Annotated in this window: 53 protein-coding genes and 4 pseudogenes (2 of these 57 running past the window's edge); 48 read left to right on the plus strand and 9 right to left on the minus strand. The window is 67.5% G+C overall.

The features are described 5' to 3' along the window. The 6 genes and pseudogenes from B1L07_03595 to B1L07_03620 all read left to right on the plus strand — a co-directional run. On the plus strand, positions 1 to 3,723 hold the 3' portion of the coding sequence (locus B1L07_03595; protein AUZ54346.1) for a DNA-directed RNA polymerase subunit beta. 471 nt of this gene lie to the left of the window's left edge; 3,723 of the gene's 4,194 nt are visible here — the last part of the coding sequence; its start codon lies off the left edge, out of view; it ends in the stop codon at positions 3,721 to 3,723. A gap of 90 nt (positions 3,724 to 3,813) precedes the next feature. Next, positions 3,814 to 8,037: a DNA-directed RNA polymerase subunit beta' gene (locus B1L07_03600; protein AUZ54347.1), complete on the plus strand. Its 4,224-nt coding sequence runs from the start codon at positions 3,814 to 3,816 to the stop codon at positions 8,035 to 8,037. A gap of 249 nt (positions 8,038 to 8,286) precedes the next feature. Continuing rightward, positions 8,287 to 8,660: pseudogene (locus tag B1L07_03605) on the plus strand (30S ribosomal protein S12). 12 nt (positions 8,661 to 8,672) lie between these two features. Beyond that, entirely contained in the window at positions 8,673 to 9,140 is a 468-nt protein-coding gene (locus tag B1L07_03610; protein ID AUZ54348.1) for a 30S ribosomal protein S7, read from the plus strand. 139 nt (positions 9,141 to 9,279) lie between these two features. After that, positions 9,280 to 11,408, plus strand: a pseudogene (locus tag B1L07_03615) (translation elongation factor G). Positions 11,409 to 11,462: 54 nt separating this feature from the next. Further along, complete coding sequence (locus tag B1L07_03620) at positions 11,463 to 12,653, plus strand: translation elongation factor Tu (protein AUZ54349.1); 1,191 nt, start codon at positions 11,463 to 11,465, stop codon at positions 12,651 to 12,653. Positions 12,654 to 12,914: 261 nt separating this feature from the next. On the opposite strand, the gene B1L07_03625 is transcribed toward B1L07_03620, so the two are convergent. After that, positions 12,915 to 13,817: a LysR family transcriptional regulator gene (locus B1L07_03625; protein ID AUZ54350.1), complete on the minus strand. Its 903-nt coding sequence runs from the start codon at positions 13,815 to 13,817 to the stop codon at positions 12,915 to 12,917. 75 nt (positions 13,818 to 13,892) lie between these two features. On the opposite strand from B1L07_03625, the gene B1L07_03630 reads away from it, so the two are divergent. From B1L07_03630 to B1L07_03790, 33 genes are all read left to right on the plus strand, one after another. Then, positions 13,893 to 15,056 (plus strand): MFS transporter, encoded by a 1,164-nt coding sequence (locus B1L07_03630; protein AUZ54351.1) that lies wholly within the window; start codon positions 13,893 to 13,895, stop codon positions 15,054 to 15,056. A gap of 57 nt (positions 15,057 to 15,113) precedes the next feature. Continuing rightward, entirely contained in the window at positions 15,114 to 15,917 is an 804-nt protein-coding gene (locus B1L07_03635) for a 2,5-didehydrogluconate reductase B (GenBank protein AUZ54352.1), read from the plus strand. 453 nt (positions 15,918 to 16,370) lie between these two features. After that, positions 16,371 to 19,094, plus strand: a complete 2,724-nt coding sequence (locus tag B1L07_03640; GenBank protein AUZ54353.1) for a peptidase — start codon at positions 16,371 to 16,373, stop codon at positions 19,092 to 19,094. 399 nt (positions 19,095 to 19,493) lie between these two features. Next, positions 19,494 to 19,805: a 30S ribosomal protein S10 gene (locus B1L07_03645; protein ID AUZ54354.1), complete on the plus strand. Its 312-nt coding sequence runs from the start codon at positions 19,494 to 19,496 to the stop codon at positions 19,803 to 19,805. An 11-nt stretch (positions 19,806 to 19,816) separates the two neighbouring features. Continuing rightward, positions 19,817 to 20,467 (plus strand): 50S ribosomal protein L3, encoded by a 651-nt coding sequence (locus B1L07_03650; protein ID AUZ54355.1) that lies wholly within the window; start codon positions 19,817 to 19,819, stop codon positions 20,465 to 20,467. A gap of 12 nt (positions 20,468 to 20,479) precedes the next feature. Beyond that, positions 20,480 to 21,085: a 50S ribosomal protein L4 gene (locus B1L07_03655; protein ID AUZ54356.1), complete on the plus strand. Its 606-nt coding sequence runs from the start codon at positions 20,480 to 20,482 to the stop codon at positions 21,083 to 21,085. Continuing rightward, positions 21,082 to 21,381: a 50S ribosomal protein L23 gene (locus B1L07_03660; GenBank protein AUZ54357.1), complete on the plus strand. Its 300-nt coding sequence runs from the start codon at positions 21,082 to 21,084 to the stop codon at positions 21,379 to 21,381. The genes B1L07_03655 and B1L07_03660 overlap by 4 nt, the downstream gene beginning before the upstream one ends. A 10-nt stretch (positions 21,382 to 21,391) precedes the next feature. Then, complete coding sequence (locus tag B1L07_03665; GenBank protein ID AUZ54358.1) at positions 21,392 to 22,219, plus strand: 50S ribosomal protein L2; 828 nt, start codon at positions 21,392 to 21,394, stop codon at positions 22,217 to 22,219. Between the two features lie 6 nt (positions 22,220 to 22,225). Further along, entirely contained in the window at positions 22,226 to 22,495 is a 270-nt protein-coding gene (locus B1L07_03670; GenBank protein ID AUZ54359.1) for a 30S ribosomal protein S19, read from the plus strand. Between the two features lie 12 nt (positions 22,496 to 22,507). Further along, a complete protein-coding gene (locus B1L07_03675) occupies positions 22,508 to 22,843 on the plus strand; it encodes a 50S ribosomal protein L22 (protein ID AUZ54360.1) in 336 nt (111 codons plus the stop codon). 2 nt (positions 22,844 to 22,845) lie between these two features. After that, a complete protein-coding gene (locus B1L07_03680; GenBank protein ID AUZ54361.1) occupies positions 22,846 to 23,580 on the plus strand; it encodes a 30S ribosomal protein S3 in 735 nt (244 codons plus the stop codon). Positions 23,581 to 23,585: 5 nt separating this feature from the next. Further along, entirely contained in the window at positions 23,586 to 23,999 is a 414-nt protein-coding gene (locus B1L07_03685) for a 50S ribosomal protein L16 (GenBank protein AUZ54362.1), read from the plus strand. Beyond that, on the plus strand, positions 23,999 to 24,184 hold the full coding sequence (locus tag B1L07_03690) for a 50S ribosomal protein L29 (GenBank protein ID AUZ54363.1): 186 nt from the start codon (positions 23,999 to 24,001) through the stop codon (positions 24,182 to 24,184). The genes B1L07_03685 and B1L07_03690 overlap by 1 nt, the downstream gene beginning before the upstream one ends. Before the next feature lie 11 nt (positions 24,185 to 24,195). Next, positions 24,196 to 24,465, plus strand: coding sequence for a 30S ribosomal protein S17 (locus tag B1L07_03695; GenBank protein AUZ54364.1), 270 nt, complete (start codon positions 24,196 to 24,198; stop codon positions 24,463 to 24,465). A 12-nt stretch (positions 24,466 to 24,477) separates the two neighbouring features. Next, the gene (locus B1L07_03700; protein AUZ54365.1) at positions 24,478 to 24,846 is read left to right on the plus strand and encodes a 50S ribosomal protein L14; all 369 of its coding nucleotides are present in this window, start codon (positions 24,478 to 24,480) and stop codon (positions 24,844 to 24,846) included. Positions 24,847 to 24,862: 16 nt separating this feature from the next. Further along, positions 24,863 to 25,180 (plus strand): 50S ribosomal protein L24, encoded by a 318-nt coding sequence (locus tag B1L07_03705; protein ID AUZ54366.1) that lies wholly within the window; start codon positions 24,863 to 24,865, stop codon positions 25,178 to 25,180. A gap of 11 nt (positions 25,181 to 25,191) precedes the next feature. Beyond that, the gene (locus B1L07_03710; protein AUZ54367.1) at positions 25,192 to 25,734 is read left to right on the plus strand and encodes a 50S ribosomal protein L5; all 543 of its coding nucleotides are present in this window, start codon (positions 25,192 to 25,194) and stop codon (positions 25,732 to 25,734) included. Positions 25,735 to 25,752: 18 nt separating this feature from the next. Beyond that, the gene (locus B1L07_03715) at positions 25,753 to 26,058 is read left to right on the plus strand and encodes a 30S ribosomal protein S14 (protein AUZ54368.1); all 306 of its coding nucleotides are present in this window, start codon (positions 25,753 to 25,755) and stop codon (positions 26,056 to 26,058) included. Positions 26,059 to 26,274: 216 nt separating this feature from the next. Beyond that, the gene (locus tag B1L07_03720; protein ID AUZ54369.1) at positions 26,275 to 26,673 is read left to right on the plus strand and encodes a 30S ribosomal protein S8; all 399 of its coding nucleotides are present in this window, start codon (positions 26,275 to 26,277) and stop codon (positions 26,671 to 26,673) included. Positions 26,674 to 26,690: 17 nt separating this feature from the next. Beyond that, on the plus strand, positions 26,691 to 27,218 hold the full coding sequence (locus B1L07_03725) for a 50S ribosomal protein L6 (GenBank protein ID AUZ54370.1): 528 nt from the start codon (positions 26,691 to 26,693) through the stop codon (positions 27,216 to 27,218). Between the two features lie 33 nt (positions 27,219 to 27,251). Next, positions 27,252 to 27,605: a 50S ribosomal protein L18 gene (locus tag B1L07_03730; GenBank protein ID AUZ54371.1), complete on the plus strand. Its 354-nt coding sequence runs from the start codon at positions 27,252 to 27,254 to the stop codon at positions 27,603 to 27,605. Between the two features lie 160 nt (positions 27,606 to 27,765). Next, the gene (locus tag B1L07_03735) at positions 27,766 to 28,308 is read left to right on the plus strand and encodes a 30S ribosomal protein S5 (protein ID AUZ54372.1); all 543 of its coding nucleotides are present in this window, start codon (positions 27,766 to 27,768) and stop codon (positions 28,306 to 28,308) included. Continuing rightward, positions 28,301 to 28,492, plus strand: a complete 192-nt coding sequence (locus B1L07_03740; GenBank protein ID AUZ54373.1) for a 50S ribosomal protein L30 — start codon at positions 28,301 to 28,303, stop codon at positions 28,490 to 28,492. The genes B1L07_03735 and B1L07_03740 overlap by 8 nt, the downstream gene beginning before the upstream one ends. A 6-nt stretch (positions 28,493 to 28,498) precedes the next feature. Beyond that, positions 28,499 to 28,942, plus strand: a complete 444-nt coding sequence (locus B1L07_03745) for a 50S ribosomal protein L15 (GenBank protein ID AUZ54374.1) — start codon at positions 28,499 to 28,501, stop codon at positions 28,940 to 28,942. A gap of 7 nt (positions 28,943 to 28,949) precedes the next feature. Then, on the plus strand, positions 28,950 to 30,305 hold the full coding sequence (locus tag B1L07_03750; GenBank protein AUZ54375.1) for a preprotein translocase subunit SecY: 1,356 nt from the start codon (positions 28,950 to 28,952) through the stop codon (positions 30,303 to 30,305). A 348-nt stretch (positions 30,306 to 30,653) separates the two neighbouring features. After that, entirely contained in the window at positions 30,654 to 31,010 is a 357-nt protein-coding gene (locus B1L07_03755; GenBank protein AUZ54376.1) for a 30S ribosomal protein S13, read from the plus strand. Between the two features lie 12 nt (positions 31,011 to 31,022). Next, positions 31,023 to 31,415, plus strand: a complete 393-nt coding sequence (locus tag B1L07_03760) for a 30S ribosomal protein S11 (protein ID AUZ54377.1) — start codon at positions 31,023 to 31,025, stop codon at positions 31,413 to 31,415. Positions 31,416 to 31,429: 14 nt separating this feature from the next. After that, complete coding sequence (locus tag B1L07_03765) at positions 31,430 to 32,059, plus strand: 30S ribosomal protein S4 (protein AUZ54378.1); 630 nt, start codon at positions 31,430 to 31,432, stop codon at positions 32,057 to 32,059. 55 nt (positions 32,060 to 32,114) lie between these two features. Next, positions 32,115 to 33,113 (plus strand): DNA-directed RNA polymerase subunit alpha, encoded by a 999-nt coding sequence (locus B1L07_03770; GenBank protein AUZ54379.1) that lies wholly within the window; start codon positions 32,115 to 32,117, stop codon positions 33,111 to 33,113. Positions 33,114 to 33,305: 192 nt separating this feature from the next. After that, positions 33,306 to 33,692 carry a 50S ribosomal protein L17 gene (locus B1L07_03775; protein ID AUZ54380.1) on the plus strand — a complete coding sequence of 129 codons (387 nt, stop codon included), beginning with the start codon at positions 33,306 to 33,308 and terminating at the stop codon, positions 33,690 to 33,692. Between the two features lie 264 nt (positions 33,693 to 33,956). Continuing rightward, positions 33,957 to 34,472: a disulfide bond formation protein B gene (locus B1L07_03780; GenBank protein AUZ56442.1), complete on the plus strand. Its 516-nt coding sequence runs from the start codon at positions 33,957 to 33,959 to the stop codon at positions 34,470 to 34,472. Positions 34,473 to 34,522: 50 nt separating this feature from the next. Beyond that, positions 34,523 to 35,908 carry a 3-deoxy-7-phosphoheptulonate synthase gene (locus B1L07_03785; GenBank protein AUZ54381.1) on the plus strand — a complete coding sequence of 462 codons (1,386 nt, stop codon included), beginning with the start codon at positions 34,523 to 34,525 and terminating at the stop codon, positions 35,906 to 35,908. Positions 35,909 to 36,075: 167 nt separating this feature from the next. Further along, the gene (locus tag B1L07_03790) at positions 36,076 to 37,188 is read left to right on the plus strand and encodes a hypothetical protein (protein AUZ54382.1); all 1,113 of its coding nucleotides are present in this window, start codon (positions 36,076 to 36,078) and stop codon (positions 37,186 to 37,188) included. A 24-nt stretch (positions 37,189 to 37,212) separates the two neighbouring features. Here B1L07_03790 and B1L07_03795 read toward each other — a convergent pair whose 3' ends face one another. The 3 genes from B1L07_03795 to B1L07_03805 form a co-directional block, all read right to left on the minus strand. Further along, entirely contained in the window at positions 37,213 to 38,811 is a 1,599-nt protein-coding gene (locus B1L07_03795) for an amidase (GenBank protein AUZ54383.1), read from the minus strand. A gap of 114 nt (positions 38,812 to 38,925) precedes the next feature. Continuing rightward, positions 38,926 to 39,408: a hypothetical protein gene (locus tag B1L07_03800; protein AUZ54384.1), complete on the minus strand. Its 483-nt coding sequence runs from the start codon at positions 39,406 to 39,408 to the stop codon at positions 38,926 to 38,928. 5 nt (positions 39,409 to 39,413) lie between these two features. After that, entirely contained in the window at positions 39,414 to 41,243 is a 1,830-nt protein-coding gene (locus tag B1L07_03805) for a GTP-binding protein TypA (protein ID AUZ54385.1), read from the minus strand. A 208-nt stretch (positions 41,244 to 41,451) separates the two neighbouring features. Between B1L07_03805 and B1L07_03810 the strand changes: the two genes are divergently transcribed. The 6 genes and pseudogenes from B1L07_03810 to B1L07_03835 all read left to right on the plus strand — a co-directional run bounded on the left by B1L07_03810 (position 41,452) and on the right by B1L07_03835 (position 47,584). After that, a complete protein-coding gene (locus tag B1L07_03810; GenBank protein ID AUZ54386.1) occupies positions 41,452 to 41,946 on the plus strand; it encodes a peptidylprolyl isomerase in 495 nt (164 codons plus the stop codon). Between the two features lie 122 nt (positions 41,947 to 42,068). Continuing rightward, a complete protein-coding gene (locus B1L07_03815; GenBank protein AUZ54387.1) occupies positions 42,069 to 43,052 on the plus strand; it encodes a malate dehydrogenase in 984 nt (327 codons plus the stop codon). 128 nt (positions 43,053 to 43,180) lie between these two features. Beyond that, positions 43,181 to 43,795: an RNA pseudouridine synthase gene (locus B1L07_03820; GenBank protein ID AUZ54388.1), complete on the plus strand. Its 615-nt coding sequence runs from the start codon at positions 43,181 to 43,183 to the stop codon at positions 43,793 to 43,795. Positions 43,796 to 43,938: 143 nt separating this feature from the next. Then, positions 43,939 to 45,818: pseudogene (locus tag B1L07_03825) on the plus strand (propionate--CoA ligase). A 122-nt stretch (positions 45,819 to 45,940) separates the two neighbouring features. Then, positions 45,941 to 46,420 (plus strand): hypothetical protein, encoded by a 480-nt coding sequence (locus tag B1L07_03830; protein ID AUZ54389.1) that lies wholly within the window; start codon positions 45,941 to 45,943, stop codon positions 46,418 to 46,420. 102 nt (positions 46,421 to 46,522) lie between these two features. Then, positions 46,523 to 47,584, plus strand: coding sequence for an aminotransferase (locus B1L07_03835; protein AUZ54390.1), 1,062 nt, complete (start codon positions 46,523 to 46,525; stop codon positions 47,582 to 47,584). A 24-nt stretch (positions 47,585 to 47,608) separates the two neighbouring features. Here B1L07_03835 and B1L07_03840 read toward each other — a convergent pair. Together B1L07_03840 and B1L07_03845 are read right to left on the minus strand one after the other, a co-directional pair. Next, a pseudogene (locus tag B1L07_03840) lies at positions 47,609 to 49,104 on the minus strand (two-component sensor histidine kinase). Then, a complete protein-coding gene (locus B1L07_03845) occupies positions 49,101 to 49,817 on the minus strand; it encodes a DNA-binding response regulator (protein AUZ54391.1) in 717 nt (238 codons plus the stop codon). Before B1L07_03845 ends, B1L07_03840 begins: the two are co-directional and overlap by 4 nt. Positions 49,818 to 49,961: 144 nt before the next feature. On the opposite strand from B1L07_03845, the gene B1L07_03850 reads away from it, so the two are divergent. The 3 genes from B1L07_03850 to B1L07_03860 are packed head-to-tail and all read left to right on the plus strand — an operon-like array spanning position 49,962 to position 53,008. Then, complete coding sequence (locus B1L07_03850) at positions 49,962 to 50,465, plus strand: peptide-methionine (R)-S-oxide reductase (protein ID AUZ54392.1); 504 nt, start codon at positions 49,962 to 49,964, stop codon at positions 50,463 to 50,465. A 36-nt stretch (positions 50,466 to 50,501) separates the two neighbouring features. Then, entirely contained in the window at positions 50,502 to 52,250 is a 1,749-nt protein-coding gene (locus B1L07_03855; protein AUZ54393.1) for a cytochrome C biogenesis protein, read from the plus strand. Between the two features lie 17 nt (positions 52,251 to 52,267). Beyond that, the gene (locus B1L07_03860; GenBank protein ID AUZ54394.1) at positions 52,268 to 53,008 is read left to right on the plus strand and encodes a peptide-methionine (S)-S-oxide reductase; all 741 of its coding nucleotides are present in this window, start codon (positions 52,268 to 52,270) and stop codon (positions 53,006 to 53,008) included. Between the two features lie 89 nt (positions 53,009 to 53,097). Here B1L07_03860 and B1L07_03865 read toward each other — a convergent pair whose 3' ends face one another. From B1L07_03865 to B1L07_03875, 3 genes are all read right to left on the minus strand, one after another. Then, a complete protein-coding gene (locus B1L07_03865; protein AUZ54395.1) occupies positions 53,098 to 53,715 on the minus strand; it encodes a glutathione S-transferase in 618 nt (205 codons plus the stop codon). A gap of 82 nt (positions 53,716 to 53,797) precedes the next feature. Beyond that, a complete protein-coding gene (locus B1L07_03870) occupies positions 53,798 to 54,256 on the minus strand; it encodes a cell wall hydrolase (GenBank protein ID AUZ54396.1) in 459 nt (152 codons plus the stop codon). Between the two features lie 588 nt (positions 54,257 to 54,844). Then, positions 54,845 to 56,606 carry the 3' portion of an NADPH-dependent 2,4-dienoyl-CoA reductase gene (locus B1L07_03875; GenBank protein ID AUZ54397.1) on the minus strand. It continues 269 nt past the right edge of the window, so 1,762 of the gene's 2,031 nt are visible here — the last part of the coding sequence; its start codon lies off the right edge, out of view; it ends in the stop codon at positions 54,845 to 54,847.

Below are 56,606 nucleotides of genomic sequence, written 5' to 3' on the forward strand. Positions count from 1 at the left end.
CCGGGCGTGTTCTTCGACCACGACCGCGGCAAGACCCACAGCTCGGGCAAGCTGCTGTACAGCGCCCGCATCATTCCCTACCGCGGTTCCTGGCTGGACTTCGAGTTCGACCCGAAGGACGCGCTGTTCACCCGCATCGACCGCCGCCGCAAGCTGCCGGTGTCGATCCTGCTGCGCGCGCTCGGCTACAACAACGAAGAAATGCTCAACGAGTTCTTCGACATCAACACCTTCCACATCCTGCCGGAAGGCGAGGGTGTGCAGCTGGAGCTGGTGGCCGAGCGCCTGCGCGGCGAGACCCTGGGCTTCGACCTGGCCGATGGCGACAAGGTCATCGTGGAAGCCGGCAAGCGCATCACCGCGCGCCACGTCAAGCAGCTGCAGGCCTCGGGCATCGCCGCGCTGGCCGTGCCGGACGACTACCTGGTCGGCCGCATCCTGTCGCATGACGTGGTCGACGCCAACACCGGCGAACTGCTGGCCCAGGCCAACGACGAGATCACCGAAGAGCAGCTGCAGAACTTCCGCAAGGCCGGCGTCGACGCGGTCGGCACCCTGTGGGTGAACGACCTGGATCGTGGCCCGTACCTGTCCAACACCTTGCGCATCGACCCGACCAAGACCCAGCTCGAGGCCCTGGTCGAGATCTATCGCATGATGCGCCCGGGCGAGCCGCCGACCAAGGACGCCGCGCAGAACCTGTTCCACAACCTGTTCTTCACCTTCGAGCGCTACGACCTGTCCACGGTCGGCCGCATGAAGTTCAACCGCCGCGTCGGCCGCAAGGAAGTCACCGGCGAAGCCGTGCTGTACGACAGCAAGTACTTCGGCGAGCGCAACGACGAAGAGTCCAAGCGCCTGGTTTCCGCGCACGGCGACGGCTCGGACATCCTCGACGTGATCAAGGTCCTGACCGAGATCCGCAACGGCCGTGGCGTGGTGGACGACATCGACCACCTGGGCAACCGCCGCGTGCGTTCGGTCGGCGAAATGGCCGAGAACGTGTTCCGCGTGGGCCTGGTCCGCGTCGAACGCGCGGTCAAGGAGCGCCTGTCGATGGCCGAGTCCGAAGGCCTGACCCCGCAGGAGCTGATCAACGCCAAGCCGGTCGCCGCTGCCATCAAGGAATTCTTCGGTTCCTCGCAGCTGTCGCAGTTCATGGACCAGAACAACCCGCTGTCGGAAGTGACGCACAAGCGCCGCGTCTCGGCACTGGGCCCGGGCGGCCTGACCCGCGAGCGCGCCGGCTTCGAAGTGCGCGACGTGCACCCGACCCACTACGGCCGCGTCTGCACCATCGAAACCCCGGAAGGCCCGAACATCGGCCTGATCAACTCGCTGGCGGTGTTCGCCCGCACCAACCAGTACGGCTTCCTCGAGACGCCGTACCGCAAGGTCGTGGACGGCAAGGTCACCGACGACGTCGAGTACCTGTCGGCGATCGAGGAGAACGAGTACGTCATCGCCCAGGCCAACGCCCTGACCGATGCCAAGAACATGCTCACCGAGCAGTTCGTGCCGTGCCGTTACCAGGGCGAGTCGCTGCTGAAGCCGCCGGCGGAAGTGCACTTCATGGACGTCTCGCCGATGCAGACCGTGTCGGTCGCCGCGGCGCTGGTGCCGTTCCTGGAGCACGATGACGCCAACCGCGCACTGATGGGCGCGAACATGCAGCGCCAGGCTGTTCCGACCCTGCGCGCGCAGAAGCCGCTGGTCGGCACCGGCATCGAGCGCGCCGTGGCGCGTGACTCGGGCGTGACCGTGAATGCCCGTCGCGGTGGCGAGATCGTGCAGATCGACGCCGGCCGCATCGTGGTCAAGGTCAACGAGAACGAGATCACCGACGCCACCGACGCCGGCGTCGACATCTACAACCTGATCAAGTACACCCGCTCGAACCAGAACACCTGTATCAACCAGCGTCCGCTGGTGAAGGTGGGTGACGTCATCGCCCGCGGCGACGTGCTGGCCGACGGTCCGTCGACCGACATCGGCGAACTGGCCCTGGGCCAGAACATGCTGATCGCGTTCATGCCGTGGAACGGCTACAACTTCGAAGACTCCATCCTGCTCTCCGAGCGCGTGGTGGAAGAGGATCGCTACACCACGATCCACATCGAGGAGCTGACCTGCGTCGCGCGCGACACCAAGCTGGGGCCGGAGGAAATCTCGGCCGACATCCCGAACGTCTCCGAGCAGGCGCTGAACCGCCTGGACGAGAGCGGCGTGGTGTACATCGGTGCCGAAGTCCGCGCCGGCGACATCCTGGTGGGCAAGGTCACGCCGAAGGGCGAGAGCCAGCTGACCCCGGAAGAGAAGCTGCTGCGCGCGATCTTCGGCGAGAAGGCGTCCGACGTTAAGGACAGCTCGCTGCGCGTGCCGCCGGGCATGGACGGCACCGTCATCGACGTGCAGGTATTCACCCGCGACGGCATCGAGAAGGACAAGCGCGCGCGCCAGATCGAAGAGAACGAGATCAAGCGCGTCAAGAAGGACTTCGACGACCAGTTCCGCATCCTGGAAGCGGCGATCTACGCGCGCCTGCGTTCGCAGATCGTGGGCAAGGTGGCCAATGGCGGTGCCGGCCTGAAGAAGGGCGACACCATCACCGACGCCTTCCTGGACGGCCTGAAGAAGGCCGACTGGTTCACCCTGCGCATGAAGGACGAGGATGCTTCGGAAGCCATCGAGCGCGCCCAGAAGCAGATCCAGGCGCACGAGAAGGAGTTCGAGCGCCGCTTCGCCGACAAGCGCGGCAAGATCACCCAGGGCGACGATCTGGCCCCGGGCGTGCTGAAGATGGTCAAGGTGTTCCTGGCGGTGAAGCGCCGCATCCAGCCGGGCGACAAGATGGCAGGCCGCCACGGCAACAAGGGTGTGGTCTCCAACGTGGTGCCGGTCGAGGACATGCCGTACATGGCCGACGGTACCTCGGTGGACATCTGCCTGAACCCGCTGGGCGTGCCGTCGCGCATGAACATCGGCCAGATCCTCGAAGTGCACCTGGGCTGGGCCGCCAAGGGCCTGGGCAAGCGCATCCAGAAGATGCTGGAGCAGCAGCGCGCGGTGAGCGAGCTGCGCGAGTTCCTCGGCAAGATCTACAACCACGACAGCAAGCTGTCCGGTGATCGCGTCGACCTGTCCCAGTTCAGCGACGAGGAGCTGGTGGCGCTGGCCAAGAACCTGACCGACGGCGTGCCGATGGCCACCCCGGTGTTCGACGGCGCGCACGAGGACGAGATCCGCGAGATGCTGAACCTGGCATACCCGGATGGCGACAAGGACACCGAGCAGTTGGGCTTCAACGCCAGCAAGACGCAGATGCAGCTGTACGACGGCCGCACCGGCGAGGCGTTCGACCGCAAGACCACCGTCGGCTACATGCACTACCTGAAGCTGAACCACCTGGTCGACGACAAGATGCACGCCCGTTCGACCGGTCCGTACTCGCTCGTCACCCAGCAGCCGCTGGGCGGCAAGGCGCAGTTCGGCGGCCAGCGCTTCGGTGAGATGGAAGTCTGGGCGCTGGAAGCCTACGGCGCGGCCTACACCCTGCAGGAAATGCTGACGGTGAAGTCCGACGACGTGCAGGGCCGCAACCAGATGTACAAGAACATCGTCGACGGCGAGCACGAGATGGTCGCGGGCATGCCGGAGTCCTTCAACGTGCTGGTGAAGGAAATCCGCTCCCTGGCCATCAACATGGAACTGGAAGACAACTGATCGAGCAGGCGCCGCCGCAGTGATGCGGCGGCGCCGCCGGCAGCGCCCTGACAGCCCATCGACACAGCATTCCTCCTTTCGGAGAACACCATGAAAGACCTGCTCAATCTCTTCAACCAGCAGCGCCAGACGCTGGACTTCGACGCGATCAAGATCGGCCTGGCTTCGCCGGACCTGATCCGCTCCTGGTCCTTCGGCGAGGTGAAGAAGCCGGAAACCATCAATTACCGCACCTTCAAGCCGGAACGCGACGGCCTGTTCTGCGCCGCCATCTTCGGCCCGGTGAAGGACTACGAGTGCCTGTGCGGCAAGTACAAGCGCATGAAGCACCGCGGCGTCGTGTGCGAGAAGTGCGGCACCGAAGTGACCCTGGCCAAGGTGCGCCGCGAGCGCATGGGCCACATCGACCTGGCTTCGCCGGTCGCCCACATCTGGTTCCTCAAGTCGCTGCCGTCGCGCATCGGCCTGATGCTGGACATGACCCTGCGCGACATCGAGCGCGTGCTGTACTTCGAAGCGTACGTGGTGACCGAGCCGGGCCTGACCGCCCTGGAGCGCCGCCAGCTGCTGACCGAAGAGCAGTACCTGCAGGCGCGCCAGGAGCACGGTGACGACTTCGACGCCGCCATGGGCGCCGAGGCCGTGTACGAGCTGCTGCGCACCATCGACCTGCAGGCCGAGATGGTGAAGCTGAAGGAGGAGATCGCCTCCACCGGTTCGGAAACCAAGCTCAAGCGCCTGACCAAGCGGATCAAGCTGGTCGAGGCCTTCCTGGAATCGGGCAACCGTCCGGAATGGATGGTCATGACCGTGCTGCCGGTGCTGCCGCCGGACCTGCGCCCGCTGGTGCCGCTGGACGGTGGCCGCTTTGCGACCTCCGACCTGAACGACCTGTACCGCCGCGTCATCAACCGCAACAACCGCCTGCGCCGCCTGCTGGAGCTCAACGCGCCGGACATCATCGTGCGCAACGAAAAGCGCATGCTGCAGGAATCGGTTGACGCGCTGCTGGACAACGGCCGCCGCGGCCGTGCCATCACCGGCACCAACAAGCGCCCGCTCAAGTCGCTGGCCGACATGATCAAGGGCAAGCAGGGTCGCTTCCGCCAGAACCTGCTGGGCAAGCGCGTGGACTACTCCGGCCGTTCGGTGATCACCGTCGGTCCGTACCTGAAGCTGCACCAGTGCGGCCTGCCGAAGAAGATGGCGCTGGAGCTGTTCAAGCCGTTCGTGTTCGCCAAGCTGCAGCGTCGCGGCCTGGCCACCACCATCAAGGCCGCCAAGAAGCTGGTCGAGCGCGAGGAAGGCGAGGTCTGGGACATCCTGGAAGAAGTCATCCGCGAGCATCCGGTGCTGCTGAACCGCGCGCCGACCCTGCACCGCCTCGGCATCCAGGCGTTCGAGCCGCTGCTGATCGAAGGCAAGGCGATCCAGCTGCACCCGCTGGTCTGCACCGCGTTCAACGCCGACTTCGACGGTGACCAGATGGCCGTGCACGTGCCGCTTTCGCTGGAAGCCCAGCTGGAAGCGCGTGCGCTGATGATGTCCACCAACAACATCCTGTCGCCGGCCAACGGCGAGCCGATCATCGTGCCGTCGCAGGACGTGGTGTTGGGTCTGTACTACCTCAGCCGCGCCCTGATCAACAAGAAGGGCGAGGGCATGGTGTTCGCCAACACCAACGAAGTGAAGCGCGCCTACGACAACCGCGTGGTCGAGCTGCACGCCAAGGTCAAGGTGCGCATCACCCAGGTCGAGCGCGACGAACAGGGCAACAAGGTCAGCAGGACCTCGATCCAGGACACGACCGTCGGCCGTGCGCTGCTGAGCGAGATCATGCCCGAGGGCCTGCCGTTCGAGCTGTGCAACACCGAGATGACCAAGAAGAACATCTCGCGCCTGATCAACCAGAGCTACCGTCTGCTCGGCCTGAAGGACACCGTGGTGTTCGCCGACAAGCTGATGTACACCGGCTACGCCTACGCGACCCGCGCCGGCGTGTCGATCGGCATCGACGACATGCTGATCCCGGACGAGAAGAAGGGCATCCTGGGCGAAGCCGAGCAGGAAGTGCTGGAAATCCAGGAGCAGTACCAGTCGGGCCTGGTCACCGCCGGCGAGCGCTACAACAAGGTGGTCGATATCTGGTCGCGTACCAACGAGCGCATTGCCAAGGCGATGATGGAAACCATCGGTACCGAGAAGGTCGAGGACGCCGAGGGCAAGCTGGTCGACCAGAAGTCGATGAACTCGCTGTACATCATGGCCGACTCCGGCGCCCGTGGTAGCCAGGCACAGATCCGCCAGCTGGCCGGCATGCGTGGCCTGATGGCCCGTCCGGATGGCTCGATCATCGAGACGCCCATCAAGGCGAACTTCCGCGAAGGCCTGAACGTGCAGGAGTACTTCAACTCCACCCACGGTGCCCGTAAGGGTCTGGCCGATACCGCGCTGAAGACCGCGAACTCCGGTTACCTGACCCGCCGCCTGGTCGACGTGGCGCAGGACGTGGTGATCACCGAAGTCGACTGCGGCACCGTCGATGGCCTGACCATGACCCCGATCGTGGAAGGCGGCGATGTGGTCGAGCCGCTGAAGGACCGCGTGCTGGGCCGCGTCGTGGCCGAGGACGTGTTCCTGCCGGGCAACGACGAGGATCCGATCGTCACCCGCAACACGCTGCTCGACGAAGCCTGGGTGCAGAAGCTCGAGGACGCCGGCGTGCAGTCGATCAAGGTGCGCTCGACCATCACCTGCGAAAGCTCGTTCGGCGTGTGCTCGCGCTGCTACGGCCGCGACCTGGCCCGTGGCCACCTGGTCAACATCGGCGAAGCGGTCGGCGTCATCGCCGCGCAGTCGATCGGTGAGCCGGGTACCCAGCTGACCATGCGTACGTTCCACATCGGTGGCGCGGCATCGCGTGCGGCGGCGGTGGACAACATCACCGTCAAGACCACCGGTTCGGTGAAGTTCAACAACCTCAAGCACGTCGACCACGCCAACGGTTCGCTGGTGGCGGTGTCGCGTTCGGGCGAAGTGTCGGTGCTCGACGCCCACGGCCGCGAGCGCGAGCGCTACAAGCTGCCGTACGGTGCCACCATCACGGTCAAGGACGGTGCCGAGATCAAGGCCGGCCAGACCGTGGCCAACTGGGATCCGCACAACCACCCGATCGTGTCGGAAGTGGCCGGCTTCATCCGCTTCATCGACTTCATCGACGGCGTCACCGTCATCGAGAAGACCGACGAGCTGACCGGCCTGGCCTCGCGCGAGATCACCGATCCGAAGCGTCGTGGCTCGCAGGCCAAGGATCTGCGTCCGCTGGTGCGCATCGTCGATGCCAAGGGCAACGACCTGACCATCCCGGGCACCGACCTGCCGGCGCAGTACCTGCTGCCGCCGCGCTCGATCGTCAACCTGCAGGACGGCGCCCCTGTGGGCGTGGGCGACGTGGTCGCCAAGATCCCGCAGGAAGCGTCCAAGACCCGCGACATCACTGGTGGTCTGCCGCGCGTGGCCGACCTGTTCGAGGCGCGCAAGCCGAAGGATCCGGCGATCCTGGCCGAGCGTTCGGGCATCATCAGCTTCGGCAAGGACACCAAGGGCAAGCAGCGCCTGATCATCAAGGACACCGATGGTTCCGAGCACGAGGAGCTGATTCCGAAGTACCGCCAGATCATCGTGTTCGAAGGCGAGCACGTCAGCCGCGGTGAAACCATCGTGGACGGCGAGCCGAGCCCGCAGGACATCCTGCGCCTGAAGGGCGTTGAGGAGCTGGCGCGCTACCTGGTCAAGGAAATCCAGGACGTGTACCGCCTGCAGGGCGTGAAGATCAACGACAAGCACATCGAGGTGATCTCGCGCCAGATGCTGCGCAAGGTCGAGATCGTCGACCAGGGCGGCAGCAAGTTCCTCAATGGCGAGCAGGCCGAGCGCCAGCGCGTGATCGAGGAAAATGCCAAGCTGGTGACCCGCAACGAGCTGCCGGCCCGCTTCGAGCCGGTGCTGCTGGGCATCACCAAGGCCTCGCTGGCGACCGAGTCGTTCATCTCGGCGGCGTCGTTCCAGGAGACCACCCGCGTGCTGACCGAGGCGGCCGTGCGCGGCACCGCGGACAACCTGCGCGGCCTGAAGGAAAACGTGATCGTCGGCCGCCTGATTCCGGCGGGTACCGGCCTCGCGTACCACACCAAGCGCCGTCGCGGCGCCTCCGGCCTGACCGAGTCGGAGATCGAGACCCTGGCCGGTACGGCGGTGATCGAGTCGGAGGTTGCACCGGCTGAAGCTGAACAGGCTGCAGGCGGCGAGGAATGAGGTAGGTCCGGCCATTGGCCGGGCGCTTTGAAGAACCGCCGGTCCGCCCGGGCCGGTGGTTCAACCTGAACGGGGTACATGGAGGCCCCCTGTAACGGCCCGGGATCAGGGCTGGCCTGGAAGGGACGCGTTTGACTGCGTTCTGGACGGGTTGCTACAATCGTCTGTCTCGGCAGGCCTGAATTTCGGGCCTGCTTTCCATTTTCCGCATCTGGCCGTTTTTGCGGCCCCAATCAGAAGAACCTACTGATGGCGACGATCAACCAGCTGGTCCGCAAGCCGCGGCAAGCGACCACCTACAAGAGTGCCTCGCCGGCGCTCGACAAGTGCCCGCAGCGCCGTGGCGTCTGCACCCGTGTCTACACCACCACCCGAAGAAGCCGAACTCGGCTCTGCGCAAGGTTGCCAAGGTCCGCCTGACCAACCAGGAAGAGGTCATTTCCTACATCGGTGGTGAAGGCCACAACCTGCAGGAGCACTCCGTGGTCCTGATCCGCGGCGGTCGCGTCAAGGACCTGCCGGGTGTGCGTTACCACACCGTTCGCGGCTCGCTCGACGCCGCCGGCGTCGCCAAGCGTCGCCAGGCCCGTTCCAAGTACGGCGCCAAGCGTCCGAAGGCCTAAGGAGAGAGCACTATGTCGCGTAAGGGTAATACTCCGCAGCGTTCCGTCCTGCCCGATCCGAAGCACGGAAGCGAAACCATCGCCCGCTTCATCAACATGGTCATGCAGAGCGGCAAGAAGTCGGTCGCCGAGAAGATCGTGTACGGCGCCATGGACGTGATCGGCGAAAAGAATCCGAATGCCATCGAGCTGGTGCAGAAGGCGCTGGACAACGTGGCCCCGGCCGTCGAAGTGAAGTCCCGCCGTGTCGGCGGCGCCACCTACCAGGTGCCGGTCGAAGTGCGCGCCTCGCGCAAGATGGCGCTGGCCATGCGCTGGCTGATCGAGTCGGCCCGCAAGCGCGGTGAGAACTCGATGCCGCGCAAGCTGGCCGCCGAGCTGCTGGACGCCTCGGAAAACCGTGGCGGCGCCATCAAGAAGCGTGAAGAAACCCACCGCATGGCGGAAGCGAACAAGGCGTTCGCGCACTACCGCTGGTGAGTTTGAAGGCCTTGTGAACACAGGCCGGTGACACCATCTGGGTGTCACCTCGCGGTGACAGAATCGCCGCGTCAACCCGAAGGCCGCCGAAAGGCGGCGTTCGGCCATTCCGAAATCCGAAAAATCTGAGAGGCTCCCCGTGGCCCGCACCACTCCCATCGAGCGTTACCGCAACTTCGGCATCATGGCCCACATCGATGCCGGCAAGACCACCACGTCCGAGCGCATCCTGTTCTACACCGGCAAGAGCCACAAGCTGGGTGAGGTGCACGATGGCGCCGCCACCATGGACTGGATGGAGCAGGAGCAGGAGCGTGGCATCACGATCCAGTCCGCTGCCACCACCGCGTTCTGGAAGGGCATGGACAAGTCCATGCCGGAGCACCGCTTCAACATCATCGATACCCCGGGCACGTCGACTTCACCATCGAAGTCGAGCGTTCGCTGCGCGTGCTCGACGGCGCGGTGTTCGTGCTGTGCGCCGTCGGTGGCGTGCAGCCGCAGTCCGAGACCGTGTGGCGCCAGGCCAACAAGTACCACGTGCCGCGCATCGCGTTCGTCAACAAGATGGACCGCACCGGCGCCAACTTCTTCAAGGTCCGTGACCAGCTGAAGGCCCGCCTGGGCGCCGTGCCGGTGCCGATGCAGATCCCGGTGGGTGCCGAGGACAACTTCCAGGGCGTGGTCGACCTGGTGAAGATGAAGGCCATCGCGTGGGACGAGAAGTCCCAGGGCATGAGCTTCGAGTACCGCGACATCCCGGCTGAGCTGCAGGCCCAGGCCGAGGAAGCGCGCGCGTTCATGGTCGAGTCGGCCGCCGAAGCCAGCGAAGAGCTGATGGAGAAGTACCTGGGCGGCGAGGAGCTGACCGAGGACGAGATCTACAACGCCCTGCGTATCCGTACGCTGGCGACCGAGATCGTGCCGATGTTCTGCGGCTCGGCGTTCAAGAACAAGGGCGTGCAGGCCATGCTCGACGGCGTCATCAAGCTGCTGCCGTCGCCGGTCGACGTGCCGGCGGTCAAGGGCACCGACATCGACGACGAGAGCAAGGAAATGTCGCGCGAATCCAGCGACAAGGCCCCGTTCTCGGCGCTGGCGTTCAAGATCATGACCGACCCGTTCGTGGGTTCGCTGACCTTCTTCCGCGTCTACTCGGGCGTGCTGAACGCCGGCGACCAGGTGCTGAACTCGGTGCGCAACAAGAAGGAGCGCATCGGCCGCGTGCTGCAGATGCACTCCAACAACCGCGAAGAGATCAAGGAAGTGCTGGCCGGCGACATCGCCGCGGCGGTGGGCCTGAAGGACGTCACCACCGGTGACACCCTGTGCGCCATCGACGCCCCGATCGTCCTGGAGCGCATGGCGTTCCCGGAGCCGGTGATCTCCATGGCGGTCGAGCCGAAGACCAAGTCCGACCAGGAAAAGATGGGCATGGCCCTGGGCCGTCTGGCGCAGGAAGACCCGTCGTTCCGCGTCAAGACCGACGAAGAGTCGGGCCAGACGATCATCTCGGGCATGGGCGAGCTGCACCTGGACATCATCGTCGACCGCCTGAAGCGCGAGTTCAACGTCGAAGCCAACGTCGGCAAGCCGCAGGTCGCGTACCGCGAGACCATCCAGGCCGCGGACGTGAAGTCGGACTACAAGCACGCCAAGCAGTCCGGTGGTAAGGGCCAGTACGGTCACGTCGTGATCGAAATGTCCCCGATCACCGCCGCCGACCGCGAGAAGCACGGCGCCGACATCAAGGACGACTTCCTGTTCCTGAACGAGATCACCGGTGGCGTGATTCCGAAGGAATTCATCCCGTCGGTCGAGAAGGGCCTGCGCGAGACCATCACCAGCGGCCCGCTGGCCGGCTTCCCGGTGGTGGACGTGAAGGTCAAGCTGGTGTTCGGTTCGTACCACGACGTCGACTCCTCGGAAATGGCGTTCAAGCTGGCCGCCTCGATGGCGTTCAAGCAGGGCTTCGCCAAGGCCAAGCCGGTGCTGCTGGAGCCGATCATGAAGGTCGAGATCGTGACCCCGGAGGACTACCAGGGCGACGTGATGGGCGACGTGAGCCGTCGCCGCGGCGTGCTGCAGGGTTCGGACACCAGCGTTTCGGGCGTTGTCATCAATGCGATGATCCCGCTGGGCGAAATGTTCGGTTACGCCACCCAGCTGCGTTCGATGACCCAGGGTCGCGCCACGTTCTCGATGGAGTTCGACCACTACGAGCCGGCGCCGAACAACATCGCCGAAACCGTCATCAAGAAGGCCTGAGCCCGCGGGGCTCAGGTTCTCCACACAACTTTCAGCTAATCAAGGAATATCAAAATGTCCAAGGGTAAGTTCGAGCGTACCAAGCCGCACGTCAACGTCGGCACCATCGGCCACGTCGACCATGGCAAGACCACGCTGACCGCCGCGCTGACCAAGATCGGTGCCGAGCGTTTCGGTGGCGAGTTCAAGGACTACTCCTCGATCGACGCCGCGCCGGAAGAGAAGGCGCGTGGCATCACGATCTCGACCGCGCACGTCGAGTATGAATCCGCGACCCGCCACTACGCCCACGTGGACTGCCCGGGCCACGCCGACTACGTGAAGAACATGATCACCGGTGCGGCGCAGATGGACGGCGCGATCCTGGTGTGCTCGGCCGCTGACGGCCCGATGCCGCAGACCCGCGAGCACATCCTGCTGTCGCGTCAGGTCGGCGTGCCGTACATCGTCGTGTTCCTGAACAAGGCCGACATGGTGGACGACGCCGAGCTGCTGGAACTGGTCGAGATGGAAGTGCGCGAGCTGCTGAGCAAGTACGACTTCCCGGGCGATGACACCCCGATCGTGCACGGTTCGGCCCGCCTGGCGCTGGAAGGCGACCAGAGCGACATCGGCGTGCCGGCGATCCTGAAGCTGGTCGATGCACTGGACAGCTGGATCCCGACCCCGGAGCGCGACATCGACAAGCCGTTCCTGATGCCGGTGGAAGACGTGTTCTCGATCTCGGGCCGCGGCACCGTGGTGACCGGCCGTATCGAGCGCGGCATCATCAAGGTGGGTGACGAAATCGAAATCGTCGGCATCCGTCCGACCCAGAAGACCACCGTCACCGGCGTGGAAATGTTCCGCAAGCTGCTGGACCAGGGCCAGGCGGGCGACAACGCGGGCCTGCTGCTGCGCGGCACCAAGCGTGACGACGTGGAGCGCGGCCAGGTGCTGGCCAAGCCGGGTTCGATCACCCCGCACACCGAGTTCGAAGCCGAGGTGTACGTGCTGTCCAAGGACGAAGGTGGCCGTCACACCCCGTTCTTCAAGGGCTACCGTCCGCAGTTCTACTTCCGTACCACCGACATCACCGGCGCCGTGCAGCTGCCGGAAGGCGTCGAGATGGTGATGCCGGGCGACAACGTGAAGATGTCGGTCACGCTGATCAACCCGGTGGCGATGGACGAAGGCCTGCGCTTCGCCATCCGCGAAGGTGGCCGCACCGTCGGTGCCGGCGTCGTCGCCAAGATCACCAAGTAATCGCGTTTTCCCCGTTCGCGGGAGCGTCGGACAAGGGCGGCCTCCGGGCCGCCCTTTTTTGTTGCCGCTAGGGGAAGGCAGTCCTTCGGGGCGCCGGCAAGCGGGGGGGGCGGAAATCGCTCTCGGCGGTTCCTGGTCGCCGTCTTCCGGGCAAGCGGTTCTCCTGGGCGTCGTTGCTGCGGGTATCCGGCGCACGCTTCCGGCGAGGCCATTGCAGCCGTCAACGGTGACCGGCCGGGATGACAGGGGCGGACGGAAGCGTCAGCCGTCGAACGGATCCGCGCCCAGCGTTTCGACCACGTGGTCGACGAAGCAGGTGATCCGCGCGGCCAGCGCGGTGTTGCGGTAGTAGACCGCGTTGACCGGCTGGCGCACGTCCAGCGTCTGCGCCGGGAACAGCGGCACCAGCCGGCCCTGCTCGCGGTCCGTGCGGGTCATGAAGTCGGACAGGCAGACGATGCCCTGGCCGGCCAGGGCCAGATGGCGCAGCGTCTCGCCGCTGGAGGCGGCGATCGTCGGCTGGATGCGCACGACGTTGCCGGCCGCATCGCGCAGCGGCCACTCGTTGAGCGTTTCGGGCTGGGTGAAGCCCAGCAGGGAATGCCGGGCCAGGTCGCCGGGGTCGGCCGGCACGCCGTGGCGTTCGAGATAGGCGGGGCTGGCCAGCACCCGTACACGGCTGCCGCCCAGCGGGCGGGCGTGCAGGGTGGAGTCCTTCAGGGTGCCGATGCGGAACGCCACGTCGGTGCGCTTCTCGATCAGGTCGACGATGCCCTCGTTCGAATTCAGTTCCAACTCGACCTCCGGGTAGCGCTCGCTGAAGCCGGCGACCAGCGGCACCAGCACGTGCAGCATGAAGGGCGTGGCCGCGTCGACCCGCAGTCGCCCCGCCGGGCGCATGCGCCTGGCGGCCATCTGCTCCTCGGCTTCGTCCACCGACGCGAGGATGGCGCGTGCGTGCTGCAGGAAGGTGGCACCTTCCTCGGTCAGCTCCAGGCGCCGCGTCGTGCGCCGCAGCAGGGTGGTGTGCAGCTTTTCCTCCAGCCGCCCGAGCGCACGGCTGGTGGCCGAGATCGTCAGCCCCAGCAGTTCCGACGCGGCGGTGATCGACCCGGCGTCCACCACGGCCACGAACGCCTGCAGTTCATCGAGGGTGGTCTTCATTGTTGATCCTGATTCAAATGAATTTGGTCAATACAGGGATTAATCTGCAAATATTAGCCCGACACACTGCGCGCCATGAAATCTTCCAACGCCCTGTTCGCCCTCGCCATCGGTGCCTTCGCCATCGGCACCACCGAATTCACCCCGATGGGACTGCTGCCCGTGATCGCCGATGGCGTGCAGGTCGGCATTCCCACCGCCGGCATGCTGGTCTCCGCCTACGCGATCGGCGTCATGGCCGGTGCGCCGTTGATGACCCTGCTGTTCAGCCGCTTCGGCAAGCGCGCGGCGCTGATGTGGCTGATGGTGCTGTTCACCGTCGGCAACCTGCTGTCCGCCTCCGCGCCGGGCTACACGACCCTGCTGCTGTCGCGCCTGGTCACCAGCCTCAACCACGGCGCGTTCTTCGGCATCGGCGCGGTGGTTGCCGCCAGCGTCGTGCCGAAGGACAGGCAGGCTAGCGCCATCGCCACCATGTTCATGGGCCTGACCATCGCCAACATCGGTGGCGTGCCGGCCGCGACCTGGATCGGCCAGCAGGTAGGTTGGCGACTGGCCTTCGGCGGTACTGCCGTGCTGGGCCTGGTCACCATCGCCGCCCTGTGGCTGGCGCTGCCCAAGGGCGAGCCCGGTACGCGCCCGGATGTGCGCCGCGAACTGAAGGTGCTGGCCCGCCCCGAGGTGCTGCTGGCCATGGGTACCACGGTGCTCGGCGCCGGCGCGATGTTCGCGCTCTATACCTATGTGGCGCCGGTGCTGGCCGAGATCACCCATGCCAGTCCGGGCTTCGTGGCCTTCGCGCTGGTGCTGATCGGCATCGGCTTCACGCTGGGCAACAGCATCGGCGGCCGCCTGGCCGACTGGTCGCTGGACGGCGCGACCAAGCTGATCCTCGGTGCACTCGCGCTGGTCATGGCGGTGCTGCCGTTGGTGATGACCACCCATGTCGGCGCCGCCATCGGCCTGGTGGTCTGGGGCGCAGCCGCCTTCGGCATCGTGCCGCCGGTGCAGATGCGGGTGATGCAGGCCGCCGCCCAGGCGCCCGGCCTGGCCTCGTCGGTCAACGTGGGTGCGTTCAACCTCGGCAACGCGGTGGGGGCGGCCCTCGGTGGCGCCGTCATCGGCCAGGGGCTGGGCTACGCCGCCGTGCCGCTGGCCGGCGCCGCGCTGGCAGCGGGCGGCCTGGGCCTGGTGTGGCTGGGCAATGCCGGCCGCCGCCGGGTGGTACAGGGCGCCTGACCGGCTGGTCAGGCGCGCGCGGACAGCCTCCATTTCCTTTCCTGCAGGAGTCATTCCATGAGCATTCCTTCCTTTGGTCTCGGCACTTTCCGCCTCACCGGCCAGACCGTCATCGATTCGGTGAAGTCCGCGCTCGAGCTGGGCTACCGCGCCATCGACACCGCGCAGATCTACGGCAACGAGACCGACATCGGCCAGGCCATCGCCGAAAGCGGTGTGCCGCGTGCGGACCTGTTCCTCACCACCAAGATCTGGGTGGACAACTACGCCGCCGACAAGCTGATCCCGAGCCTGCGCGAGAGCCTGGACAGGCTGCGCACCGACCATGTCGACCTGGCCCTGATCCACTGGCCGGCGCCCGGTAATGGCGTCGAGCTGGCCGACTGCATGGCCGCGCTGGCCGAAGCCAAGAGGCTGGGCCTGACCCGCCAGATCGGCGTGTCCAACTTCAACATCGAACTGACCCGGCAGGCCATCGCCGCCGTCGGCGCGGGCGAAATCGCCACCAACCAGATCGAACTCAGTCCCTACCTGCAGAACGGCAGGCTCACCGCGTTCCTGAAGGAACAGGGCATCGCCGTCACCTCCTACATGACCCTGGCCTACGGCAAGGTGCTCAAGGATCCGGTGCTGGCCGGGATCGCCGCCAGGCACGGCGCCACCGTGGCGCAGGTCGCCCTGGCCTGGGCGGTGCAGCTGGGCTATGCGGTGATTCCGTCCTCGACCCGCCGCGAGAACCTAGCCAGCAACCTGCTCGCCCGTGACCTGGAACTGGACGCCGAAGACATGGCGCGCATCGCCGCGCTCGAGCGCAATGGCCGCGAAGTCAACCCGGAAGGTCTGGCGCCGGCCTGGGACTGAGCGACAGCGGTCTGGCCGCCGGGGCCGCATCCGTAACGCCGGCTTGTGGGATGGCGGCTGTCTGGCGCCTCGGGCTGGTGCTGCATGCCGGATCATGGCGTCCGCCGGACGGATTTTCGTGCGCTGGCGATGTGGGGCGCGCTGCGGTGATGCGGCGCAGGTGCCCCAGGGGTCCAGGCTGATGGCCGGTGCCATCGGCTCTCCGGCGTTCTCCTGGGACGCACTCGACCAGTATTGCAAGCCAGGGGCCGCCTCGCGCGGTCCCATGGCGTTTGCGGATGGCGGAAAACGCTCGTTGCCCCGCTCTTGTATCCATGGGCTGCGCATGCGCGCACACCGGCCATGACACCGCCATGACCTTCGCTACGTGAAGCGGGGTGGCGGATGCGCCTAAGGTGTGTGATGGCCGTGCCACCGGCAGGAAAAACGCGAGGAGAAAACGGGATGTTGCGAATGACGGGACAGGGGCGGCGCCGGGCGCTTGCAGTGGCGCTGGCGGCGTTCGCGGCGGTGGCGCAGGCGGCGGTGCCGGCACCGAAGGAGCACTTCGGCTTCACCATCGGCGATGACTACATGCTCGCCAACTACACCCAGACCGAAGCCTATTTCCGGAAGGTCGCGGCCACGTCGGACCGCTTCCGGCTGGTGGAGCTGGGCAGGACGTCGGAAGGGCGCCCGCAGCTGATGCTGATCGCTTCGGCGCCGGCCAACCTGGCGCGCCTCGACGAGTACCGCGCCATCTCCGAGCGACTGGCGCGGGCACGCGACGACGCTGCGGTCGCGCGCGGGCTGGCGGAGCAGGGCAAGGCGGTGGTGTGGATCGACGGTGGCCTGCATGCCAACGAAACGGTCGGTGCGCACCAGCTGATCGAGACCGTGTGGCAGCTGGCCAGCCGCGACGATGCCGAGACCCGTCGGATCCTCGACGACACCATCATCCTGCTGGTCCACGCCAACCCGGACGGGCAGGAGCTTTATTCGGACTGGTACATGCGCGAGCCGGTGCCGGCCAGGCGCGTGCTCGACAAGCCGCCGCGCCTGTACCAGAAGTACGCCGGCCACGACAACAACCGTGATTTCTACATGGCCGCGCTGCAGGAGACGCGCAACCTCAACCTGGCCATGTACACGCGCTGGTACCCGCAGATCGTCTACAACCACCACCAGACCTCGCCCAAGGGCACGGTCATCGTCATCCCGCCCTACCGCGATCCCTACAACTACAACATCGACGCGATGATCCCGGTCGGGCTGGAAGCGCTGGGCTCGGCGATGAACCTGCGTTACCTGCAGGAGGGCAAGCCCGGCGCGGTGTCCAAGGGGGGCAGCGTGTATTCCACCTGGTGGAATGGCGGCCTGCGCACCATGCCGTACTTCCACAACATGCTCGGCGTGCTGACCGAGATCACCGGCAACCCGACGCCGATGCAGATCCCGTTCCTGCCCGAGCGGCAGCTGCCGGACAGCAACCTGCCGGCACCGGTGCCGGCGCAGACCTGGCATTTCCGCCAGTCCATCGACTACAGCCTGACCGCCAACTGGGCATTGCTGGACTATGCCTCGCGCAATCGCGAGCAGCTGCTGTGGAACATCTACCGCATGGGCCGCAACGCCATCGAGCGCGGCAGCCGCGACACCTGGACCCCGCGCCCGAGTGCGCTGGCCGCCGCCCGCGTCGCGGCCGGCAAGGACGGCAAGCCTGCCGCGGAGCTTGATGCCGCCCAGGTCGACGCGCTGCTGCGCAGTCCGGACCAGCGGGATCCGCGCGGCTACATCATTCCGGCCGACCAGGCGGACTTCCCGACCGCGACGGCCTTCGTCAATGCGCTGCAGCTGGCGGGCGTGGAGGTGTCGCGCGCCAGCCGGCCGTTCGCGGTGGCCGGCCGCCGGTACCCGGCCGGCTCGTTCGTGGTCCGGGCCGACCAGGCCTTCCGGCCACACGTGCTGGACATGTTCGAGCCGCAGGACCATCCACATGACTTCGAGTGCGAGGGCGGTCCGCCGATCGCGCCCTACGACTCGGCCGGCTGGACGCTGGCCTTCCAGATGGGCGTGGCCTTCGACCGCGTGCTGGAGGGCTTCGACGGCCCCTTCGAGGCGCTGCCGGCCGGGCAGCTGCAGGTGCCGGCCGATGTGCCGGTGCCGGGTTCGGCCAATGGCTACCTGCTCGATGCGCGTGCCAACAACAGCGTGATCGCGGTCAATCGCCTGCTGAAGGCGGGCGTGCCGGTGCGGCGCCTGCAGGACCGCGACGGCGCCTTCTTCGTGCCGGTGGCCGCGCCCGAGGTGCTGACCACCGCCCTGCGCGGGACCGGGGTGCGGGCGCTTGCCGCCGACCGGCGCGTCACTGGCGGCGTGCCGGTGAAGGCGCCGCGGATCGCGCTGTGGGACCACTACGGCGGCTCCATGGTGTCCGGTTGGACCCGGCTGGTCCTGGACAGCTTCGGCTTCGACTATGAGGTGGTGTACCCGCGGCAGATCCTCGACGGCGACCTGCGCAGCCGGTTCGACGTGCTGATCCTGCCCAGTGGCGCGCTGCCGCTGCCGGCGGAGCTGGCGGTCGAGGGCCGGGCCGGTCGCGCCCCGGCCTCGCCGGATCCGGCCACCCTCCCGGCCGAGTTCCACCCGCTGCTGGGCGAGCTGCAGGGCGAGGCCGCGGTCGCGGCACTGCGCCGTTTCCTGCAGGCGGGCGGCCATGTCGTGGCGACCGGCTCGTCCAGCGGGCTGGCGCTGCAGTTGGGCCTGCCGCTGCGCAGCCACCTGCAGGTGGCCGGCGCCGATGGCCAGCCCAGGGCCCTGAGCCAGCGCGAGTACTACATCCCCGGCAGCGTGCTGCAGGTGGCGGTGGACAAGTCGCGCGCACTCAACTGGGGGCTGCCGCCGCGGCTGGACGTGTACTTCTCCGACGGCCGCTGGGACAATGCCCCGGTGTTCGACCTGCCGGCCGACCGCGCCGACATCCGTCCGCTGCTGCGCTTCGATACGGCCACCCCGCTGCGCAGCGGCTGGGCCTGGGGCCAGGAGTACCTGCAGGGCGGGGTGCTGGCCGCCGAGGCCGACGTCGGCGCCGGGCGCCTGACCTTCTTCGGCACGGACATCACCTTCCGCGCGCAGGCCCACGGCTCGTTCAAGCTGCTGTTCAACAGCCTGCTGCAGACCGCGGCAGACCCGCAATGAGGCGTCGGGGCCGGCCTGGCCCCCGCCGCCGCCGGCCAAGCATGGCCGGCAGCTGAAGCGCAAGGGGTGCGGCGCCCCCGGGACTTGCAAAGCCCCGGGAATGCTGACAGAATGCACGACCACTCGCGGGGCTCATGCTTGCATGGGCGCCGCAACCAGCGAAATGAAGGGCAGGACGCGCTTCGTATTCGCCAGACTAAGGACAGGTCGCGTGGGTCGCTCCAGGGCATCGGGGCGCTTTCTGCGCGTTTGTTTGCGTCTGGGGCGGGCCGGGAAACCGGGCCGCCTTGCTGTTTTGAAGGGATTCGCGCGCCGGCCGGGTGGTGTGGCCGCGCATTCATGGGGTCCGGTACACAAGAGGCCGGGCCTGTCGCTCTTTAGACCTATAGGAACACCGTCATGGCGGACCAAAAGATCCGGATTCGGCTGAAGGCGTTCGATCATCGCTTGATCGACCGCTCGGCCAGCGAGATCGTTGAAACGGCCAAGCGGACCGGCGCGCAAGTGCGTGGCCCGATCCCGCTGCCGACCAAGATCGAACGTTACACCGTTCTGGTTTCCCCGCACGTCGACAAGGACGCGCGTGACCAGTACGAAACCCGCACGCACAAGCGCGTGCTCGACATCGTCGACCCCAACGACAAGACCGTGGACGCGCTGATGAAGCTCGAACTGGCTGCCGGCGTCGACGTTCAGATCAAGCTGACCTGAGGACTGCGACCATGACGAAGAAGTATTCGTTGGGCTTCGTGGGCCGCAAGGCCGGCATGAGCCGCGTTTTCACCGAAGACGGCCAGTCCATCCCGGTGACCCTGATCGAAGCCACCCCGAACCGCATCGCGCAGGTCAAGACTGTCGAGACCGACGGCTACAGCGCCGTGCAGGTGACCGTTGGCGCCCGTCGCGCCGCCCTGGTGAACAAGCCGGAAGCCGGCCACTTCGCCAAGGCCAAGGTCGAAGCCGGCCGTGGCCTGTGGGAATTCCGCGTCGAGGACGCCCAGATCGGCGATTACGCCGTCGGTGGCGAAGTCAAGGCGGACATCTTTGCCGTTGGCCAGAAGGTCGACGTCCAGGGTGTCACCAAGGGCAAGGGCTTCCAGGGCACCATCAAGCGCTACAACTTCACCATGGGCGACGCCACCCACGGTAACTCGCTGTCGCATCGCGCGCCGGGTTCGTTGGGCCAGCGCCAGACCCCGGGTCGCGTTTTCCCGGGCAAGAAGATGGCCGGCCACATGGGTGCCGTGCAGCAGAGCACGCAGAACCTGGAAGTGGTCAAGGTCGACGTCGAGCGTGGTCTGATTGCCGTCCGTGGTGCCGTTCCGGGCGCTGCCGGTGGCGACGTGATCGTGCGTCCGGCGAGCAAGGCATAAGGAGAGATGACGATGGAACTCGTTATCACGGGTAGCAACAACAAGGTCTCGGTCTCCGAAGCCGTGTTCGGTCGCGATTTCAGCGAGGATCTGGTCCACCAGGTCGTCGTTGCCTACCGCAACGCCGCTCGCGCCGGTACCAAGGCACAGAAGACGCGCTCTGAAGTGGCCGGCACCACCAAGAAGTCGAAGAAGCAGAAGGGTGGTGGCGCTCGCCACGGTGCCCTGACCGCTCCGATCTTCGTCGGCGGTGGCGTCACCTTCGCGGCCAAGCCGCGCAGCTTCGAGCAGAAGGTCAACCGCAAGCAGTACCGCGCCGCCATGTGCGCCATCCTGTCCGAGCTGAACCGCCAGGGCCGCCTGACCATCGTCGAGTCCTTCGACGTGGAAGCGACCAGCACCAAGGGTCTGATCGGCAAGCTGGCTGGCCTGGAAGTGGGCAAGCGTCCGCTGATCGTCACCGAAGAGGCGTCCGAGCATCTGTACCTGTCGGCCCGCAACCTGCCCTACGTGCAGGTGCGTGACGTGCAGGGCCTGGATCCGGTCGCGCTGGTGGGTGCCGACACGGTCGTCATCACCGCCGATGCGGTCAAGAAGGTCGAGGAGTGGCTGGCATGAGCAGCAACGAAAAAATCTTCAGCGTGCTGCGCGCTCCGCGAGTCTCCGAAAAGACCGCGCGCCTGCAGGAACTCTCCAACCAGTACGTCTTCGAAGTCTCGAACGAAGCAACCAAGGCCGATGTGAAGGCCGCGGTCGAGCAGCTGTTCGACGTCAAGGTCGAGGCCGTCAACGTGGTCAACGTCAAGGGCAAGAGCAAGTCCTTCCGTAACCGCGCTGGCCGTCGCGGCGATTGGCGCAAGGCGTACGTGCGTCTGGCCGATGGCCAGTCCATCGATGTAACGGCCAAGGCCTGAGGTACATCCCATGCCATTGATGAAATTCAAGCCCACCTCCGCAGGCCGTCGTTCGGCCCTGCGCGTGGTCACGCCCGATCTGCACAAGGGCGCACCGCACGCGGCGCTGGTGGAGTCGCAGAGCAAGTCCGGTGGTCGCAACCACCATGGCCGCATCACCACCCGTCACGTGGGCGGTGGCCACAAGCAGCACTACCGCATCATCGACTTCAAGCGCAACAAGGAAGGCATTCCGGCGCGCGTGGAACGCATCGAATACGATCCGAACCGCACCGCCCACATCGCCCTGCTGTGCTACGTCGACGGTGAGCGCCGCTACATCATCGCCCCGAAGGGCCTGAAGGCGGGTGACCAGGTCATCTCCGGCGCGCATGCGCCGATCAAGACCGGCAACACCCTGCCGCTGCGCAACATCCCGGTCGGTACCACCATCCACGGCATCGAGCTGAAGCCGGGCAAGGGCGCCCAGATCGCCCGCGCCGCCGGTGCTTCGGTGCAGCTGGTGGCTCGCGAAGGCATCTACGCCACCCTGCGCCTGCGCTCGGGTGAAATGCGCAAGGTGCCGGTCGAGTGCCGCGCCACCATCGGTGAAGTCGGCAACGACGAGCACAACCTGGAGAAGCTGGGCAAGGCCGGCGCCAAGCGTTGGCGCGGTGTCCGCCCGACCGTCCGCGGTGCCGCCATGAACCCGGTGGACCACCCGCACGGTGGTGGTGAGGCCAAGGCCGGCCAGGGTAACCCGCATCCGGTCACCCCGTGGGGTGTCCCGACCAAGGGTTACAAGACGCGCCATAACAAGCGCACCCAGCAGTTCATCGTCCGCGATCGTAGGGGCTAATCGACCATGGCACGTTCACTCAAGAAGGGCCCGTTCGTCGATCACCACCTCGTCAAGAAGGTGGAGGCCGCTGCGGGCAGCAAGAAGCCGATCAAGACCTGGTCGCGCCGTTCGATGATCCTGCCGGAAATGGTAGGCATCACCATCGCCGTGCATAACGGCAAGAACCACGTACCGGTTCTCGTCAACGAGAACATGGTCGGCCACAAGCTCGGCGAATTCGCCATCACCCGGACCTTCAAGGGTCACGGTGCTGACAAGAAGTCGGGCAAGTAAGGAGAGATGACGATGGAAGCGAAAGCAATCCTGCGCACCGCGCGCATCTCCCCGCAGAAGGCCCGTCTGGTCGCTGACCAGGTGCGCGGCCTTCCGGCCGAGCGTGCGGTCAATCTGCTGAAGTTCTCGGACAAGAAGGCCGCCGCCCTCATCAAGAAGGTGGTGGAGTCGGCCATCGCGAACGCCGAGAACAACCAGGGCGCCGACGTCGATGAGCTGAAGGTCAAGACCATCATGGTTGATGAAGGTCCGAGCCTGAAGCGCTTCATGGCCCGCGCCAAGGGCCGCGGCACGCGCATTCTCAAGCGCACCAGCCACATCACCGTGGTCGTGGGCGAGGGCAAATAACGATGGGTCACAAAGTTCATCCGATTGGTATCCGCCTGGGCATCGCCAAGGACTGGAACTCCAAGTGGTACGCCAACAAGGCCGAGTTCGCCAGCTACCTGGCGGCCGACCTGAAGGTCCGCGAGATGCTTCGCAAGAAGCTGGCGCAGGCCGGTATCTCCAAGATCCTGATCGAGCGTCCGGCCAAGACCGCGCGCGTGACGATCCACACCGCCCGCCCGGGCGTGGTGATCGGCAAGCGTGGTGAGGACATCGAGAAGCTGCGCAAGGAAGTGAGCGAAGTGATGGGCGTCCCGGCGCACATCAACGTCACCGAAGTGCGCAAGCCGGAGCTGGACGCGCAGCTGGTCGCCGAGTCGATCGCGCAGCAGCTGGAGCGTCGCATCATGTTCCGCCGCGCGATGAAGCGTGCGGTCGGCAACGCGATGCGCCTGGGTGCCCTGGGCATCAAGGTCAACGTGGCTGGCCGCTTGAACGGCGCTGAAATCGCCCGTTCGGAGTGGTACCGCGAAGGCCGCGTGCCGCTGCACACCCTCCGCGCCGACATCGACTACGGTTTCGCTGAGGCCAGCACCACCTACGGCATCATCGGCATCAAGGTCTGGATCTACAAGGGCGAGGTCTTCGATTTCTCCCAGGTTGGCCAGGAAAAGCAGGACGACAGCCCGCGCAGCGATCGCAATGATCGTGGCGACCGTGCCGACCGTCCGTCGCGCCCGGCTCGTGAAGCGAGGTAACGGCAATGTTGCAACCCAAGCGAACCAAATACCGCAAGATGTTCAAGGGCCGCAACGACGGCCTGAGCTGGAGCGCCAATGCCGTCAGCTTCGGTGAGTACGGCCTGAAGGCCACCGCTCACGGCCAGCTGACCGCGCGCCAGATCGAAGCGGCCCGTCGTTCGATCAGCCGTTACGTCAAGCGTGGCGGCAAGATGTGGATCCGCGTTTTCCCGGACAAGCCCATCACCAAGAAGCCCATCGAAGTCCGAATGGGTGCCGGTAAGGGTGGCGTGGAGTACTGGGTCGCCCAGATCCAGCCGGGCCGCATGATCTATGAAATCGAGGGTGTTTCCGAGGAAGTGGCGCGCGAGGCGTTCCGCCTGGCGTCGGCCAAGCTCTCGGTCACCACTACTTTCGTGACCCGGACGGTGCGCTGATGGACATCAAACAACTCCGCGAGAAGTCGGCTGACGAACTGAAGGCCCACCTGGTCGACCTGCGCAAGGAGCAGTTCTCGCTCCGCATGCAGGCCGCCACCGGCCAGCTGCCGAAGACCCACGAAACCCGCCGGGTGCGCCGCGAGATCGCTCGCGTCAAGCACCTGATCGGCAGCACGAAGTAAGGATGGCTGCGATGAGCGAAAATACTGAAAGCAAGACGCTGCGCACGGTCGAAGGTCGTGTCGTCAGCAACAAGATGGACAAGACGGTCACCGTGTTGGTGGAGCGCCAGGTCAAGCACGCCCTGTACGGCAAGTACATCAAGCGCTCGACCAAGCTGCACGCTCACGACGCCGAGAACACCTGCAACGAAGGTGATTTCGTGCGTGTGACCGAGATTGCGCCGCTGTCCAAGACCAAGAACTGGCGGGTGGTGGAAATCATCACCCGCGCAGCGAAATAAGGAGCCTGAATCATGATTCAGATGCAGAGCTACCTCGACGTCGCTGACAACTCCGGTGCCAAGGAAGTGATGTGCATCAAGGTGTTGGGCGGCTCGAAGCGCCGTTATGCCCACATCGGCGACATCATCAAGGTCACCGTGAAGGACGCGATTCCGCGCGGCAAGGTCAAGAAGGGCGAAGTGTACGACGCCGTCGTGGTGCGTACCCGCAAGGGTGTGCGTCGCGCCGACGGTTCGCTGATCCGTTTCGACGGCAACGCCGCGGTCCTGCTGAACAACAAGCAGGAGCCGATCGGCACCCGTATCTTCGGGCCGGTGACCCGTGAACTTCGTTCCGAGAAGTTCATGAAGATCGTCTCGCTCGCTCCCGAAGTGCTGTGAGCGACAGGAGATAATCATGGCTAACCGTATCAAGAAGGGCGACCAGGTCGTCGTCAACACCGGCAAGGACAAGGGCAAGCAGGGCGAAGTCGTCCGCGTCGACGGCGACCGCGTGGTCGTCGCCAACGTGAACATCGTCAAGCGCCACACCAAGCCGAACCCGCAGGCAGGCGTTGCCGGCGGCGTGGTCGAGCGTGAAGCTTCGATCCATATCTCCAACGTCAATGTCCTGAACCCGGCTTCGGGCAAGGGCGAGCGCGTTGGCTTCAAGGTGCTGGAGGATGGACGCAAACTGCGTGTGTTCCGCTCCAGCGGTGAGGCGATTGACGCCTGAGGAATGAGCTGATGACTTCCCGTCTCGAAAAAATCTACAAGGAAGAAGTGGTGCCGGCGCTGATGAAGCAGTTCGGCTACACCAATCCGATGGAAGTGCCGAAGCTGGTCAAGATCACCGTCAACATGGGCGTCGGCGAAGCCGCGACCAACAAGAAGGTGCTCGAGAACGCCGTGGCCGACATGACCAAGATCACCGGCCAGAAGCCGGTGGTCACCAAGTCGCGCATCTCGGTGGCCTCGTTCAAGATCCGCGATGGCTGGCCGATCGGTTGCAAGGTCACCCTGCGCCGCAACACCATGTTCGAATTCCTGGATCGCCTGATCAACATCTCGCTGCCGCGCGTGCGTGACTTCCGCGGCGTGTCGGGTCGTTCGTTCGACGGTCGCGGCAACTACAACATGGGCGTGAAGGAACAGATCATCTTCCCGGAAATCGACTTCGACGCCGTCGACGCGATCCGCGGCATGGATATCGCCATCACCACCACCGCCAAGACCGACGCGGAAGCGAAGGCGCTGCTGGCAGCGTTCAAGTTCCCGTTCCGTAACTGATCCGTCGAGGAAACCGAAATGGCAAAGACCTCCATGGTCAACCGCGACATCAAGCGGGAAAAGCTGGCCAAGAAGTACGCCGACAAGCGTGCGGCTCTGAAGAAGATCGTGTCCTCGGTGGACGCGAGCTACGAAGAGAAGATCGAAGCCGCGGCCAAGCTGTCCAAGCTGCCGCGCGATTCGTCGCCGAGCCGCCAGCGCAACCGCTGCGAACTGTCGGGCCGCCCGCGTGGCGTGTACCGCAAGTTCGGCCTGGGCCGCAACAAGCTGCGCGAAGCCACCATGCGTGGCGACGTGCCGGGCCTGCGCAAGGCCAGCTGGTAACAGACCTCCGCGCCGGGCCGCAAGGCCCGGCCGGCGGGCCGGCAGGGTGACCTGCCGGCAAGACAGGGAGTCCGACGCAAGTCGGACTTTTTGTCGTATACTCCCGCGTCTTGCCCGGCCGGAATTGCGGGTGACGTTGGAAAAGGGCCCCGGCCCATCCCGGGAAAACTCGAGATTTTCGCGAAAGCGGATATCGGTGCACTCAAAGGTATACACATGAGCATGACTGATCCCATCGCCGACCTGCTGGTCCGCATCAAGAATGCGGCCGCGGTTGGCAAGCAGACGGTGAAGGCACCGTCGTCCAAGATCAAGGTGGCGATTGCCCAGGTCCTGAAGGACGAGGGTTACATCACCGACCTGCGCGTCAACCAGCTGGACAACAACAAGGCCGAGCTGGAAATCGTCCTCAAGTACTTCGAGGGCAAGCCGGTCATCGCGACCCTGAAGCGCTACTCGCGTTCGGGCCTGCGCCAGTACCGTGGCAAGAGCGAGCTGCCGAAGGTCCTCAACGGCCTGGGCATTGCCATCATTTCCACCTCCAAGGGCATCATGACCGATGCGCAGGCGCGCCAGCAGGGCGTCGGCGGTGAAGTCCTGTGCTTCGTGGCCTAAGCGAGAAGGAGTAGAACATGTCCCGCGTAGCCAAGAAGCCGATCAACCTGCCCAAGGGCGTTGAACTGAACATCCAGCCGGAATCCGTGAGCGTGAAGGGCCCGAAGGGCACCCTGTCGCTGAACAAGTCCGCTGGCGTTGAAATCACCATCGACAATGGCGTCGTCACGCTGAATCCGAAGGACATCTCCTTCGATGCGCTGACCGGCACCGTGCGTTCGATCCTGGCCAACATGGTCAAGGGCGTGTCCGAAGGCTTCGAGAAGAAGCTGGAGCTGGTGGGCGTGGGTTACCGCGCTGCCATGCAGGGCAAGGACCTGAACCTGTCGCTGGGCTTCTCGCACCCCGTCGTGTTCGTGGCGCCGGAAGGCATCACCCTGGCCACCCCGACGCAGACGGAAATCGTCGTGCAGGGCGCGGACAAGCAGGTGGTCGGCGAAGTCGCCGCCAAGATCCGTGGCTACCGCCCGCCGGAGCCCTACAAGGGCAAGGGTGTGAAGTACGCCGGTGAGAACATCATTCGCAAGGAAGCCAAGAAGGCCTAATTCCTAGGTTTTCAGCTTTCGAGGATAAAGATCATGAACAAGAACATCGCTCGCCTGCGTCGCGCCAAGTCGACCCGTTCGCACATCCGCACCCTGGGCGTGCCGCGCCTGTCGGTGCTGCGCACCGGCCAGCACCTGTACGCGCAGGTCTTCACCGCCGACGGCTCGAAGGTGCTGGCTGCCGCCAACACCACCCAGGCCGACGTCAAGGACGGTCTGAAGAACGGCAAGAACGCCGACGCCGCCGCCAAGGTGGGCCGCATCGTCGCCGAGCGCGCCAAGGCCGCCGGCGTCGAGAAGGTTGCCTTCGACCGCTCGGGCTACCGCTACCACGGCCGCATCAAGGCCCTGGCGGACGCCGCGCGCGAGGCCGGCCTGCAGTTCTAAGGGATCCGGGCAGGGGGCCGATGGCCTCCTGCCCACCCGCTCGCCGGCCTGAGCGAGGCCGGACGGCGCCGTTCTTCTGCAGCGGCCCACCGGAACAACGCGTCATTCCACAACCATAAGCGGCCCCGAGCCGTACATACCCAACAACCAAGGAATCAACATGGCAGAAGAACGTCAGCAGCGGGGTCGCGACCGCGACCGCAACCGCGAAGAGAAGATCGACGACGGCATGATCGAGAAGCTGGTCGCGGTCAACCGCGTCAGCAAGACCGTCAAGGGTGGCCGCCAGTTCACCTTCACCGCCCTGACCGTGGTCGGCGACGGCGAAGGCAAGGTCGGTTTCGGCTATGGCAAGGCGCGCGAAGTGCCGGTCGCCATCCAGAAGTCGATGGAGCAGGCCCGCAAGAACCTGGTCAACGTCGACCTGAACAACGGCACCCTGTGGCATCCGGTCAAGGACGGCCACGGCGCCGCCCGCGTGTTCATGCAGCCCGCCTCGGAAGGTACCGGCGTGATCGCCGGCGGTGCCATGCGCGCCGTCCTGGAAGCGGTTGGCGTGAAGAACGTGCTGGCCAAGGCCACCGGTTCGCGCAACCCGATCAACCTGGTCCGCGCCACCGTGAAGGGCCTGGCGGGCATGCAGTCGCCGGCGCGCATCGCGGCCAAGCGTGGCAAGAAGGTGGAGGAACTCAACCATGGCTAATGAGTCCAACAAGACCGTGAAGGTGCGCCTGGTGCGCGGCCTGCGTGGAACCCAGTCGCGCCACCGCCTGTCGGTGCGTGCCCTGGGCCTGAACAAGCTCAACGATGTGCGTGAACTGAAGGACAGCCCGCAGGTTCGCGGCCTGATCAACAAGGTTCAGTACCTCGTCCAGGTTGAGGAGTAATCGACCATGACTCTGCGTCTCAATGAACTGAGCCCGGCTCCGGGCGCCCGCACCGAGCGCACCCGCGTCGGCCGCGGTATCGGCTCGGGCCTGGGCAAGACTGCCGGCCGCGGCCACAAGGGTTCGTTCGCCCGCAAGGGTGGCGGCAAGATCAAGGCCGGCTTCGAAGGCGGCCAGACCCCGATGCAGCGCCGTCTGCCGAAGATCGGCTTCCGTTCGCCGATCGCCAAGGACACCGCTGAAGTGCTGCTGTACCAGCTGGACAAGCTGCCGGCCGGCGAGATCGATTTCGCCGCCCTGCGTGCCGCCAAGCTGGTTCCGAGCACCGCCAAGAAGGCCAAGATCGTCGTCAAGGGCGAAGTGACCAAGGCGTTCACCCTGAAGGGCGTCGCCGCCACGGCCGGTGCCAAGGCCGCGATCGAAGCTGCCGGCGGCAGCGTACAGGAGTAACGGGAACATGGCGCAAGCTGGCATCGGTAACCTCGCGGGCGGAATGGGCAAGTTCACTGAACTTCGCCAGCGTCTTCTGTTCGTAGTCGGGGCATTGCTCGTCTATCGCATCGGCTGCTACGTGCCGGTGCCGGGCGTCAATCCCGATGCCATGCTTGCGCTGATGCAGGCGCAGGGCGGCGGTATCGTGGACATGTTCAACATGTTCTCGGGCGGCGCCCTGCACCGTTTCAGCATCTTCGCGCTGAACGTGATGCCGTACATCTCGGCATCGATCGTGATGCAGCTGGCGGTCCACATCTTCCCCGCGCTCAAGGCGATGCAGAAGGAAGGCGAGTCGGGCCGCCGCAAGATCACCCAGTATTCGCGCATCGGCGCCGTGCTCCTGGCCATCGTGCAGGGCGGCTCCATCGCGCTGGCACTGCAGAACCAGGTGTCCCCGGGTGGCGCACCGGTCGTCTACGCGCCGGGCATGGGCTTCGTGCTCACCGCCGTGGTCGCGCTGACCGCCGGCACCATCTTCCTGATGTGGGTCGGCGAGCAGGTCACCGAGCGCGGCATCGGCAATGGTGTCTCGCTGATCATTTTCGCCGGCATCGTCGCCGGCCTGCCGGCCGCGGTCATCCATACCCTGGATGCGTACCGCGACGGCAACATGAGCTTCATCTCGCTGCTGCTGATCGTCATCGTGGTGCTGGCGTTCACCTATTTCGTGGTGTTCGTCGAGCGCGGCCAGCGCCGGATCACGGTGAACTACGCGCGCCGCCAGGGCGGTCGCAACGCGTACATGAACCAGACCTCGTTCCTGCCGCTGAAGCTGAACATGGCGGGCGTGATCCCGGCGATCTTCGCCTCCAGCATCCTGGCCTTCCCGGCCACGCTGGCGATGTGGTCCGGCCAGGCCAGCTCCGCCACCTGGTTGCAGAAGGTGGCCAATGCGCTGGGCCCGGGCGAGCCGCTGCACATGATCGTGTTCGCTGCGCTGATCACCGGTTTCGCGTTCTTCTATACCGCGCTGGTGTTCAATTCGCAGGAAACCGCCGACAACCTGAAGAAGTCGGGCGCGCTGATCCCGGGCATCCGTCCGGGCAAGGCCACCGCCGAGTACATCGACGCGGTGCTGACCCGCCTGACCGCGGCCGGCTCGCTGTACCTGGTGATCGTCTGCCTGCTGCCGGAACTGATGCGCACCCAGCTCAATGCGTCGTTCTACTTCGGCGGCACCTCGCTGCTGATCGTGGTGGTGGTGGTGATGGACTTCATCGCCCAGGTGCAGGCGCACCTGATGTCGCACCAGTACGAGAGCCTGCTGAAGAAGGCCAACCTGAAGGGCGGCAACCGCGGCGGTTTTGCGCGCGGCTGATTCCCCGGCTATACTTTCCGCTTCATAGCGAGAAGGCCGCCCTGGTTCCCGGGGCGGGCCTTCAAGACAGAAGGGCGGCCCCTGCAGCGGTTCCGGGTGGGGGTGTGATGTGGCTGTTCCGCGCGGGAGTAGCGCGGGCGGCTCGGAGAGCGATCTCCCTGCCAGGCACATCCGGCGCCGGAGCATGGGCACACTCCCCACGCCGGGCTCATGGAACCTTGTGTTCCACGGGCTTCCAAGCAAACCGGGACCTTGTTAGAATCGCTAGTTCACTTTTTTGATCCATCCTGCCGGAATGGCGCGCCACGCGGTGCGCATTCGGCCATCACTCAGCTGGAGAACCGCGTCATGGCGCGTATTGCAGGCGTCAACCTGCCAGCCCAGAAGCACGTCTGGGTCGGGTTGCAAAGCATTTACGGCATCGGCCGTACCCGCTCGAAGAAGGTCTGCGAAGCCGCAGGCGTTACTTCGACCACCAAGATCCGCGACCTGTCGGAGCCGGAAATCGACCGTCTACGCCTCGAAGTGGGCAAGTACATCGTCGAAGGCGACCTGCGTCGTGAAGTCGGCATCGCCATCAAGCGCCTGATGGACCTGGGCTGCTACCGCGGCCTGCGTCACCGTCGCGGCCTGCCGCTGCGTGGTCAGCGCACCAAGACCAATGCACGCACCCGCAAGGGTCCGCGCAAGGCGCTTAAGAAGTAAGGGACCTAGAAAATGGCTAAGCCCGCTGCTGCTAAGACCAAGAAGAAGATCAAGCGCGTCATCACCGACGGCGTCGCCCACGTCCACGCTTCTTTCAACAACACCATCGTGACCATCACCGACCGCCAGGGTAATGCACTGTCCTGGGCGACCTCCGGTGGTGCCGGCTTCCGCGGTTCGCGCAAGTCGACTCCGTTCGCTGCGCAGGTCGCCGCCGAGAAGGCCGGCAAGGCCGCGCTGGACTACGGCGTGAAGTCGCTGGAAGTCCGCATCAAGGGTCCGGGTCCGGGCCGTGAGTCGGCCGTGCGTTCGCTGAACAACGTCGGCTACAAGATCACCAACATCATCGACGTGACGCCGATCCCGCACAACGGGTGCCGTCCGCCGAAGAAGCGTCGCGTCTAAAGGAGCGATAAGAAATGGCTCGTTATATCGGTCCTACCTGTAAGCTCGCCCGTCGCGAAGGCGCCGACCTGTCGCTGAAGAGCCCGGCCCGTGCGCTGGACTCCAAGTGCAAGCTGGAGCAGAAGCCCGGCCAGCATGGCGCCACCGCCCGCAAGGGCAAGCTGTCCGACTACGCCACCCAGCTGCGCGAGAAGCAGAAGGTCAAGCGCATCTACGGCCTGCTGGAGCGCCAGTTCCGCAACTACTACAAGAAGGCCTCGACCAAGAAGGGCAACACCGGCGAGAACCTGCTGCAGCTGCTGGAAACCCGCCTGGACAACGTCGTCTACCGCATGGGCTTCGCCGTGACCCGTCCCGCTGCGCGCCAGCTGGTCTCGCACCGCGGCGTCACCGTGAACGGCAAGTCGGTCAACCTGGCCTCGTACCAGGTCAAGGCCGGCGACGCGATCGCCCTGTCGGAAAAGGCTGCCAAGCAGCTGCGCGTCCAGGAAGCCCTGACCATCGCCGAACAGCATGACCTGAGCCCGTCGTGGGTCGAAGTCGATTCGAAGAAGTTCAGCGGCGTGTTCAAGGCCGTGCCGGATCGCGCCGACCTGCCGGCGGACATCAACGAAGCGCTGATCGTCGAGCTGTACTCGAAGTAATTCACATTGGAGAACCCCCGGCGACGGCCGGGGGTTCACTAGGAGAACCCGCAACATGACGGTTACCGCCAACCAGGTTCTGCGTCCCCGCGGTCCGCAGATCGAACGCCTTACCGACACCCGCGCCAAGGTCGTTATCGAGCCCTTGGAGCGGGGTTACGGGCATACGCTGGGCAATGCCCTGCGTCGCGTGCTGCTGTCGTCCATCCCGGGCTTCGCCATCACGGAAGTCGAGATCGACGGCGTGCTGCATGAGTACACCACGGTCGAAGGGCTGCAGGAGGACGTGCTCGAAGTCCTGCTCAACCTGAAGGACGTGGCCATCCGCATGCATTCCGGCGACAGCGCCACCATCTCCCTGTCCAAGCAGGGGCCGGGTGTGGTGACTGCCGCTGACATCAAGGTCGACCACAACGTCGAAGTCCTCAACGGCGAGCAGGTCATCTGCAACCTGACCAAGGACACGGCGATCAACATGCGCCTGAAGGTCGAGCGTGGCTTCGGCTACCAGCCGGCGGCCTCGCGTCGTCGTCCGGACGAAGAAACCCGCGCCATCGGCCGCCTGGTCCTGGACGCCTCGTTCTCGCCGGTCCGCCGCGTCGCCTACGCCGTGGAAGCGGCCCGCGTCGAACAGCGCACCGACCTGGACAAGCTGGTCATCGATATCGAAACCAACGGCACGATCGACGCCGAGGAAGCCGTCCGCACCGCGGCCGACATCCTCAGCGACCAGCTGTCGGTGTTCGGTGACTTCACCCACCGCGACCGCGGTGCGGCCAAGCCGGCCAACAACGGCGTGGATCCGGTGCTGCTGCGCCCGATCGACGACCTGGAGCTGACCGTGCGTTCGGCCAACTGCCTGAAGGCCGAAAGCATTTACTACATCGGCGATCTGATCCAGAAGACCGAAGTGGAGCTGCTCAAGACCCCGAACCTCGGCAAGAAGTCGCTGACCGAGATCAAGGAAGTGTTGGCCCAGCGTGGCCTGTCGCTCGGCATGAAGCTGGAGAACTGGCCGCCGGCCGGCGTCTCCGCCCACGGCATGCTGGGCTGAGCAAACCCTGTTTCCCCGCATGGGCGACCATGCGGGGAACGGCATGAAGCAGTACCCGCGCCGATGGCTTGAAAGCCACGGTGCCGGTCGTCCAGGGAACGGGGCGGCCAGGACCACCCGCAGTCCACAGCAGCAACGCCAGGAAGGCGACAACGATGTCCAACGAACCACCATTGACCAAGGAATAGACCCATGCGCCACCAGAAGTCGGGCCGCAAGTTCAACCGCACCAGCGCCCACCGCGAAGCGATGTTCAAGAACATGGCCGCCTCGCTGTTCAAGCACGAGCTGATCAAGACCACCCTGCCGAAGGCCAAGGAACTGCGCCGCGTCGCCGAGCCGCTGATCACCGTGGCCAAGGTCGACTCCGTCGCCAACCGCCGCCTGGCCTTCGCCCGCCTGCGTGACAAGGAAGCCGTCGGCAACCTGTTCACCGTGCTGGGCCCGCGCTATGCCACCCGTCCGGGCGGCTACCTGCGCCTGCTGAAGTGCGGCTTCCGCGCCGGCGACAACGCGCCGATGGCCTACGTCGAGCTGGTGGACCGCCCGGCCGTCGTTGCCGAGGAAGTGGCCGAGTAATCGCGCCTTTCCGCAACGCGCTGCAACGAAAAGCCCGGCACTGCCCGGGCTTTTCGCTTTTCCGGGGCCGGGGCCGCAGGGGGCATTCGGCCGCGCATGCGCGCTGCCCGCGTCGTGCGCGCGACCGGGGCCTCGGGGCGAACTGCCGGCGATGGCACGGCGCGACGGCTGCAGGGTGCGCATGCCGGGTCACCGGCGCGGTGATGCTGCCGTGCGGCGGCCGGCCTGTTACGCTTGCAGGATCAGTGATCCCGGAATGACATGATGAATCCTTTGCGGTGGAGCTTCCGCGCGCAGTGCCTGCTGGGCTTCCTGGCCTGCGCGGGCCTTCTGGCGTTCGCCATCTGGATGCAGCTGGAAATGGGCCTGGAGCCTTGTCCGCTGTGCATTTTCCAGCGCATCGCTTTCGCCGCGCTGGGATTGGTGTTGCTGTTGGGTGCACTGCACGGGCCGTCCACGCGCGGTGGCCGCGGCTTCTACGGCGCGCTGGCGTTCATCGCCGCGGCCGTGGGTGCCGGCATCGCCGGGCGCCACGTCTACGTGCAGCTGCTGCCGAAGGACCTGGGCAGCAGCTGCGGCCCGCCGTTGAGTTTCCTCAGCGAGACCATGGGGCCGTTCGAGGTGTTCCGTACCGTGCTTACCGGCACCGGCGACTGCGGCAACATCGACTGGACGTTCCTCGGCCTGAGCATGCCGATGTGGAGCCTGGTGTGGTTCGCGCTGCTCGGGGCGTGGGCGCTGTATGCCGGCCTGCGCGCGCGCCGGACGCGCCTGTTCTGAGTCCGCCTGTTTTCCGCTGTATTCCCCCCCCGCATCGCCACGGTAACCGCATGAACCTGTCCCCGTCCTTGTCCCCGGCCGCCACTGCATCGCACTGGGCGCCGGACAGCTGGCGTGGGCGCCCGGCGCTGCAGATGCCGACCTACCCCGATCCGCAGGCGCTGGAGGCTGCGCTGGCGCAGCTGCGGCAGCTGCCGCCACTGGTGACCTCGTGGGAGATCCTGGCGCTGAAGCAGCAGCTGGCCGAGGCGCAGGAGGGCGAGCGCTTCCTGCTGCAGGGGGGCGATTGCGCGGAGAATTTCGCCGACTGCGAGTCCGCCACGATCTCCAACCGGCTCAAGGTGCTGCTGCAGATGAGCCTGGTGCTGGTGCACGGGCTGCGCAAGCCGGTGATACGGGTGGGGCGTTTCGCCGGCCAGTATGCCAAGCCGCGCTCGGCCGACACCGAGACCCGGGGCGGTGTGACCCTGCCCAGCTACCGTGGCGATGTGATCAACGCGCCGGAGTTCACCGAGGCCGCGCGCGTCCCGGATCCGCAGCGGATGATCATGGCGCATTCGCGCTCGGCGCTGACCATGAACTTCGTGCGCGCCCTGATCGACGGCGGGTTCGCCGACCTGCACCACCCCGAGTACTGGAACATGGACTGGGTGGGGTGCTCGCCGCTGGCGGCCGAGTACCAGAAGATGGTGGGCTCCATCGGCGATGCGGTGCGGTTCATGGAAACGCTGTCCGGTGCCCGGGTGCACAACCTCAACCGGGTCGATTTCTATACCTCGCACGAAGCGCTGCTGCTGCCCTACGAGCAGGCGCTGACCCGGCAGGTGCCGCGCCAGCATGGCTGGTTCAACCTGAGTACGCACTACCCGTGGATCGGCATGCGCACCGCGGCGCTGGAGGGCGCGCACGTGGAGTACCTGCGCGGCGTGCGCAACCCGATCGCGATCAAGGTGGGCCCCTCGGTACAGCCGGATCAACTGCTGCGCCTGATTGACGTGCTCAACCCCGACGACGAGCCCGGCCGCCTGAGCTTCATCCACCGCATGGGCGCGGCGCAGATCGCCGACAGGCTGCCGCCGCTGCTGGATGCGGTGAAGCGCGACGGCCGCCGCGTGCTGTGGGTCTGCGATGCGATGCACGGCAACACCGAGAGCACCAGCAACGGCTACAAGACCCGCCGTTTCGACAACGTCCTGGCCGAGGTCGAGGCGTCGTTCGACCTGCATGCGGCGGCCGGCACCCGGCTGGGCGGCGTGCACCTGGAGCTCACCGGCGAGGACGTGACCGAGTGCACCGGCGGCGCGCGCGAGCTGACCGACCGCGACCTGGAGCGCGCCTACCGCTCCACGGTCGACCCGCGGCTGAACTACGAGCAGTCGCTGGAGATCGCCATGGCGATCGTGCGCAAGCGGCAGCAGGGCGCGGACGCATCCTAGCGCGGGCGTGGTTTCCCCGCGGCGCCGGCGGCAGCCTGCCGGCCGCACTGCGGGCACGCAGCGGCCGGCGCGGCGGCATGCGCCCATCCGCGGCATGACATCGCGATCATGGCCCCTGGTGCATCCTGTGCGGCACATCCTTTCGTATCCCTGGAGGGCACGCAACGATGGCCGACTGGACCGTCATCCGCGCCTACGCATTGCCGCTGGGAGCGGCGATTGTCGCCGGCTTCGTGGTATGGACGCTGATGCTGTGGCTGTTCCGCCGCACCCGCGGGCGTGATTACCGGCGCGCGCGCATCGTGCGCGTGGTAAGCCTGCCGCTGGCGTTCTTCCTGCCACTGCTGTTCCTGTGGATGGCGCTGGGCGCCACGCCGCTGGAGGGGCAGTCGCTGCAGGTCATGCAGCGCCTGCTGCACGTGGGCGTGGTGGCGTGCCTGACCTGGCTGCTGGTGCGCGCGGTGGCGGCCGGCGAGCGCGCGATCCTGCGCAACCACCCGATCGAGGTGGCGGACAACCTCGCCGCGCGCCGCGTCCAGACCCAGACCCGGGTGCTGAGCCGGGTGTTGATGGGCGTGATCGTGCTGTTCGGCGTGGCGACGGTGCTGCTGACGTTCCCGCAGGCGCGGCAGGTCGGCAAGACCCTGCTGGCCTCGGCGGGCATCGTCGGGCTGGTGGCCGGCATCGCCGCCAAGCCGGTGTTCGGCAACCTGATCGCCGGCCTGCAGATCGCGCTGACGCAGCCGATCCGGCTCGATGACGTGGTGATCGTCGAGGGCGAGTGGGGCCGCATCGAGGAAATCGGCAGCTCCTACGTGGTGGTGCGGATCTGGGACGAGCGGCGCATGGTGGTGCCGCTGTCATGGTTCATCGAGAACCCGTTTCAGAACTGGACCCGGCGCAGCGCCGACCTGCTGGGAACCGCGTTCCTGTGGCTGGACTACCGTACCCCGGTGGCGGCGGTACGCGCCGAGCTCGAGCGCATCTGCAGGCAGTCGCCGTTGTGGGACGGCCGCGTCTGCGTGACCCAGGTGACCGATACCAGCGAGCAGGCGATCCAGGTGCGGCTGCTGGTGAGCGCGCGCAACTCCGGCGATGCCTTCGACCTGCGCTGTATCGTGCGCGAGCGCATGGTCGACTTCCTGATGCGCGAGCATCCCGCGGCGCTGCCACGGCTGCGCGCAGAGATCGGGCGCCAGCCCGGGGCGCCACCGCGGGCCCGGCAGGGCGACCCGGGGGACATCCGTTCGCCCGGTGCCGAGGACGGCGCACCGGCGTGAGTGCCGGCCCCGCCACAGTCACCGTCAACGGGCGTGCGCGGTGTCCGCGAACGCCGGCGCGCGGCGCGCCCGCGTCAGCTGTTCGTAGGCGTGCCCCAGCTCCAGCAGGCGCGGCTCGCTCCAGGCGGTTCCCATGAACAGCAACCCCAGCGGCAACCCGCCGGCGTGGCCCATGGGCACGCTCAGGCTGGGGTAACCGGCCACGGCGGCGGCGCCGTAGCTGCCACCAGGGTAGGCATCGCCCTGGCCGGGGGTGGTGCGCCAGGCGGCGCCGGTGGTGGGCGCGACCAGTGCATCGAGCCGGTGCGCACGCAGGGTGGCGTCGATGCCCTCCGGGCCGGCGAGCCGGCGGGCGCTGCCGCGCGCGGCGATGTAGGCGGGGTCGTTGAGCGGGCCGGACTGTTCGGCCTGCAGCAGCAGCTCCTGGCCGAACAGGTGCAGTTCCTGCGAGGCGTGGGCCTGGTTGAAGGCGATCAGGGCGGCGAGCGAATCGACCGGCGTCCGCCATTGCTGGAAATACCGGTTCAACCCGTTCTTGAATTCGTACAGCAGCACCGTCTGCTCATGCTGTTCCCAGGCGCCTTCATCCGGCAACGTGGTTTCGACGACGGTGGCTCCGGCCGCGCGCATCGCCGCCACGGCCTGGTCCAGCACCGGCTTTATCTCCGCGCGCTCGGCAAGCGCGTTGCGCAGCACACCGATGCGCGCGCCGCGCAATGCATCCGGGCGCAGGCGCGCGCCATAGTCGTACACGGCCCGCCCGGGCATCGCCGCGGTCGCGGGATCGGATTCGTCGCGCCCGGCGATCGCGCCCAGCAGCAGCGCGGCATCGGCGACGCTGCGGGTCATCGGTCCGGCGGTGTCCTGGCTGAAGGAGATCGGGATGATGCCGTCGCGACTGACCAGGCCGACCGTGGGCTTGAGTCCGACGATGCCGTTCACCGCGGCCGGGCAGACGATGCTGCCGTCGGTTTCGGTGCCGATGGCGGCCACGGCCAGGTTGGCGGCGACGGCCACGGCGCTGCCGGAGCTGGAGCCGCACGGGTTGTGGTCCAGCGCGTACGGGTTGCGGGTCTGCCCGCCCACCGCGCTCCAGCCCGACGTCGAGCCACTGGAGCGGAAATTGGCCCACTCGCTCAGGTTGGTCTTGCCCAGGATCACCGCGCCGGCGTCGCGCAGGCGCTGCACCAGGAACGCATCGCGCCGCGGGCGGAACGTCTTCAGCGCCAGCGAACCGGCGGTGTTGTGCATGGGCGTGGCGGCGATGTTGTCCTTGAGCAGGATCGGCATGCCGTGCAGGGGGCCGCGGATGCGCCCGGCGCGGCGTTCGGCATCGCGCTGCGCCGCTTCGCGCCGCGCGGCCGGGTTGATCTCGATCACCGAGCGCAGCGCCGGGCCGGCGCGGTCCAGCAGCGCGATGCGGCGCAGGTAGGCATCGGTGAGGGTGACGCTGTCGAGCTCGCCGGCGGTCATCCGCGCCTGCAGTTCGGCGATGCCCGCCTCCTGGAAGGGGAACGGCGGTTCGCCGGCCGGTGTGTCGCTGGCGGCGCCGTCGCAGGCGCTGCACAGCACCGCCGCCAGGAGGGGCAGGAGCAGTCGGGAGCAGGTCGGGAGGGCGCGCATGCCGCGCAGGCTATCGGGCCGGCCTGGGCTTGGCAAACGGGCGGATGGGGCGCCCGTGCGGAGGCGACCGGCGGCGGGCTTGGGGCCCCGTGCCGGCGCCATGTCCGGGGGGCTTCAGCGGGCCGCTGGCGGACGCCGCTTGCCGATATCCCGGGCAAGCACCCAGACCACCACCAGGTTGACGCCCAGCAGCAGCCACGAGGCCCAGCCGGGGTGGCGGATGATGGCGTAGACATCCAGCGGCAGGTACAGCGCGGCGGAGATGCAGCCCAGCCACGATGCCCAGGCGCGCGCGCGCCACAGGCCCCAGGCTTCCAGCGACCGCAGCAGGCCGTAGGCGACCAGGGCGAGGGCGCCGACATGCACGGTGTCGGGCGTGATCATGTCCAGCAGCGTCGAGGACGAACCGTGTTCGGGATCGCCGCCGACGTGCCGGATCAGGGTGTTGACGAAGGTGCGCAGGGGGGCGGGCCCGGAGAACTCCAGGCCCGCGGCGGCCAGAAAGGCCAGTACGGCCTTGACCGCTTCCAGCAGGGCGATGGCGGCAAGTCCCGGATGCGCGTGCGGATCCGGGTTGTAGGGCTTGCGCGCGGACAAGGCGATCAGCCGGCGCGGGAGGCGCGCTTGCGATCGCTTTCGGTCAGGAACTTCTTGCGCAGGCGGATTTCCTTCGGGGTGACTTCCACCAGCTCGTCGTCCTCGATGAAGTCCAGCGCCTGCTCCAGCGAGAACTTCAGCGCCGGGGTCAGCTTGATCGCGTCGTCCTTGCCCGAAGCGCGCATGTTGGTCAGCGGCTTGGTCTTGATCGCGTTGACCGTCAGGTCGTTGTCCTTGGAGTGGATGCCGATCAGCTGGCCTTCGTAGACCTGGTCGCCTTCGGCGGCGAACAGGCGGCCGCGCTCTTCCAGCGGGCCCAGCGCATAGGCCGGGGTCGGGCCGGGGGCGTTGGCGATCATCACGCCGTTGAGGCGCTTGGCGATGGCGCCCTGTTCCTTCGGGCCGTAGTGGTCGAACACGTGGAACAGCAGGCCCGAACCCTGGGTCAGGGTCTTGAACTCGTTCTGGAAGCCGATCAGGCCGCGCGCCGGGATCTTGAAGTCCAGGCGCACGCGGCCCTTGCCGTCGGGCTCCATGTTCTCCAGCAGCGCCTTGCGGGTGCCCAGCTTCTCCATCACGCCGCCCTGGTGCTGCTCTTCGATGTCGATCACCAGCTGTTCGATCGGCTCCATCAGCTGCCCGTCGATTTCCTTGATGATGACTTCCGGGCGCGACACGGCCAGCTCATAGCCTTCGCGGCGCATGGTTTCGATCAGCACCGACAGGTGCAGCTCGCCGCGGCCGGAGACCAGGAACTTGTCGGCGTCCTCCAGCTGCTCGACCTTCAGCGCGACGTTGTGCACGGTCTCGCGCTCCAGCCGCTCCTTGAGCTGGCGGCTGGTCAGGAACTTGCCGCCGGACAGGTCCTTGTTGCCGGCGAACGGCGAGTTGTTGACCTGGAAGGTCATCGAGATGGTGGGTTCGTCCACGGTCAGCGGCGGCAGCGCCTCGGGGGCTTCCAGCGCGCACACGGTGTCGGAGATGGTCAGCTCCTGGATGCCGGAGATGGCGACGATGTCGCCGGCCTGGGCCTCCTCGACCTCGATCCGCTCCAGGCCCATGAAGCCCAGCACCTGCAGCACCTTGCCCTGGCGCTTGTTGCCCTCGCGGTCGATGACGATGACCGGCTGGTTCTTGCGGACCTTGCCGCGCTGGATGCGGCCGATGCCGATCACGCCGACGAAGTTGTTGTAGTCCAGCTGGCTGATGCGCATCTGGAACGGGCCCTCGGCCTCGACTTCCGGCGCCGGCACGTACTTCATGATCGCTTCGTACAGCGGGGTCATGTCGCCGTCGCGCACGGTGTCTTCCATGCCGGCGTAGCCGTTCAGGCCCGACGCGTAGACGATCGGGAAATCCAGCTGCTCATTGGTGGCGCCCAGCTTGTCGAACAGGTCGAACACCTGGTCGATCACCCAGTCCGGGCGCGCGCCCGGGCGGTCCACCTTGTTGACCACGACGATCGGCTTGAAGCCCATCGCGAAGGCCTTCTGGGTGACGAAGCGGGTCTGCGGCATCGGGCCGTCCATCGCGTCGACCAGCAGCAGCACCGAGTCCACCATCGACAGCACGCGCTCCACCTCGCCACCGAAGTCGGCGTGCCCGGGGGTGTCGACGATGTTGATGCGGTTGCCGCGCCAGTTGATGGCGGTGTTCTTGGCCAGGATGGTGATGCCGCGTTCCTTTTCCTGGTCGTTGCTGTCCATCACGCGCTCTGCCAGCACCGTGCGCTCGGACAGGGTGCCAGACTGCTTCAGCAACTGGTCGACAAGGGTGGTCTTGCCATGGTCGACGTGGGCGACGATGGCGATGTTGCGAAGGTTTTCGATGGACATGCGAAAGACGGCCAGCCGGTGCCGTGAATGGGGAAAAGAAGTCCAACATTATACGGGCATGCGGCCGATTCGCGAAAAGGGGCCGTGAAGGCCGCCGGGACGGGCGTTCAGCCGGCGGCGGGCGCGGTGAGGGCGGGGGACGTCGCCCGCCGGGGGCGGGTGTATCCTATGCGGTCTGCGATAGACGTCTTCTCCCACAAGGATTCCCATGTCCCTGACCGCCCATTTCGACACCTCCCGCGGCCTGATCAAGGTCGAGCTGTTCGCCGACAAGGCGCCGCTGACCGTGGCCAATTTCGTCAACCTGGCCCAGCGCGGGTTCTACGACGGCCTGAACTTCCACCGCGTGATCGCCGATTTCATGATCCAGGGCGGCTGCCCGGAAGGCTCCGGCCGCGGTGGCCCGGGCTACCGTTTCGAGGACGAGACCAACAACGGCGTGCGCCACGAGCGCGGCGTGCTGTCCATGGCCAATGCCGGCCCCAACACCAACGGCAGCCAGTTCTTCATCACCCACATCAAGACCGACTGGCTGGACGGCAAGCACACCGTGTTCGGCAAGGTGGTCGAGGGCCTGGACGTGGTCGACGCGGTCAAGCAGGGCGACCTGATCAACAAGATCACCATCGAGGGCGATGCCGACGCCGTGCTGGCCGCCCAGGCCGGGCGCGTGGCCGAGTGGAACAAGATCCTCGCAGCCTGATCCCCGCCCACGGCCACCGGCAACGGTGGCCGTTCGCGTGATGTGCACCGATTGCAGCCCCGCTTTCGCGGTCGCGGAGGCCGGGGCCGTCCCCAGATACCTTTCTTAGCAGAGGAAACCCCATGAAAGCACCCGTACGTGTCGCCGTGACCGGCGCTGCCGGCAATATCGGCTACGCCCTGCTGTTCCGCATCGCCTCCGGCGAAATGCTGGGCAAGGACCAGCCCGTCATCCTGCAGCTGCTGGAGATCGACAATGAGAAGGCCCAGGCCGCGCTGAAGGGCGTGGTCATGGAACTGGAAGACTGCGCGTTCCCGCTGCTGGCCGGCGTGTTCACCACCGCCGATCCGCTGGTGGCGTTCAAGGACGTCGACGTGGCCCTGCTGGTCGGCGCCCGTCCGCGCGGCCCGGGCATGGAGCGCAAGGACCTGCTGCTGGAAAACGCCAAGATCTTCACCGTGCAGGGCAAGGCGCTGAACGCCGTGGCCAAGCGCGACGTGAAGGTGCTGGTGGTCGGCAACCCGGCCAACACCAACGCCTACATCGCGATGAAGTCGGCGCCGGACCTGGACCCGAAGAACTTCACCGCCATGCTGCGCCTGGACCACAACCGCGCCCTGAGCCAGCTGTCGGCCAAGACCGGCAAGGCCGTGGACAGCTTCGAGAAGTTCACCGTGTGGGGCAACCACAGCCCGACCATGTACCCGGACTACCGCTTCGCCACCACCGGCGGCGCCTCGGTGGCCGAGCTGATCAACGACCAGGAATGGAACGCCAACACCTTCATTCCGACCGTCGGCAAGCGCGGCGCGGCCATCATCGCCGCCCGTGGCCTGTCCTCCGCCGCCTCGGCCGCCAATGCCGCCATCGACCACGTGCATGACTGGGTGCTGGGCAGCAACGGCAAGTGGGTGACGATGGGCGTGCCGTCCGACGGCTCCTACGGCATTCCCGAAGGCGTGGTGTTCGGCTTCCCGGTGATCACCGAGAACGGCAAGTACACCATCGTCAAGGACCTGCCGATCGACGACTTCTCCAAGAAGTACATCGACATCACTCTGGCCGAGCTCGAGGAAGAGCGCGCCGGCGTGGCCGACCTGCTCTGACCGCAGCGGCCGGGCGACCGGGTCGACGGGGGAAGCTTCGGCTTCCCCCTTTTTGTTGGAGGGCTGCGGCGCGGGTTCCCGCGCGACGGCCGGCGGCCTGCCCATGGCCGCGTGCAGAGGCGGAAACGGTGATCGAACTGCATTACATCGACGACGCACTGCTGGTGGTGGAAAAGCCCGCCGGCCTGCTTTCGGTGCCCGGGCGCCTGCCGGAGAACCAGGATTGCCTGGTGGCGCGCCTGCAGGCGTCGTTTCCCGACGTGCTGACCGTGCACCGGCTGGACCAGGTGACCTCGGGGCTGATGCTGTACGCGCGCGGCAGGCAGCTGCAGGCGGCCCTGTCGATGCAGTTCGAGCAGCGGCGCGTGCACAAGCGCTACGAGGCCTTGGTGGAGGGGCGGGTCGCGGGCGAGGCGGGCGAGATCGCCCTGCCGCTGATCTGCGACTGGCCGAACCGGCCCAGGCAGATGGTGGACCTGGAACGCGGCAAGCCGGCGCTGACCCGCTGGCGGGTGCTGGCGCGCGATGCGGGACAGGCGTGGACCCGGGTGGCACTGGAACCGGTCACCGGGCGCAGTCACCAGCTGCGGCTGCACATGGCCAGTGCCGGCCATCCGATCATCGGCGATTGCCTGTATGGCGCCGCGCCCGCGCCGCGGGTGCAGTTGCATGCGTGCAGGCTGGGCTTCGTGCACCCGGTGAGCGGGGCGGAGATGGCGTTCGCGTCGCCCAGTCCGTTCTGAGGCCGGTCGCGGCGCGGCGTGCGGCCGGCCATGGGCGGGGCCGGGGCCGGCCCTGCAACGTTGGTCGTACGACCATCGTCGCAGGGAGGGCGCGTGGTGGTCCGGACTATGCTCGGCGCAGGCCAGCAGGTTCCGGAGGCGACATGCAGTACGAGCAGACCTACCGCCGTTCCATCGACGCGCCGGAGGCGTTCTGGGCCGAGGAGGCCAGGGCGATCCATTGGCATAAGCCGCCGCGGCAGATCCTGGACTACTCCAATCCGCCGTTCCGGCGCTGGTTCGTCGGCGGCGAAACCAATCTCTGCTACAACGCGGTGGACCGGCATCTGGCCGATCGCGGCGACCAGCTGGCGCTGGTCGCCATCTCCACCGAGACCCAGGTCACCCGCGAGATCACCTACCGCGAGCTGCACCGCGAGGTGAATGCCTTCGCCGCCGTACTCAAGGCGCTGGATGTCGCCCGCGGCGACCGCGTGGTGATCTACATGCCGAACATGGCCGAGGCGGTGTTCGCGATGCTGGCCTGCGCGCGCATCGGCGCGGTGCATTCGGTGGTGTTCGGTGGCTTCGCCGCGCACAACCTGGCGCTGCGCATCGACGATGCCAGGCCCAAGCTGCTGATCGCCGCCGACGCGGGCATGCGCGGCGGCAAGGTGATCCCGTACAAGCCCATGGTCGACGCGGCGTGTGCCGAGGCCACGTCGCCACCGCCGAAAGTGCTGATCGTCTCGCGCGGCCTGGACGCGGCCATGCCCAGGGTCGCGGGGCGCGACGAGGATTACGCCGCGCTGCGCGCGCAGGTGGGCGACGCGCAGGTGCCGGTGGAATGGCTGGAATCCAACGCGCCCAGCTACCTGCTGTACACCTCGGGCACCACCGGCAAGCCGAAGGGCGTGCAGCGTGATGTCGGCGGCTACGCGGTGGCGATGGCGCAGTCGATGCGCACGGTGTTCGACTGCGCCCCCGGCCAGGTGATGTTCTCCACCTCCGACGTCGGCTGGGCGGTGGGGCATTCGTACAACGTGTACGGGCCGCTGATCGGCGGCTGCACGTCGCTGCTGTACGAAGGCCTGCCGACCCATCCGGATCCGGGCATCTGGTGGGCGCTGTGCGAGCAGTACGGGGTGCGCACGATGTTCTCCTCGCCCACCGCGATCCGGGTGCTGAAGAAGCACGACGTGGATTTCATCCATCGCCACGACCTGTCCGAACTGAAGTACCTGTTCCTGGCCGGCGAGCCGCTGGACGAGCCCACCGCGCAGTGGATCGGCGACGCGCTGCGCAAGCCGGTGATCGACAACTACTGGCAGACCGAGACCGGCTGGCCGGCGTTGACCCTGCTGCCGGGGCTGGAGATGAAGCCGGTGAGGTTCGGCTCGCCCGGCTTCCCCAACCTGGGGTACCGGATGAAGGTCATCGACGAGCGCACCGGGGCCGAAGTCGCACCCGGGCAGAAAGGCGTGCTGGTGATCCAGCCGCCGCTGCCACCGGGTTGCATGAGTACGGTATGGAACGACGATGCGCGCTTCATCGAGAGCTACTTCAGCCATTTCGACGAGTTGCTCTACAGCTCGCTGGACTGGGCCATCCGCGACGCCGACGGCTACACCTTCATCCTCGGCCGCACCGACGACGTGATCAACGTGGCCGGTCACCGGCTGGGCACGCGCGAGATCGAGGAAGCGATCAGCAGCCACCCGCGGGTGGCCGAGGCGGCGGTGGTCGGCATGCACGACGAGCTGAAGGGGCAGGTGCCGCTGGTGTTCGTGACGCTCAAGCAGGCCGCGGCCGCCGACGAGCTGGCGGCGCTGTCGGCGGAGATGATGCAGCAGGTCACCGGGTCGCTGGGGCGGTGGCGCGCCCGGCGCACGTGCATATCGTCAACGCGCTTCCCAAGACCCGTTCGGGTAAGCTGCTGCGGCGTTCGCTGCAGGCCCTGGCGGAGCGGCGCGACCCGGGGGACCTGTCGACGCTGGACGACCCGGGCGCACTGGAGGAAATCCGCCGCGTGCTGGGGACATAGCGCAGGCGCGCTGGCGCGGCGATCGCAGGGGGCGGTGCGGGTGCAGGCAAGCAGGATGGGGCGGGGGCCCCGGTTGCCGTTCGCGCGCATCGTGGTTGCGATGCACAAATGCGGGAGGGGGAATGGCGTTGATCCATGCCAAGACGGCGGCTGGCCGTCGCGAGATCGAAGACCGTGGCCTGCGCCTGGCGCCGGCGCTGCGCTCGGTGCTGCTGCTGGTGGACGGGCAGCGCGACAGCCGCGAACTGCTGCAGATGGCGCAGGAGTTGCGGGCGCCGGAGGACGCGCTGGAGCAGTTGCTGGCGCTTGGGTTGATCGAAGTGGTCGGTGGCAACGTGGAGCGCGCGCCACCGGTGCCGGTCACCACGCAGCTGGGCGACGATCCGCTGCGCTACCAGCAACTGCGCGACTGGATGGCCGAATCGGTACGCCGGCACCTGGGCCTGAAGGGCTACCTGATCCAGCTCAAGATCGAGCGCAGCCGCAGTGCGGTGGGGCTGGAACAGCTGTGGCCGGAAGTGGCGGCGGCGCTGGGCAAGGCCAAGAGCCCGGCATTCGCCAGCCGCTGGCTGGAGGAGACCCGGGCCCTGGTGCTGGCGTGATGGCAGCGGCGGGCGCCGCGCTGCGCGGTGATCGCGGGCAGCGCGGCGGCCACCCGCCGGCCGGCACTATCATGCGCGGGGTTGGGCAGAGGAGCGCCAGGCATGGACAAACACGACGGCGGCGGGGCGGGAACCGCGGGCTGGGACGCTATCAATGCGGCATTGCGCGCGGTGCACGCGGGACAGGCGCCCCGGCACTTCGGCACGGCGGCCTCGTACACACTGGGCGGCGACGACCCGCTGGACGGCATCAGCGTGTACTGGAGCCCGCTGCCGCGCGCCCACTGGCATTACGTCACCTACGGCTTTTCCGAGCTGTACGACAAACACAGCGACGACCCGGAGGCGAGCGGCTTCGGCTTCGAGCTGACCTTCCGTCTCGCCGCCGAGGCCGGCGAGGACGGCAGCGGCGCGCCACCGACGTGGCCGCTGGACCTGCTGCAGAACGTCGCCCGCTACGTGTTCGCCAGCGGCAACGTGTTCGAGGCCGGGCATCATCTCGATGCCAACGGCCCGATCACGCTGGACAGCGGTACCCGCCTGCGCCACCTGGCGTTCGTCGCCGATCCGCAGTTGCCGGCGATCGCCACGCCCAACGGGCGCCTGGACTTCCTGCAGATGGTCGGCCTGACCGACGACGAGATGGCCGCGGTCAGGCGCTGGTCGACCTCCGGGGTAATGGACGTGCTGGCGCCGGCGATGCCGTCGTGGATCACCGAGCTGGCGCGCGATTCGCTGCTGGCCGATGCGGCGCTGGCGGACCGGGTGGCGGCGGGCAGCCGCCGCGACGGGTCCAGCACCGGCATGCTGTTCGTGGAGACGCTGGACTGGTCCGACGCGGACGTGGGCACCACCCTGGTGCTGGGCGCGGGGCAGGTGGACAGCGTGCTGGAACTGCTGCCGCTGCGCCTGCACCACGACCGGCCGCTGGTGGTGCTGGGCAGGGAACGGCAGTGGCGGTTCGAGCCGGGCGTGGCCGACGACCTGCAGCTGGACGAGGACAGCGCGCGCTGCGTGCTGTGCGACGCGAGCATCGCGGCGCTGCTGGCCGCGGTCCGTGCCGAGCGTGGCGTGTACCCGCTCCCGGGCGGGCGGCTGCAGGTGGAAGTGGTGCCGACGCAGTTGCGGGACGCCCGCGGCAAGGTGATTGGCGAGATCGGCTGACCGTCGCGGCTGCCGCGCTGGGGTTCAATCAGGGCCGCCGCGTGGCTCCGTCCGGCGGCCAGCCACCGCCAGCGAGAATACGAACACCGCGCCGGCCTCGCTGTCGGCCAGCACGATGCGGCGGTGGTGCAACTGCAGGATGCGGTGCACCACCAGCAGCCCGAGCCCACCGCTGTCCGGGCGCCTGCTGGCCAGCGCGGACGGCGCGCTGAACAGCTGCGCGCGCTGTTCCGGAGCGATGCCCGGGCCGGTGTCGGCGACACGTACCTGTACCTCCTCGCCCGTCGCGCGCAGGGTCACCGTCACCCGGCCGCCCTCGGGCGTGTGGCGGATGGCGTTGTCGATCAGGTTGGTCAGCACCCGCTCGACCAGCGCCAGGTCGGCATGCACCGCCGGCAGGCCGGCGGGGATATCCGCGGCCAGCGATTGCCGGCGTGACTGCGCGGCCAGCTCGAATTTCTGGAACACGTCCTGTACCAGGTCCGGCAACGAGAACGCCTGCGGTTCCAGCACCACCCCCCGTGTTCCAGTCGCGCCAGTTCGAACAGGGCCTGCGCCAGGCGGCCGACCTTGTGGCTCTGCGCCAGGGCGATGGACAGGTAGCGCTGGCGCTCGGCGGGGTCGAGCGTGGCGTCCTTCAGCGCCAGCGTTTCCAGGTAGCCGTGCAGCGACGACAGCGGCGTGCGCAGGTCGTGGGAAATGTTGGCCACCAGTTCGCGGCGCTGCAGGTCCTGCTGGCGCAACTGCTGCCATTGCTCGCCGAGGCGCTGCGCCATGTGCGCGAAGCTGTGCCGCAGGATCGCCAGTTCGTCGCGCTCGCCGGGCCGGGGCGGCGCCGCTGGCGCCGGCAGCGCGGCAGGGGCGGCATCGACGTCGAATGCCTGGATGTCGCGGGCCAGCCGGCGCAGCGGACGGGTAATCCAGCGGAAGGCGACCACGCCGGCGAGCAGGCCCACGGCGGCCACGATCGCCAGCGCCCACAGCGTGGTGCGCAGGCTGGCACTGGCCGCGACGTCCGCGGCCAGCGCTTCGCGTTGCTCGCCGACCAGGACCACGTAGATGTAACCCACCTGCTTCCCCTGCACGCGCAGCGGCGCGGCGTTGAACACCTTGCGCCCGGTACTGCTGCGCGGGTCGTCGCCGAGGATGGGCAAGGGCGCGCCGCGCAGCAGCGCATGGACCGGCGCCAGGTCGACCCGGTCGCGCCTGAGGTGGCCATCCGGCGCGTCGTGGCCGAGGATCCGGCCCTGGTCATCGAGCAGGTAGACCTCGACGCTGGGGTTGACCGCCATCAGCTTGCCGAACAGGGCGCGGACCTCGCCATCGCGCATGCCGCGTGCGTCCATCAGTTCGCCGCTGCGCGCGATGTGTTCGGCCAGCCCGCGCGAAAGGCGCTGCACGGTTTCCTGCTCGTGCAGGCGCGTGCTGCGCATCTGGATCCACGCCAGTGCGCCGCAGCACACCAGCAGCAGCGCGCAGAACACCAGCGACAGCCGTTGCCACAGCGCCAACCGCTTCATGCGTCGTTGCCGCCGGCCGCCAGCTTGTAGCCGCGGCCCCATACGGTGAGGATGCGGCGCGGCGTGGCCGGGTCGCGTTCGATCTTGTTGCGCAGGCGGTTGATGTGCGTGTTGACGGTGTGTTCGTAGCCCTCGTGGCGGTGGCCCCAGACCTGGTTGAGCAGCTCCATGCGCGAGTAGACCTGGTCGGGATGGCGGGCGAAGAAATGCAGCAGGTCGAACTCGCGCGGGGTCAGGTCCAGGGCATTGCCATCGACCCCGGCGGTGCGCGCGACCGGATCGATGCGGATGCCGGCGACCTCGATCGCGCCGGCATCGATGCGCGCGTTCTGTGCCATCGCCTCGACCCGGCGCAGCAGCGCCTTGATCCGCGCGACCAGTTCCAGCATCGAGAACGGCTTGGCCAGGTAGTCGTCCGCGCCCAGTTCCAGGCCGAGGATGCGGTGCACCTCGCTGGCGCGCGCACTGGTGATGATGATCGGCGTGTAGCGGGTCATCGCGCGCGCGCGCCGGCAGATCTCCAGCCCGTCGACGCCCGGCAGCATCAGGTCGAGCACCAGCGCGCTCCAGTCGTTGTCCTCCAGCAGGCGCAGGCCGTCGTCGCCGCTGGCCGCATGGGTCACGTCGTAGCCTTCGTCGCGCAGGTGCATGCGCAGCAGGTTGGCGATGTGGGCGTCGTCCTCGACGATCAGCACGCGTTTGGCACGGTTCATCGGCACATCCGGCCGCTGGGGGAATGGGTGCCATTGTCGGGGGAAGCGGGCGCCGATGTGTCACGGAAAATTTAACTCCGCGTGAGGATTCGTTGACCGCCACGCGCGCAGCATGGCGCCATCGTTCCTGCCTGGAGACCGGCCATGTCCCTTTCCCGTCGCACCCTGCTGGGCATGGGCGGCATGCTGGCGGCGGCCGGCCTCTGCGGGGTTGGCGCCTGCGGCCGGGCCGCGCCGGCGCCGGCGCCACGCCGCGGCACGTTCGAGGTCATGCATGACGACGCGCAATGGCGCCGGCTGCTGACGCCGGCGCAGTACACGGTGCTGCGCGGCCAGGGAACCGAGCGCGCGTTCAGCAGCCCGTTGAACGGCGAGCACCGGCGCGGCACGTTCCATTGCGCCGGTTGCGCGCTGGCCTTGTTTTCCTCCGCCGCCAAGTTCGACAGCGGTACCGGCTGGCCGAGCTTCTGGGCGCCGCTGCACGGCGCGGTGGGCGAGGACCGCGACACCACCTTCGGCATGCTGCGGGTGGAAGTGCACTGCCGTCGCTGCGGCGGCCACCTCGGCCACGTGTTCGATGACGGCCCGCGCCCGACCGGGCTGCGCTACTGCATCAACGGCGTGGCGCTGGATTTCATCGCGGCCTGAGCGCCGTCCCTCCCGATTCCAAGAAAAGGACGTTCCATGTTCCTGTTGCTGCTGGCCTACCTTGGCGGTGTCCTGACCCTGCTCAGCCCCTGCATCCTGCCGGTGCTGCCGTTCGTGTTCGCGCGCTCGGACCGTCCGTTCCTGCGCAGCGGGCTGCCGCTGCTGGCCGGCATGGCGCTGATGTTCGCGGTGGTCGCCAGCCTGGCGGCGGTCGGCAGCCGCTGGGTGGCGCAGGCCAACCAGGCCGGCCGCTGGATCGCCCTGGCGGTGATGGCGGTGTTCGCGCTGGCGCTGTTGTGGCCGGCCCTGGCGAACCGGCTGCTGTCGCCGCTGCAGCGCCTGGGAGGGCGCCTGGATGCGTCGGCCGGGGACGGCGGGGGCGTCGCCGGTTCGCTGCTGATCGGTATCGCCACCGGCCTGTTGTGGGCGCCCTGCGCCGGGCCGATCCTGGGGTTGATCCTCACCGGTGCCGCGCTGCAGGGGGCCAATGCCGGCACCAGCGGGCTGCTGCTGGCCTACGCGCTGGGAGCGGCGACGTCGCTGGCGCTGGCGGTGTGGATCGGTGGCCGGGTGTTCGCCGCGCTCAAGCGGCATCTGGGCGCGGGCGAATGGATCCGGCGCGGGCTGGGCATCGCCGCCCTGCTGGCGGTGGTCGCCATCGCCATGGGCTGGGACACCGGGGTGCTGACCCGGCTGTCGACGGTGAGTACCGCGCGCCTGGAACAGGGGCTGCTGGACGCATTGCCGGCGCGCGACACGATGCCGGGCGGCGCGATGATGATGACCGCAGACGAGGGCGCGACGCGTGGGCTGCCGGTCGAGGGCCAACTGCCGTCGCTGGCCGGCGCCAGCGGCTGGCTCAACAGCCCGCCGCTGGATGCGCAGGGCCTGCGCGGCAAGGTGGTACTGGTCGATTTCTGGACCTACTCGTGCATCAACTGCCTGCGTGCGCTGCCGCATGTTCGCCAGTGGTACGAGCGTTACCGCGACCACGGCCTGGTGGTGGTGGGCGTGCATGCGCCGGAATTCGCGTTCGAGCGCGACGTGCGCAACGTGCAGCGCGCGGTCGAGGACCTGGGCGTCAGCTGGCCGGTGGCGCTCGACAATGATTTCGCGATCTGGCGGGGCTTCGACAACCGCTACTGGCCGGCGCATTACTTCATCGACGCGCAGGGGCGCATCCGCGCCCATCATTTCGGCGAGGGCGGCTACGAGGAGTCCGAGCAGATCATCCGCCGGCTGCTGCGCGAGGCGGGCAATCCGTTGCCGGGCGATGCGCCCGCGACGGTGGCGACGGCGCGCGCGGCGGTCGAGCGCGCGGCGGACATGGGCAACCTGCGCTCGCCGGAAACCTACATCGGCCACGCGCGGGCGGAGCATTTCGCCTCGCCGGGCGGGCAGCGTGCGGGCCGCGCCTTCGATTACACGGTGCCGGCCATGCTGGGGCTCAACCAATGGGCGCTTGGCGGGCGCTGGCTGGTGGGCGAGGAAGACGCACGCCTGCAGCAGGCCGGCGGCCGCATTGCCTTCCGCTTCCATGCGCGCGATCTGCACCTGGTGCTGGCACCGCAGGCGGACGGCCGGCCGGTGCGTTTCCGGGTGCGCGTCGATGGCCATGCGCCGGGTGCGATGGCCGGTGCCGACGTGGGCGCCGGTGGCGAGGGCCGGGTGGACGAGAACCGGCTCTACCAGTTGATCCGCCAGGACGGCGACGTCGGCGAGCGCAGCTTCGAGATCGAGTTCCTCGACCCGGGCGTACGCGCCTATGCCTTTACCTTCGGTTGAATCCGGGAGGCCGGACGATGAAACCCGCGATGGAAAAAGTGTTCGCCGGCGGCGTTGCCGTGCTGGTCGCCAGCGTGCTGGTACTGGGCGTGGCCGGCCTCGATCGCCCCGTGCACGCGGCGGCGGCTGCGGTGGCGGTGGAGGTTCCCGCGCCCAGCGGCATCGCCGACCTGCGGCAGCCGGGCGTACACCGCGCACGGGTGGTGTTCGCCGGCGGCTGTTTCTGGGGCGTGCAGGGCGTGTTCCAGCACGTGAAGGGCGTGGACAGCGCCGTGTCCGGCTACATCGGGGGCAGCGGCGCCGACGCCCGCTACCCGCGCGTCAGCGCCGGCAATACCGGCCATGCCGAAGCGGTGCAGGTGACCTACGACCCGTCCCAGGTGAGCTATGCGCAGCTGATGCAGGTGTTTTTCTCGGTGGTCCACGACCCCACCCAGCGCGACCGGCAGGGCCCGGACCGCGGCAGCCAGTACCGGTCCGCGGTCTACGCCGACGACGCGGCGCAGCGCGCGGCGACGCTGGCCTACATCGACCAGCTGCAGCGCAGCGGCGTGTTCGCCGCGCCGCTGGCGACCCGGGTCGACGGTGGCAAGCCGTTCTATCCGGCCGAGGACTACCACCAGAACTACCTCGCGCTGCATCCGGACGCGGCGTACATCCGCTTCTACGACCTGCCGAAGATCGAGGCGCTCAAGCGCCAGTACCCGGCGCTCTACCGCGACGCGCCACGGCTGGTGATGCCGGTGTCAGTGCGTTGAAGCCGGCGCCGCGTAGCGGCTCCAGAACACGAAGGGCCGCCGGCTATGCCACCGGCGGCCCTTCGGTTTCCAGGCGTTGGAGCGCGGACTCAGCCCAGGCCTTCGGCCTTGAGCGCGGCCTGCACCGCCGGGTCGGCCTGCATGCGCTGCTCGAAGCGGTCCAGCGCGTCCATGCCGGCCAGGTCGATCTTGAGGCCGCGTGCCCAGCGCAGGGTCACGTAGGTGTAGGCGTCGGCGATGGAGGGGCGCGGCGTCCCGCCCAGCCAGTCGACCTGCGCGAGGCGGTCGTTGAGGCGCTGGTACAGGCCCTTGAGCTTGTCACGCGAATGCTGCTGGGTGCGGGCGATGACCGCCTCGTCCTCCAGATACCGGGTCGAGCCGAAGATCGGGTAGTACACCGGGTGCAGGTCGGCGTTGACGAAGGACAGCCAGCGGTTGACCTCGGCACGGGTGCGCGGGTCGCTGCCGCCGTCCAGGCCGGCGCCCGGGGCCTTGTCGCAGATGTAATGCAGGATCGCCGCGTTCTGGGTCAGGACCCAGCCGTCGTCCTCGAGCACCGGCACCGCGCCGGCCGGGTTCATGGCCATGTACGCCGGCGACTTCATGGTGGCATGGTCGACGATCTGGACTTCGAACGGCAGGCCGGACCAGATCAGCGCGATGTGGTCGGCCAGCGAGCAGGCGCCGGGTTTGGTGTAGAGCTTCATCGGATACCTCGGGGGTGGAATGACCCCCGTATTATCGTCAGCGGCGCGTCGGCCGGCGTGACCGGCATGCGATGCCGCCGCGTCAGGACGCGCGCGGCTTGAGCGACTGCACCTTGTAGAAGGTGTGCCCGCCGATGGTGGCGACCTGGTAGGCGTTGCGCCAGCTGGGGCTGGCGATGGCATGCGCGGCGAAGTGGCTGGCGCCGGGCACGATCTCCTTGCGCTGGCCGGCCGGCAAGGCCCAGTTGCGCTCGGCGGCGAAGGCCACGTCCACGGCTTCGGCCCAGGCGTCGTTGTTGCGCAGTTGGGTGTCCGGCGCCACCAGGGTGGGCGCGAACTGCTTGCGTGCGGTCACCACCTGGCACATCGAGTCGCCCCACAGGCCGCTGTCGAGGCGGCGCAGCGCGACTTCGGCCACGGCCTGCTGGCCGCGCAGGGTCTGGTCGCGGGCTTCCAGATAGACGGTGGTACTCAGGCACAGCGAATCGGCGGCCGGCTGCGGCAACAACTGCGACAGCCAGAGAATCCAGGCCAGTTTCATAGGTCTCCTTGCTCCGTGTGGGCCGCAACCGGCCTGTTCCCGCGTGGCAGGGACAGGACGGCAGCGGCTTGGCGTCATGGGGAGGCGGCCATGGCATCGGGGCCGCCCCGTGGGCAGACCCCGGTCAATCGACCCTGGGGGCTGCGCCGTGCTCACCAGAACTGGGGGGTGAGCGGAAAGTGGGCGCAAGGTAGGGGGGCAATCCCAAACTCATCCTGAATGCGCGTTCTTGACATTCAGCTTCATTGCAGGGGCCGGATCCGGCCCGGGTGCCGCGATGCGCGGGCGTCCAGGGCGGTGCAGGGTGTGTCGCCGGTCACGAAATAACGCCTGCGGTGGGCCCTTCCGGATCGCCCGGTGTGCGCGTTGTCGGCGCGGGCGGCAGGGAACCTGATGCCTTGGCCGGCTGCCTGGGGCCCGGCGGCGCCATGCCCGTGCACGCGGACAGCCGCACGCCGCCAAAGCGCTTCGCGCGCGGGTTGGCGGCCAACGGGACGCATGCCCCGGGCAGGGCGCGCAGCGATGGCGGTGGTGGATGCGCGCCGCCCGCTGCGGCCAAGCCTGCCGGGCGCGAATGCGGCGGCGGGCCTAGAGCGCGGCGGCCAGGCGGCTGCCCTGGTCGATGGCGCGCTTGGCATCCAGCTCGGCGGCCACATCGGCACCACCGATCACATGGGCGGCCACGCCCGCGGCGCGCAACGCATCGGCCAGTGCGCGCATCGGCTCCTGCCCCGCGCAGACCACCACGGTGCCGACCTCCAGCAACCGTTCGGCACCGTCGACGCGGATGCGCAGGCCGCGGTCGTCCACGCCCAGGTACTCCACGCCGCCCAGCATCCGCACGCCCTTGGCCTTGAGCGCGGCGCGGTGGATCCAGCCGGTGGTCTTGCCCAGGCGGGCGCCGGGCTTGCCGGGGCTGCGCTGCAGCAGCCACACCTGGCGTGCCGGTGCCTCGGGTTGCGGCGTGGACAGCGCGCCGCGGCTTTCGAAACTCGGGTCCACGCCCCACTCGGCCATCCAGCGGGCCTTGTCCAGCGACGGCGACGGTCCTTCCTGTACCAGGAATTCACCGACGTCGAAGCCGATGCCGCCGGCGCCGATGATGGCCACCTTGTCCGCCGCCCTGACCCGGCCCTGCAGCACATCCAGGTAGCTGACCACCATCGGGTGGTCGGCACCGGGGAAGTCCACCTTGCGCGGCGAGATGCCGGTCGCGACCACGACCGCGTCGTAGCCGGCCAGCATCGGCGCGTCGGCGCGCGTGCCCAGGCGCACGTCCACGCCGGTATCGGCCAGCCGGTGGCGGAAATAGCGCAGGGTCTCGTGGAACTCCTCCTTGCCGGGGATGCGCTTGGCCACGTTGAACTGGCCGCCGATCTCATCGGCCGCGTCGAACAGGGTGACGGCGTGGCCACGCTCCGCGGCGACGGTGGCGCAGGCCAGGCCCGCCGGACCCGCGCCGACCACCGCCACGCGCTTGGCGACGGCGGCCGGGCGGTAGACCAGTTCAGTCTCGTGCGCGGCGCGCGGGTTGACCAGGCAGGTCGCGCGCTTGTTGACGAAGATGTGGTCCAGGCAGGCCTGGTTGCAGGCGATGCAGGTATTGATGGTCTCCGGCCTGCCGGCGCGGGCCTTGGCCGGCCACTGCGGGTCGGCCAGCAGTGGCCGCGCCAGCGACACCATGTCGGCCTGGCCGTCGGCCAGCACCCGTTCGGCGACGTCGGGCATGTTGATGCGGTTGACCGCGATCACCGGCACGTTCACGTGCGGGCGCAGTTTGGCGGTGACGCCCGTGAAGGCGGCGCGCGGCACCGAGGTGGCAATGGTGGGCACGCGTGCTTCGTGCCAGCCGATGCCGGAGTTGATCAGGGTCGCGCCGGCCGCTTCGATCGCCCGGGCCTGCTGCAGGATCTCCTCCCAGTTGCTGCCGTCCTCCACCAGGTCCAGCAGCGACAGCCGGTAGATGATGATGAAATCCGGGCCGCAGGCCTCGCGGATGCGGCGCACGATCGCCACCGCGAAGCGCATGCGCCGGGCGGCATCGCCTCCCCAGGCGTCGTTGCGCCGGTTGGTGCGCGGGGCGATGAACTCGTTGATCAGGTAGCCCTCCGAGCCCATGACCTCGACGCCGTCGTAGCCGGCCTCGCGCGCCAGCCGCGCGGCGCGGGCGTAGCTGGCGATCTGGCGCTCGACGCCCCGTGCCGACAATGCGCGGGGCGTGAACGGATTGATCGGGGCCTTCAGCTTCGACGGTGCCACCTGCAGCGGGTGGTAGGCATAGCGGCCGGCGTGCAGCAGCTGCAGGCAGATATGGGCACCGTGGCCGTGCACGGCCGCGGTGACCTGCCTG

It is taken from the genome of Stenotrophomonas acidaminiphila, assembly GCA_002951995.1.
GTDB classification, from domain to species: Bacteria; Pseudomonadota; Gammaproteobacteria; order Xanthomonadales; family Xanthomonadaceae; genus Stenotrophomonas; species Stenotrophomonas acidaminiphila_A.

Bases quoted from the DNA above. Each gene is read 5' to 3' on its own strand.
- B1L07_03600 (AUZ54347.1), top strand. From the start codon at position 3,814: ATGAAAGACCTGCTCAATCTCTTCAACCAGCAGCGCCAGACGCTGGAC.
- B1L07_03610 (AUZ54348.1), top strand. From the start codon at position 8,673: ATGTCGCGTAAGGGTAATACTCCGCAGCGTTCCGTCCTGCCCGATCCG.
- B1L07_03620 (AUZ54349.1), top strand. From the start codon at position 11,463: ATGTCCAAGGGTAAGTTCGAGCGTACCAAGCCGCACGTCAACGTCGGC.
- B1L07_03625 (AUZ54350.1), bottom strand. From the start codon at position 13,817: ATGAAGACCACCCTCGATGAACTGCAGGCGTTCGTGGCCGTGGTGGAC.
- B1L07_03630 (AUZ54351.1), top strand. From the start codon at position 13,893: ATGAAATCTTCCAACGCCCTGTTCGCCCTCGCCATCGGTGCCTTCGCC.
- B1L07_03635 (AUZ54352.1), top strand. From the start codon at position 15,114: ATGAGCATTCCTTCCTTTGGTCTCGGCACTTTCCGCCTCACCGGCCAG.
- B1L07_03640 (AUZ54353.1), top strand. From the start codon at position 16,371: ATGACGGGACAGGGGCGGCGCCGGGCGCTTGCAGTGGCGCTGGCGGCG.
- B1L07_03645 (AUZ54354.1), top strand. From the start codon at position 19,494: ATGGCGGACCAAAAGATCCGGATTCGGCTGAAGGCGTTCGATCATCGC.
- B1L07_03650 (AUZ54355.1), top strand. From the start codon at position 19,817: ATGACGAAGAAGTATTCGTTGGGCTTCGTGGGCCGCAAGGCCGGCATG.
- B1L07_03655 (AUZ54356.1), top strand. From the start codon at position 20,480: ATGGAACTCGTTATCACGGGTAGCAACAACAAGGTCTCGGTCTCCGAA.
- B1L07_03660 (AUZ54357.1), top strand. From the start codon at position 21,082: ATGAGCAGCAACGAAAAAATCTTCAGCGTGCTGCGCGCTCCGCGAGTC.
- B1L07_03665 (AUZ54358.1), top strand. From the start codon at position 21,392: ATGCCATTGATGAAATTCAAGCCCACCTCCGCAGGCCGTCGTTCGGCC.
- B1L07_03670 (AUZ54359.1), top strand. From the start codon at position 22,226: ATGGCACGTTCACTCAAGAAGGGCCCGTTCGTCGATCACCACCTCGTC.
- B1L07_03675 (AUZ54360.1), top strand. From the start codon at position 22,508: ATGGAAGCGAAAGCAATCCTGCGCACCGCGCGCATCTCCCCGCAGAAG.
- B1L07_03680 (AUZ54361.1), top strand. From the start codon at position 22,846: ATGGGTCACAAAGTTCATCCGATTGGTATCCGCCTGGGCATCGCCAAG.
- B1L07_03685 (AUZ54362.1), top strand. From the start codon at position 23,586: ATGTTGCAACCCAAGCGAACCAAATACCGCAAGATGTTCAAGGGCCGC.
- B1L07_03690 (AUZ54363.1), top strand. From the start codon at position 23,999: ATGGACATCAAACAACTCCGCGAGAAGTCGGCTGACGAACTGAAGGCC.
- B1L07_03695 (AUZ54364.1), top strand. From the start codon at position 24,196: ATGAGCGAAAATACTGAAAGCAAGACGCTGCGCACGGTCGAAGGTCGT.
- B1L07_03700 (AUZ54365.1), top strand. From the start codon at position 24,478: ATGATTCAGATGCAGAGCTACCTCGACGTCGCTGACAACTCCGGTGCC.
- B1L07_03705 (AUZ54366.1), top strand. From the start codon at position 24,863: ATGGCTAACCGTATCAAGAAGGGCGACCAGGTCGTCGTCAACACCGGC.
- B1L07_03710 (AUZ54367.1), top strand. From the start codon at position 25,192: ATGACTTCCCGTCTCGAAAAAATCTACAAGGAAGAAGTGGTGCCGGCG.
- B1L07_03715 (AUZ54368.1), top strand. From the start codon at position 25,753: ATGGCAAAGACCTCCATGGTCAACCGCGACATCAAGCGGGAAAAGCTG.
- B1L07_03720 (AUZ54369.1), top strand. From the start codon at position 26,275: ATGAGCATGACTGATCCCATCGCCGACCTGCTGGTCCGCATCAAGAAT.
- B1L07_03725 (AUZ54370.1), top strand. From the start codon at position 26,691: ATGTCCCGCGTAGCCAAGAAGCCGATCAACCTGCCCAAGGGCGTTGAA.
- B1L07_03730 (AUZ54371.1), top strand. From the start codon at position 27,252: ATGAACAAGAACATCGCTCGCCTGCGTCGCGCCAAGTCGACCCGTTCG.
- B1L07_03735 (AUZ54372.1), top strand. From the start codon at position 27,766: ATGGCAGAAGAACGTCAGCAGCGGGGTCGCGACCGCGACCGCAACCGC.
- B1L07_03740 (AUZ54373.1), top strand. From the start codon at position 28,301: ATGGCTAATGAGTCCAACAAGACCGTGAAGGTGCGCCTGGTGCGCGGC.
- B1L07_03745 (AUZ54374.1), top strand. From the start codon at position 28,499: ATGACTCTGCGTCTCAATGAACTGAGCCCGGCTCCGGGCGCCCGCACC.
- B1L07_03750 (AUZ54375.1), top strand. From the start codon at position 28,950: ATGGCGCAAGCTGGCATCGGTAACCTCGCGGGCGGAATGGGCAAGTTC.
- B1L07_03755 (AUZ54376.1), top strand. From the start codon at position 30,654: ATGGCGCGTATTGCAGGCGTCAACCTGCCAGCCCAGAAGCACGTCTGG.
- B1L07_03760 (AUZ54377.1), top strand. From the start codon at position 31,023: ATGGCTAAGCCCGCTGCTGCTAAGACCAAGAAGAAGATCAAGCGCGTC.
- B1L07_03765 (AUZ54378.1), top strand. From the start codon at position 31,430: ATGGCTCGTTATATCGGTCCTACCTGTAAGCTCGCCCGTCGCGAAGGC.
- B1L07_03770 (AUZ54379.1), top strand. From the start codon at position 32,115: ATGACGGTTACCGCCAACCAGGTTCTGCGTCCCCGCGGTCCGCAGATC.
- B1L07_03775 (AUZ54380.1), top strand. From the start codon at position 33,306: ATGCGCCACCAGAAGTCGGGCCGCAAGTTCAACCGCACCAGCGCCCAC.
- B1L07_03780 (AUZ56442.1), top strand. From the start codon at position 33,957: ATGAATCCTTTGCGGTGGAGCTTCCGCGCGCAGTGCCTGCTGGGCTTC.
- B1L07_03785 (AUZ54381.1), top strand. From the start codon at position 34,523: ATGAACCTGTCCCCGTCCTTGTCCCCGGCCGCCACTGCATCGCACTGG.
- B1L07_03790 (AUZ54382.1), top strand. From the start codon at position 36,076: ATGGCCGACTGGACCGTCATCCGCGCCTACGCATTGCCGCTGGGAGCG.
- B1L07_03795 (AUZ54383.1), bottom strand. From the start codon at position 38,811: ATGCGCGCCCTCCCGACCTGCTCCCGACTGCTCCTGCCCCTCCTGGCG.
- B1L07_03805 (AUZ54385.1), bottom strand. From the start codon at position 41,243: ATGTCCATCGAAAACCTTCGCAACATCGCCATCGTCGCCCACGTCGAC.
- B1L07_03810 (AUZ54386.1), top strand. From the start codon at position 41,452: ATGTCCCTGACCGCCCATTTCGACACCTCCCGCGGCCTGATCAAGGTC.
- B1L07_03815 (AUZ54387.1), top strand. From the start codon at position 42,069: ATGAAAGCACCCGTACGTGTCGCCGTGACCGGCGCTGCCGGCAATATC.
- B1L07_03830 (AUZ54389.1), top strand. From the start codon at position 45,941: ATGGCGTTGATCCATGCCAAGACGGCGGCTGGCCGTCGCGAGATCGAA.
- B1L07_03835 (AUZ54390.1), top strand. From the start codon at position 46,523: ATGGACAAACACGACGGCGGCGGGGCGGGAACCGCGGGCTGGGACGCT.
- B1L07_03845 (AUZ54391.1), bottom strand. From the start codon at position 49,817: ATGAACCGTGCCAAACGCGTGCTGATCGTCGAGGACGACGCCCACATC.
- B1L07_03850 (AUZ54392.1), top strand. From the start codon at position 49,962: ATGTCCCTTTCCCGTCGCACCCTGCTGGGCATGGGCGGCATGCTGGCG.
- B1L07_03855 (AUZ54393.1), top strand. From the start codon at position 50,502: ATGTTCCTGTTGCTGCTGGCCTACCTTGGCGGTGTCCTGACCCTGCTC.
- B1L07_03860 (AUZ54394.1), top strand. From the start codon at position 52,268: ATGAAACCCGCGATGGAAAAAGTGTTCGCCGGCGGCGTTGCCGTGCTG.
- B1L07_03865 (AUZ54395.1), bottom strand. From the start codon at position 53,715: ATGAAGCTCTACACCAAACCCGGCGCCTGCTCGCTGGCCGACCACATC.
- B1L07_03870 (AUZ54396.1), bottom strand. From the start codon at position 54,256: ATGAAACTGGCCTGGATTCTCTGGCTGTCGCAGTTGTTGCCGCAGCCG.